Source organism: Enterococcus gallinarum NBRC 100675 (assembly GCF_001544275.1).
GTDB lineage: Bacteria > Bacillota > Bacilli > Lactobacillales > Enterococcaceae > Enterococcus_D > Enterococcus_D gallinarum.
This window is the reverse complement of sequence record NZ_BCQE01000030.1, coordinates 1-47,633: the sequence shown is the minus strand read 5'-3', so window position 1 is coordinate 47,633 and position 47,633 is coordinate 1. Positions and strand designations below refer to the sequence as shown.

General features: G+C 33.5%; 52 protein-coding genes and 5 pseudogenes. 32 read left to right on the top strand and 25 right to left on the bottom strand.

The genetic code is table 11. From position 1 onward, the window contains the following. Window positions 1-39: 39 nt before the first annotated feature. Window positions 40-255, bottom strand: a complete 216-nt coding sequence (locus tag EG2_RS15010) for a hypothetical protein (RefSeq protein WP_060815263.1) — start codon at window positions 253-255, stop codon at window positions 40-42. A gap of 145 nt (window positions 256-400) precedes the next feature. Here EG2_RS15010 and bacA point away from each other — a divergent pair, with 145 nt between their 5' ends. The 4 genes from bacA to EG2_RS14990 all read left to right on the top strand — a co-directional run bounded on the left by bacA (window position 401) and on the right by EG2_RS14990 (window position 2,914). Further along, entirely contained in the window at window positions 401-823 is a 423-nt protein-coding gene (gene bacA / locus EG2_RS15005; protein WP_071870202.1) for a bacteriocin 51 precursor BacA, read from the top strand. 626 nt (window positions 824-1,449) lie between these two features. Then, a complete protein-coding gene (locus EG2_RS19785) occupies window positions 1,450-1,857 on the top strand; it encodes a hypothetical protein (RefSeq protein WP_255210090.1) in 408 nt (135 codons plus the stop codon). Beyond that, entirely contained in the window at window positions 1,799-2,575 is a 777-nt protein-coding gene (locus EG2_RS19780; protein ID WP_256597075.1) for a rolling circle replication-associated protein, read from the top strand. The genes EG2_RS19785 and EG2_RS19780 overlap by 59 nt, the downstream gene beginning before the upstream one ends. Before the next feature lie 102 nt (window positions 2,576-2,677). Further along, window positions 2,678-2,914 carry a hypothetical protein gene (locus EG2_RS14990; protein ID WP_071870200.1) on the top strand — a complete coding sequence of 79 codons (237 nt, stop codon included), beginning with the start codon at window positions 2,678-2,680 and terminating at the stop codon, window positions 2,912-2,914. A gap of 125 nt (window positions 2,915-3,039) precedes the next feature. Here EG2_RS14990 and EG2_RS18940 read toward each other — a convergent pair whose 3' ends face one another. Then, a complete protein-coding gene (locus EG2_RS18940) occupies window positions 3,040-3,135 on the bottom strand; it encodes a type I toxin-antitoxin system Fst family toxin (RefSeq protein WP_115241677.1) in 96 nt (31 codons plus the stop codon). 541 nt (window positions 3,136-3,676) lie between these two features. On the opposite strand from EG2_RS18940, the gene EG2_RS14985 reads away from it, so the two are divergent. Then, window positions 3,677-4,357 carry an IS6 family transposase gene (locus tag EG2_RS14985; protein ID WP_060815259.1) on the top strand — a complete coding sequence of 227 codons (681 nt, stop codon included), beginning with the start codon at window positions 3,677-3,679 and terminating at the stop codon, window positions 4,355-4,357. 459 nt (window positions 4,358-4,816) lie between these two features. Here the strand turns inward: EG2_RS14985 and EG2_RS14980 are convergent. After that, a pseudogene (locus tag EG2_RS14980) lies at window positions 4,817-5,158 on the bottom strand (DNA topoisomerase); the annotation flags it as partial. A gap of 606 nt (window positions 5,159-5,764) precedes the next feature. Between EG2_RS14980 and EG2_RS19775 the strand changes: the two are divergent. Next, on the top strand, window positions 5,765-6,220 hold the full coding sequence (locus EG2_RS19775) for a hypothetical protein (RefSeq protein WP_228766604.1): 456 nt from the start codon (window positions 5,765-5,767) through the stop codon (window positions 6,218-6,220). 41 nt (window positions 6,221-6,261) lie between these two features. Here the strand turns inward: EG2_RS19775 and EG2_RS14970 are convergent, their stop codons facing one another. From EG2_RS14970 to EG2_RS14960, 3 genes are all read right to left on the bottom strand, one after another. After that, entirely contained in the window at window positions 6,262-6,576 is a 315-nt protein-coding gene (locus EG2_RS14970) for a hypothetical protein (RefSeq protein WP_060815257.1), read from the bottom strand. Window positions 6,577-6,579: 3 nt separating this feature from the next. Then, entirely contained in the window at window positions 6,580-6,867 is a 288-nt protein-coding gene (locus tag EG2_RS14965) for a PrgN protein (RefSeq protein WP_012481689.1), read from the bottom strand. A 136-nt stretch (window positions 6,868-7,003) separates the two neighbouring features. Next, window positions 7,004-8,503: a primase C-terminal domain-containing protein gene (locus EG2_RS14960; RefSeq protein WP_060815256.1), complete on the bottom strand. Its 1,500-nt coding sequence runs from the start codon at window positions 8,501-8,503 to the stop codon at window positions 7,004-7,006. 552 nt (window positions 8,504-9,055) lie between these two features. Between EG2_RS14960 and EG2_RS14955 the strand changes: the two genes are divergently transcribed. The 6 genes and pseudogenes from EG2_RS14955 (at window position 9,056) to EG2_RS14935 (ending at window position 15,109) form a co-directional block, all read left to right on the top strand. Further along, the gene (locus tag EG2_RS14955) at window positions 9,056-9,967 is read left to right on the top strand and encodes a ParA family protein (protein WP_007209347.1); all 912 of its coding nucleotides are present in this window, start codon (window positions 9,056-9,058) and stop codon (window positions 9,965-9,967) included. Between the two features lies 1 nt (window position 9,968). Further along, a complete protein-coding gene (locus EG2_RS14950; RefSeq protein ID WP_016629602.1) occupies window positions 9,969-10,340 on the top strand; it encodes a hypothetical protein in 372 nt (123 codons plus the stop codon). A 296-nt stretch (window positions 10,341-10,636) separates the two neighbouring features. Then, window positions 10,637-12,003, top strand: a pseudogene (locus tag EG2_RS14945) (Y-family DNA polymerase). Continuing rightward, the gene (locus EG2_RS19220) at window positions 11,987-12,133 is read left to right on the top strand and encodes a hypothetical protein (RefSeq protein ID WP_169793139.1); all 147 of its coding nucleotides are present in this window, start codon (window positions 11,987-11,989) and stop codon (window positions 12,131-12,133) included. Before EG2_RS14945 ends, EG2_RS19220 begins: the two are co-directional and overlap by 17 nt. Window positions 12,134-12,784: 651 nt before the next feature. Further along, complete coding sequence (gene ltrA, locus EG2_RS14940; RefSeq protein ID WP_060815255.1) at window positions 12,785-14,590, top strand: group II intron reverse transcriptase/maturase; 1,806 nt, start codon at window positions 12,785-12,787, stop codon at window positions 14,588-14,590. A 102-nt stretch (window positions 14,591-14,692) separates the two neighbouring features. Continuing rightward, the gene (locus tag EG2_RS14935; RefSeq protein WP_249024318.1) at window positions 14,693-15,109 is read left to right on the top strand and encodes a hypothetical protein; all 417 of its coding nucleotides are present in this window, start codon (window positions 14,693-14,695) and stop codon (window positions 15,107-15,109) included. Window positions 15,110-15,237: 128 nt separating this feature from the next. Here the strand turns inward: EG2_RS14935 and EG2_RS19770 are convergent, their stop codons facing one another. Together EG2_RS19770 and EG2_RS19980 are read right to left on the bottom strand one after the other, a co-directional pair. Next, on the bottom strand, window positions 15,238-15,447 hold the full coding sequence (locus tag EG2_RS19770) for a hypothetical protein (RefSeq protein WP_071870204.1): 210 nt from the start codon (window positions 15,445-15,447) through the stop codon (window positions 15,238-15,240). Between the two features lie 85 nt (window positions 15,448-15,532). Next, a pseudogene (locus tag EG2_RS19980) lies at window positions 15,533-15,933 on the bottom strand (transposase); the annotation flags it as partial. 187 nt (window positions 15,934-16,120) lie between these two features. On the opposite strand from EG2_RS19980, the gene EG2_RS18930 reads away from it, so the two are divergent. Then, on the top strand, window positions 16,121-16,261 hold the full coding sequence (locus EG2_RS18930) for a hypothetical protein (RefSeq protein WP_156424248.1): 141 nt from the start codon (window positions 16,121-16,123) through the stop codon (window positions 16,259-16,261). A gap of 27 nt (window positions 16,262-16,288) precedes the next feature. Then, window positions 16,289-16,516 (top strand): hypothetical protein, encoded by a 228-nt coding sequence (locus EG2_RS14930; protein ID WP_060815254.1) that lies wholly within the window; start codon window positions 16,289-16,291, stop codon window positions 16,514-16,516. A gap of 269 nt (window positions 16,517-16,785) precedes the next feature. Here the strand turns inward: EG2_RS14930 and EG2_RS14925 are convergent, their stop codons facing one another. The 4 genes from EG2_RS14925 to EG2_RS18555 form a co-directional block, all read right to left on the bottom strand. Continuing rightward, the gene (locus tag EG2_RS14925) at window positions 16,786-17,640 is read right to left on the bottom strand and encodes a formylglycine-generating enzyme family protein (protein WP_060815253.1); all 855 of its coding nucleotides are present in this window, start codon (window positions 17,638-17,640) and stop codon (window positions 16,786-16,788) included. A 16-nt stretch (window positions 17,641-17,656) separates the two neighbouring features. Then, window positions 17,657-18,433, bottom strand: coding sequence for a sulfite exporter TauE/SafE family protein (locus tag EG2_RS14920; protein ID WP_060815252.1), 777 nt, complete (start codon window positions 18,431-18,433; stop codon window positions 17,657-17,659). Then, window positions 18,430-19,539 (bottom strand): radical SAM/SPASM domain-containing protein, encoded by a 1,110-nt coding sequence (locus EG2_RS14915; protein WP_060815251.1) that lies wholly within the window; start codon window positions 19,537-19,539, stop codon window positions 18,430-18,432. The genes EG2_RS14920 and EG2_RS14915 overlap by 4 nt, the downstream gene beginning before the upstream one ends. An 80-nt stretch (window positions 19,540-19,619) precedes the next feature. After that, window positions 19,620-20,300: a GntR family transcriptional regulator gene (locus tag EG2_RS18555; protein WP_309543772.1), complete on the bottom strand. Its 681-nt coding sequence runs from the start codon at window positions 20,298-20,300 to the stop codon at window positions 19,620-19,622. A 142-nt stretch (window positions 20,301-20,442) separates the two neighbouring features. On the opposite strand from EG2_RS18555, the gene EG2_RS14910 reads away from it, so the two are divergent. The 8 genes and pseudogenes from EG2_RS14910 to EG2_RS19960 all read left to right on the top strand — a co-directional run. Beyond that, window positions 20,443-22,221, top strand: coding sequence for a glycoside hydrolase family 35 protein (locus tag EG2_RS14910; protein WP_060815250.1), 1,779 nt, complete (start codon window positions 20,443-20,445; stop codon window positions 22,219-22,221). A gap of 3 nt (window positions 22,222-22,224) precedes the next feature. After that, complete coding sequence (locus EG2_RS14905) at window positions 22,225-22,704, top strand: PTS system mannose/fructose/N-acetylgalactosamine-transporter subunit IIB (protein WP_002364114.1); 480 nt, start codon at window positions 22,225-22,227, stop codon at window positions 22,702-22,704. Window positions 22,705-22,726: 22 nt separating this feature from the next. Beyond that, entirely contained in the window at window positions 22,727-23,134 is a 408-nt protein-coding gene (locus EG2_RS14900) for a PTS sugar transporter subunit IIA (protein ID WP_060815249.1), read from the top strand. 14 nt (window positions 23,135-23,148) lie between these two features. Beyond that, window positions 23,149-24,897, top strand: coding sequence for a hypothetical protein (locus EG2_RS14895; RefSeq protein ID WP_071870186.1), 1,749 nt, complete (start codon window positions 23,149-23,151; stop codon window positions 24,895-24,897). Between the two features lie 21 nt (window positions 24,898-24,918). Then, window positions 24,919-25,731: a PTS mannose/fructose/sorbose/N-acetylgalactosamine transporter subunit IIC gene (locus EG2_RS14890; RefSeq protein ID WP_060815248.1), complete on the top strand. Its 813-nt coding sequence runs from the start codon at window positions 24,919-24,921 to the stop codon at window positions 25,729-25,731. After that, the gene (locus tag EG2_RS14885; RefSeq protein WP_374188601.1) at window positions 25,715-26,533 is read left to right on the top strand and encodes a PTS system mannose/fructose/sorbose family transporter subunit IID; all 819 of its coding nucleotides are present in this window, start codon (window positions 25,715-25,717) and stop codon (window positions 26,531-26,533) included. The genes EG2_RS14890 and EG2_RS14885 overlap by 17 nt, the downstream gene beginning before the upstream one ends. A gap of 322 nt (window positions 26,534-26,855) precedes the next feature. Continuing rightward, the gene (locus EG2_RS14880) at window positions 26,856-28,313 is read left to right on the top strand and encodes a manganese-dependent arylsulfatase (RefSeq protein ID WP_060815246.1); all 1,458 of its coding nucleotides are present in this window, start codon (window positions 26,856-26,858) and stop codon (window positions 28,311-28,313) included. A 264-nt stretch (window positions 28,314-28,577) separates the two neighbouring features. Then, window positions 28,578-28,671, top strand: a pseudogene (locus tag EG2_RS19960) (IS200/IS605 family transposase); the annotation flags it as partial. 122 nt (window positions 28,672-28,793) lie between these two features. On the opposite strand, the gene EG2_RS14870 reads toward EG2_RS19960, so the two are convergent. From EG2_RS14870 to EG2_RS14820, 11 genes and pseudogenes are all read right to left on the bottom strand, one after another. Continuing rightward, the gene (locus EG2_RS14870) at window positions 28,794-29,045 is read right to left on the bottom strand and encodes a type II toxin-antitoxin system Phd/YefM family antitoxin (protein WP_060815245.1); all 252 of its coding nucleotides are present in this window, start codon (window positions 29,043-29,045) and stop codon (window positions 28,794-28,796) included. A 235-nt stretch (window positions 29,046-29,280) separates the two neighbouring features. Further along, window positions 29,281-29,886, bottom strand: a pseudogene (locus EG2_RS14865) (recombinase family protein); the annotation flags it as partial. A gap of 132 nt (window positions 29,887-30,018) precedes the next feature. Then, window positions 30,019-30,612, bottom strand: coding sequence for an ATP-binding cassette domain-containing protein (locus tag EG2_RS14860; RefSeq protein WP_060815244.1), 594 nt, complete (start codon window positions 30,610-30,612; stop codon window positions 30,019-30,021). 705 nt (window positions 30,613-31,317) lie between these two features. Further along, entirely contained in the window at window positions 31,318-32,352 is a 1,035-nt protein-coding gene (locus tag EG2_RS14850; protein WP_060815242.1) for a YcaO-like family protein, read from the bottom strand. 14 nt (window positions 32,353-32,366) lie between these two features. Further along, entirely contained in the window at window positions 32,367-33,323 is a 957-nt protein-coding gene (locus EG2_RS14845; protein WP_060815241.1) for a hypothetical protein, read from the bottom strand. 1 nt (window position 33,324) lies between these two features. Further along, window positions 33,325-33,948 carry a hypothetical protein gene (locus EG2_RS14840; protein ID WP_060815240.1) on the bottom strand — a complete coding sequence of 208 codons (624 nt, stop codon included), beginning with the start codon at window positions 33,946-33,948 and terminating at the stop codon, window positions 33,325-33,327. Beyond that, window positions 33,941-34,783 (bottom strand): McbB family protein, encoded by an 843-nt coding sequence (locus tag EG2_RS14835; RefSeq protein WP_060815239.1) that lies wholly within the window; start codon window positions 34,781-34,783, stop codon window positions 33,941-33,943. Before EG2_RS14835 ends, EG2_RS14840 begins: the two co-directional genes overlap by 8 nt. Window positions 34,784-34,872: 89 nt before the next feature. Further along, window positions 34,873-35,106 (bottom strand): hypothetical protein, encoded by a 234-nt coding sequence (locus EG2_RS18545; RefSeq protein ID WP_115262347.1) that lies wholly within the window; start codon window positions 35,104-35,106, stop codon window positions 34,873-34,875. 349 nt (window positions 35,107-35,455) lie between these two features. Beyond that, window positions 35,456-35,824: a BlaI/MecI/CopY family transcriptional regulator gene (locus EG2_RS14830; protein WP_060815238.1), complete on the bottom strand. Its 369-nt coding sequence runs from the start codon at window positions 35,822-35,824 to the stop codon at window positions 35,456-35,458. A gap of 386 nt (window positions 35,825-36,210) precedes the next feature. Beyond that, window positions 36,211-36,843, bottom strand: a complete 633-nt coding sequence (locus tag EG2_RS14825) for an HAD family hydrolase (RefSeq protein WP_060815237.1) — start codon at window positions 36,841-36,843, stop codon at window positions 36,211-36,213. Next, window positions 36,836-37,606 carry a DeoR/GlpR family DNA-binding transcription regulator gene (locus tag EG2_RS14820; RefSeq protein WP_060815236.1) on the bottom strand — a complete coding sequence of 257 codons (771 nt, stop codon included), beginning with the start codon at window positions 37,604-37,606 and terminating at the stop codon, window positions 36,836-36,838. Before EG2_RS14820 ends, EG2_RS14825 begins: the two co-directional genes overlap by 8 nt. 246 nt (window positions 37,607-37,852) lie before the next feature. On the opposite strand from EG2_RS14820, the gene EG2_RS14815 reads away from it, so the two are divergent. The 5 genes from EG2_RS14815 to EG2_RS14795 all read left to right on the top strand — a co-directional run bounded on the left by EG2_RS14815 (window position 37,853) and on the right by EG2_RS14795 (window position 43,020). After that, entirely contained in the window at window positions 37,853-38,437 is a 585-nt protein-coding gene (locus tag EG2_RS14815) for a recombinase family protein (protein ID WP_060815235.1), read from the top strand. Next, complete coding sequence (locus tag EG2_RS14810; RefSeq protein ID WP_060815234.1) at window positions 38,415-39,842, top strand: Mu transposase C-terminal domain-containing protein; 1,428 nt, start codon at window positions 38,415-38,417, stop codon at window positions 39,840-39,842. The genes EG2_RS14815 and EG2_RS14810 overlap by 23 nt, the downstream gene beginning before the upstream one ends. Further along, window positions 39,835-40,806, top strand: a complete 972-nt coding sequence (locus EG2_RS14805) for an AAA family ATPase (RefSeq protein ID WP_169793138.1) — start codon at window positions 39,835-39,837, stop codon at window positions 40,804-40,806. Before EG2_RS14810 ends, EG2_RS14805 begins: the two co-directional genes overlap by 8 nt. A 20-nt stretch (window positions 40,807-40,826) precedes the next feature. Continuing rightward, the gene (locus EG2_RS14800; RefSeq protein ID WP_060815233.1) at window positions 40,827-41,363 is read left to right on the top strand and encodes a helix-turn-helix domain-containing protein; all 537 of its coding nucleotides are present in this window, start codon (window positions 40,827-40,829) and stop codon (window positions 41,361-41,363) included. Window positions 41,364-42,117: 754 nt separating this feature from the next. Continuing rightward, a complete protein-coding gene (locus EG2_RS14795) occupies window positions 42,118-43,020 on the top strand; it encodes a diacylglycerol/lipid kinase family protein (RefSeq protein WP_060815232.1) in 903 nt (300 codons plus the stop codon). Window positions 43,021-43,150: 130 nt separating this feature from the next. On the opposite strand, the gene EG2_RS14790 is transcribed toward EG2_RS14795, so the two are convergent. After that, window positions 43,151-43,477, bottom strand: a complete 327-nt coding sequence (locus tag EG2_RS14790) for a hypothetical protein (RefSeq protein WP_060815231.1) — start codon at window positions 43,475-43,477, stop codon at window positions 43,151-43,153. Between the two features lie 94 nt (window positions 43,478-43,571). Here EG2_RS14790 and EG2_RS14785 point away from each other — a divergent pair, with 94 nt between their 5' ends. From EG2_RS14785 to EG2_RS14780, 3 genes are all read left to right on the top strand, one after another. Next, the gene (locus EG2_RS14785) at window positions 43,572-43,871 is read left to right on the top strand and encodes an ArsR/SmtB family transcription factor (protein WP_060815230.1); all 300 of its coding nucleotides are present in this window, start codon (window positions 43,572-43,574) and stop codon (window positions 43,869-43,871) included. Window positions 43,872-43,948: 77 nt separating this feature from the next. Then, the gene (locus EG2_RS18925; RefSeq protein ID WP_156424247.1) at window positions 43,949-44,116 is read left to right on the top strand and encodes a hypothetical protein; all 168 of its coding nucleotides are present in this window, start codon (window positions 43,949-43,951) and stop codon (window positions 44,114-44,116) included. Between the two features lie 178 nt (window positions 44,117-44,294). Continuing rightward, window positions 44,295-44,756 carry a helix-turn-helix transcriptional regulator gene (locus EG2_RS14780; protein ID WP_060815229.1) on the top strand — a complete coding sequence of 154 codons (462 nt, stop codon included), beginning with the start codon at window positions 44,295-44,297 and terminating at the stop codon, window positions 44,754-44,756. A gap of 637 nt (window positions 44,757-45,393) precedes the next feature. Here the strand turns inward: EG2_RS14780 and EG2_RS14770 are convergent. Next, a complete protein-coding gene (locus EG2_RS14770) occupies window positions 45,394-46,017 on the bottom strand; it encodes a hypothetical protein (RefSeq protein ID WP_060815227.1) in 624 nt (207 codons plus the stop codon). 907 nt (window positions 46,018-46,924) lie between these two features. Between EG2_RS14770 and EG2_RS14760 the strand changes: the two genes are divergently transcribed. Next, the gene (locus tag EG2_RS14760) at window positions 46,925-47,377 is read left to right on the top strand and encodes a hypothetical protein (protein ID WP_060815225.1); all 453 of its coding nucleotides are present in this window, start codon (window positions 46,925-46,927) and stop codon (window positions 47,375-47,377) included. A 51-nt stretch (window positions 47,378-47,428) separates the two neighbouring features. Then, window positions 47,429-47,623, top strand: a complete 195-nt coding sequence (locus EG2_RS14755) for a hypothetical protein (protein ID WP_060815224.1) — start codon at window positions 47,429-47,431, stop codon at window positions 47,621-47,623. Window positions 47,624-47,633 lie beyond the last annotated feature (10 nt).

The following is a 47,633-nucleotide window of genomic DNA, read 5'->3' as shown; positions in this document are numbered from 1 at the left end:
AAAAGACACCTGTAAATTTACAGGTGTCTTTTTCTTAGTTTAGAAATTGATACCCAACATAAAAACAGCATATAACAAAAAAAGCATTAGCAAACTGAATATACTTCCTAAAAAAAGAAGAAGAGCTCCACCTAATTTATTTTTATTTATAATTTTTGTTCCAGTAAATATTATAAATAAAAATAAAAGAAAACCTAAAAACAATAAAAAAAGAAGAAGCTTTTTATCTTTAAAAGATTCCCAAAATATCTCCATTTTTTCACCTCTTTTCATATTCTATTTCTATGTAATAAACTTAATTTATATTAACATAAAAAATGAACGATCATTTCTTTTGACAAAGAAAACGCATTCTTGATAGCATTTAATTATAATCTATTAGGAAAGGACATTGAAGTTGATGAAAAAGAAAGTGTTTTCTGTTGTCACAGTTCTGTTTTTGGGAATATTGATTGGTGCAGCTGCATTTGGTCCGACACCTATTTTAGGTTATGTTCATGTACATGCGGAAAGTGTAAAAATTGATGGACCGGCTGGTTATGATACTTATAGAATTACTTCGTATGTCACTCCTGAAAAAACAAAAGCCATGGCCAAACAAAATGAAGAATTAAGCACGTTGAGCGCCATTGTTAATTTTCTTGGACTTACTGATTTTAATCTAGGTGTAGCAGCAATGGCCTTTTCGTCTGCAAATGATGCTATGTCTATTTTTGTTGAAGCAGCAAAACAAAATAAGGGAGTTGAATTAACTTATGACGCACATTTTGGCCAAGCTACGAGTGATACTTACTACTCTAATTTCAAATATGTCTATAAATAGAATAAAAATTCTAGTAAAAAAATATCCTCGAACAATTAGTTTCTATCTAGTTTTAATAGTATCTTTAATGATTCTTGGAACTCTAAATATAATTTCCTTTACAAAAATCTATTATTTTATTTTGCCTGTCCTACTAATCTCCTATGTCTTAAAATCGATAGATAAAAAAATAAACCCAAGTGAAAGACTATAAGAATTTAGAACTCACAAGAAGAAACAACAAAAAGACTCTAAAACAATGATTTTTTCCACTGTTTTAGAGTCTTTCTGTTTTGAGGTCAATTTTATGAATTTATGTAAGCCACATTATAGCATAGGAATAGCTTCTATCGCACTTTTTTTGCTATAATTATACTAACAAAGCCAGATAAAATGGCTACATTTTGGGAGTGAGCACATTGTCCGCGCTTGCGCTCGCTCGGCTTGGCTGGCGTAGCCAGACAGAGCCAGACGAGTGAGCTTAAGCAAGGCATGTGCCCACTCCCTATCGATGGACTATCTATTAACTTGACTCAGGTTAAACATTAGACGAAAATAACGTAGGGGGCATAACAAGCCCTCTATGAGCAAGAACGTTCCATTGGCAAACGATTAGCAAAATCTACTCTCAAAAGGAGTGTCGACCATTGATAATTGAAAAGACCGATCGCTGGATCCCGTCAACAGCGCCTGTGACAATCACAGAGATGGGCGAGATCCATGAAGTACAATATATCGCAAAAGAAAATCACGACCCCTTTATTCGAAAAATTTCCAAAGACCAATATATTAATCGAAAAACGGGAGAAATTTGTGATTTTAATCATTCAGAGAATCGCGGAGAAAATCTCAATTCCCTCCGCCAAACCTTCAAAAAATTACGGTATTTAATAAATAACAATTTTTCCGGAAAACGAAATGAACTCTGGATTACCTTAACGTACGCAAAAAAACGAACAAGATCTGAAAATCGTTGCCAAAGATTTCAAACAATTCATGCAGCGGTTGACCTATTTTTGTCAGAAAACCTATGGGGAAGCCAAAGGAACCTTTGAATACATAGCTATAAAAGAGCCGCAAGAGCGTGGCGCTTGGCATTATCACATGTTACTGAAATTTCCAAAACAAAAAAGCATTTACATAGAAAATGACGTGCTCAAATCCTTATGGAAGCAAGGATTTGTGAACATTCAGCGAGCAAAGAAAATTGACGATTTAGGGGCATATGTATGTGCATACTTAACAGATATTGCCCTGGAAGAAGATCTCGAACCGGAAGTGAAATATGACTTTTCCGTCAAAGGACCTGGGGTGAAAGGCATTTTTCAAACCAAAACGAACCCTGAAAAACGAGTAATTAAAGGCGGCCGTATGCGCTATTATCCGCTTGGCATGAATATTTTCAGCAAATCCAAAGGAATCATTTATCCAGAGCGTGTAAACAGTTCCTACAGCCAAATTTCTCGACCAAAAGAGCTGGGGGGCTATGGGTTGCGTCCGGAAAATCTCACCAGTCGCACAGCAATTAAAATAACAGATGAGAACGGAAAAATTATCAACATTATCATTAAAGAAACCTACCATGCGCAGGTAAATAATCCAAAAAGTCTCCTGTACCAAATCCGGTTTTGTGAGGAACGGATTGAAACATTGAAGCAACGAGGGGGAAAATGGGCGAAGAAAGCCCATTACTGGGAAGAACGGCGGTATTATTTGACCCATAAACAAGAAATCGATCAGCTCACAAGAAGATACGTCAGGAAACAGGCCTAATTGTCGTTCTAAGTTGTTTTAATCTTCTAGAATAGTTTTATACCTAAATCAACTTAAAACTCCTCTAAGGTACCAAAATTTGCGAATTAGGATTATTCTTGTTTGTTTTATACTCGGGAGAAAGAAAAAATAAGAGATATGGACTGTTTGGCAGAAATGATTGATTTGGTGGAAGCCAAGCAAATCACCAGCTTTGAAGCCTTTTTATGTGCCAGCAAACATAAACGATCGTGGGAACCAGTGTTAGCGAATAAACATTATCGTTCAGCGATTCAGTCGTTTATTGACTATCAAGCACAAAAACAGGCAAAGCGCTTGAATCCTGCGGATAAATTATGATATAATAAAGGTGCGAAGTGAGATAAGGTCTATATGAATAACACGAAAGCCAACCCTATTGCGAGTAGGGTTGGCTTTTTTTACGTTCGTTGCGACTACGAACGTGTGGGTTAGAGACAACTTGCTTAGTTATCGTCTTTCTCGTCTAACCAGTGAGAAACCAGTTCAATAACTAGTCCAACAAAAATTGGTGCGATAACCAATGAGATAAGATCTTTCATGAATAACACCCCCAGTCAGGGGCAAGTTGCCGGATTTGAGTATATCATATTTGCTTTCGGGTTGTTAGGGCTTGCCCTGACCGCCTGTAAGGCGCTTTGAGAACAAGATAAGGATTTTGGACTTAAGAGTGTCTTAAAACGGCTTAGACGAGCTCCTAGAGCCTCACAGAGGATTTTTTGAACAATGAGTTTTGGTTTTAGCGAAGGAGCAGAGCGACTGCTGCAAGTAAAATGTGAGAGTGAAACGATCATACCTTTTTAGCGACCATAGGGAGCTAGTTTTCCAGTTTAGTAAAATTCGCGAACCTGTTTGGAGAAAAAAGAAGTAATTTTTTAGGCGGGAAATTTTGGCCCCCTCTTTTATAATCTCTTTTAAACCTCTTTTTAAACCTTTTTACCGTCGGCTGTATCCTTACTCTCCCAAGGAGTACAAAGATTAATCTATGGAGAATTGTCTGTTTATCGGTTCTGTTGCAAAGTTTCCCCTCAGATCCATTATAGGGTAAACTGAGTTTAATAGGAACTAGGAGGAGTAACGAAGATGAACCATTTTAAAGGCAAACAATTTCAGAAAGATGTGATTATTGTCGCTGTAGGCTACTATCTTCGGTACAACCTGAGTTATCGTGACGTCCAAGAAATTCTGTACAACCGTGGTATTAACGTGTCTCACACCACTGTCTATCGTTGGGTACAGGAATATGGGAAACTACTTTACAACATTTGGAAGAGGAAAAACAAACAGTCCATTTATTCGTGGAAAATGGACGAGACCTATATTAAAATCAAAGGAAAATGGCATTATCTTTATCGCGCCATTGATGCAGATGGTCTCACTCTGGATATATGGTTACGGAAAAAGCGAGATACACAAGCAGCTTACGCCTTTCTCAAGAGATTAGTTAAACAGTTCGATGAACCAAGGGTTCTGGTGACCGATAAAGCTCCCTCTATTGCCAGTTCCTTCAAAAAATTACAGGCATACGGGTTTTACCAGCGAACAGAACATCGCACGGTGAAATATCTAAATAACCTCATTGAACAAGATCATCGTCCCATCAAGAGACGAAACAAATTTTATCGAAGCTTACGAACAGCCTCAACCACGATTAAAGGCATGGAAGCCATTCGAGGATTATATAAGAAGAACCGAAAAAAAGGCACTCTCTTCGGGTTTTCAGTCTGCACGGAAATGAAGATATTATTAGGAATACCTACATAAACTATAGCTAGTGTTAGACTAGTATTGTTCATTTTGGAACTTTGCAACAGAACCGTAGCAAGGTTATTGATTGTGACTGTAAAAGTGGGGTGTTCCTATAAGCACATTAAACTATCTTCTCTAATTTATCATGCTATTTAAATTCTGTTTTTTCATGAGAATTTTTGTCCAAAACTTGTTAAAATGATTTTAAAAAATACTTACATACACAATCCCCAAAAAACACTAATGTCATTTCAGTCAAAAAAAATACCGCAGAAAATTTCCACCTGAGATTCAATACGATATTACTCTCTTGACAGCCAGCTTAATTCCTTAGTTGAATAGATTATTAAAGTGCACAAAAAACAATGCGGCGTTTGTTATATTTTCTGGTATAAGCGACGGTGCTATAAACTTTTTTGCAGATTAAAAATCATATGAATTTAACTCCAGTAATAAGAGTTTAAGTGCCAATGCATGTTTGATTTCTTCGTTGCGTTGGTAAATCAAGAACAAAGTCGGGGTTTGGACGCGTCCAACGCTAAACACGCCTCTCATGCCGTTTTTCTGCATATAAAGCGTGTAAAGACGGGTGAGATTGATTCCTACCAGCCAATCAGCGATTTGTCGGGTTTCTGCTTCTTTGTAAGTGGAATAAAACGCCTGTCCGTCCTTCAGATTTTGAAATCCTTTTTTGATTTCGCTAGTTTCAAGCGAGTTGATCCATAAACGTTTAATGGTTTTCCGGCTATTTCCCGAAATGTTGATAATCAAACGGGCGATTGCTTCACCTTCTCGGTCGCTGTCGGTCGCAATCACGATTGTTTCCGCTTCATCTAAATGCTTTTTGACGATCTTGTATACCTGTCAATACGGATTGAACTGTTGTTAATGCTCCGGAAATTCTTCCTTGAATATCTCCTGCAGCTGCACCTTAAAGTTTGGAAATTATTTTGTAGAAAATTCATAGCTCACTCTCCTTTATTTTTCTTCTTCTCTTTGTAAAGCTATTGTTTGTTCTTGCTTTTGTTCTCTAGCCTTGAAATTGTTTATTTGAGTAATCTTTGAGCTCTTCAACTGCTTCAGCTGTCAATCCACTTTTCTGTTCAATCTGATAATTGACTTGTTAGTGATAAGTAGTGATTGTTTGAATTCGATATCCGAAGACAACAACACTCAAAAAAACGTTACAACCTTGTTGAACATCATGATGTTCAACAAGCTATCTTGCTATACAAGGATGTTTTAGAAACGAAAACAATAATTTGACACTAATCCATTTAAGAATGCTGCTTGAGAAATTTTTATCAAATGACACTACTCAAATTCCTAAAATCGATATCACTAAAGCCCTGGCTCTTATAAATCAAATCATAAGAAGCCACGTACCCGACTTCTTATGATTTCCAATTTTTCGCAGACTTTATGACCCCATTATCTATTGACCAGCTGCAAATAGTTAGTCAAAAACTACTTGCTGTTGACTTCAATGTCATGGACTCATTCAACCATTTTTACAAGAAATATTACCCTATCTGCTTGGGAAACTTATCTGACTGCTTAATGGACTTAGGGTACTTTGAAGAATCAAAACTCATATTGGAAAAACTAGCTTTCGTAGCAGACCATGTGGACTCTATCGAATTAAAAATGTGGGCACAATACCTAACAAACGTACTAAATATTTACATGGATGATCAACTTAATGAAAAACAGAATCGATTAAATAAATTAAATCAAATCGTAACAAATTGGCACAATTTATTGCCATCCAGCCATTTGGTAGAAGGTCTACACGGCGCTTTCCAACGTTTATCTGACAGAAACGATGATCGTCCAAACAACATTCATATTCCACCTGTATACATTTTAAAGCCATAGGAAAAAGCCTAGTATCTATTGCTAGGCTCTTTTGTATACCTCTACACATTCATTTCCTTCTTCCAGCATTCATAAGACTCAACAGTTGCACTTTTTTTCATTCTCCTACAAATTCCACTAAACAATGACCACTTATAATCATCAAGAATGGCAGTACCTACTCCCCCTAATCCTAAGAAAAACAGTAAAAGTAAATACAAAAATAGCATCATATTCGTCCATATCGATAAAAGAGTCAACAAAAGAGAAACTAAGCCTACTGTAACAAATGAAAAGAACAGAATACCATAATAAATCTTCAAAAGAACAGACCATTCTTTGATTCTATTAAGAACAGATAACTCCTCCTCAGTCATCAATCAATCCACCTGTTCTTTCTTCTTTTTTGGATCAATACTCTTTAAAAACCTCTCCTCCAACACCAATAAATGACGATAAACATCATCCATTGACCAGCCTGAAGAAAGGCTTAAACAATACAAAAAATCACAAGGCAACGTCTTTACAGTACGGTTTCTTGTTACCCAGCTTGCTACTGTACTCTGCTTATATCCATGCAACTCACAAAATTGTTCTACTGTCATACCTAACCGCGAAATAATAAATACATTGATCGGGTAGGGATATACAAAGGTATTGATACTCATAGTCAGAAAGACCTCCCCCCATATTATTACGTTTGCGATAATAATACTACTCTTTCTTAAGACCAGCAAGCAAAGCGGAGAAAAAGAAGGGACGTATCATAGATATAATGTAATAGGCAATTTGCATCTTTTAATTTCAACCTGTATCAATCATGAACAGATCTGTTTGCACGCCGATCTTATTGGGTTCTATCAAGCGTTTCAGTGCTGTCTGGACAAACGTGTATTCTCTTCCAAAAGCTTCTGAGATCGCAGCGAAATAAGCCCCCTGGCTTTCTTTTTTTAGCCGGATAACGGAGCGCATCAATCCATGTGTCGAAGCTAGCATAATACCTCCATTACGACCAGCACGAACACGAATATGAATTTTGTTCTCTTCTCTTAACTTCTTCAGTACTTTGTCCAGGGAACGTTTTGGGATCTTTAAACGTTCAGTTAACTCTTTTTTTGTAGAAATAATGTATGGTTGTTCTTCATAGGATTGCTCATTCAAATAGGACAGTAGATCTTCTGCCCATTCATAACTATGTGAATACTTGCGAACAGCTCTTTCTTTCTTGAATTTCCACCAACCCCGTTTTTTATTGAATAGCTGCTCTTCAGAAAGATTGGCATCGACCCACTCTTGGCATAATAGGACAACTTTTTCTCTGTGCGCTGCTTGATATTTTCCGGAGTAAGCGGAACGAATGATTCTGGTTAATTCTCGATCAGATAAAGGGTTAGCCAAGCGGTCATTGAATTCTAACATCGTCAATTCACATGCTTCTACTTCGTATCCTGACGAAAAGTATGCCAAAGACAAGGTGAATATGACATTATTTCGACCATATACGCCCTTTTCACCTTGTATTTTTTGACTTTTTAGCAACAGCTGGAACCATGGTTCATCGACTTGACGAAATTCTTGAGTAGATGGTAATACAAAAACGTTCTTGATCTCCGCTTTTTTGTCCGCATCTTCTCTCATTGACCAGTCGATCCATTCTTCGAAACTATAACGATACTGTGGTTCAAAGAATAAAACATTCTCTTCAGAAGGCATTCGTGTGATCCCAAAATGATTGGCATTTACATCAACAGGAAACCGATAATCATTTGAAAATTTGTTTCTTAGATTTTTTGAGATCATTTTGGCCACATTGATCACTTTGAAATTTGATTTCTTCGTCACGTATGCAGGCTTGTCTAGTACATAGAAAGCTTGAAATCCATGCGGTGTACGTAGAATCATTGTCGGCATAAAGCCGATCTCGTGACTGGCCAAGATAATTTCTCCATAGTCAAAGTTTGGATCCAATGTGTCAAAATCAACAAAGAAAGTATTGATTTGACGCAAATTGTCCTCAGAATGACCTTTTGTAAACATTCTGGCTTCATCAGCATACGTTCCATAGCGAAATACATTTGGCGTCCAATGAGTGAATCGATTATTGTTTTCGATCACCCCTTCTTCTGAAGTGATCACTAGTCCAATACCCTCGATCATGTGTTCCTTTGAACGGTAAGCAAAAATAGCCCCCTTACCCGACTGATCACTAAAAGAGACCGGTTTTAAGTGGCTGTTTTTATATTTAAACTTACGGATACCATTTTGTAATACTGTCGAATATACGACATCCAAAGAAGCTGCCATGACTGTTATTCCTTCCCAAACTAAAAGAGAACACAAATAATCTTAAAGATTTGTGTTCTCCCAATAGCTTAGAAGTCTTAAATGAATGACAAAATAAGCGTGTATATATTGAGTTGCTCGTCAAAAAATGGTAGAATAAGTCTGTAAGTTCGGATTGTCAGTCCGAAAGACTTATCAAAATTACATAAGTGGTTGTCAGCCACTTACATAACTTCTGAGACGAGCGAGAACACATAGGCTTTTTATGTGATTCAGATAGAATAGTGAGGCCAATTTCACTTTTTTATCCGTCTCTTTTTTTTTATGTAATTTTCTTTTAAAGTGTAAACTTTTTTTTAATGCTGTAAACCTTTTTTTATACTACAAAGTTACCCTATTTTTAAACATTTGTAAAGATTATCAAGCGACTTATTTATAATTTATATTTTATAAATTATAGATTATAGAATATAATTGACAACATATTTCCTTCTGGTATAATGTTCTTAGAAATATATATATATTATATTTTGCAATTTATATTTTATATTTTATAAACGGGAGGTTTATTTAATGGAATTATCGCAAGAAAACTTGAGAATTGTTTTTGAATATAGAAATGTCGTTAGAAGACCACTAACTATTACTGTAGCAAATTCCAAGGGTGGAGTAGGTAAAACTACTATTATAAGATACTTGAGCTACGTACTTGCTAATATGGGATTTAAAGTGTTGGTAGTGGATGCCGATCCGCAATCAAATACTACAAAGACAATGTTGTTGACTAAAAATTATCACTCTAAAGACGATGACATTTTCATTATTGAAAAAACTATGCTAGCTGGAATCGTTGAACGAGATTTAAAACAATTAGTTCTTCCAATTATTGAAAACTTGGATTGCATTCCATCACATATAGATTTTAAAAACTTTCCAAAATATTTAACTAAGCTTTATGGGGACGCTATAGAAGGAATAGACGCTGATTATATCGAGGTCGAAAAAAACAGAATTTCAGTCTTGAAAGATTTACTTGAGCCAGTCAAGCCGGATTACGATTTTGTTCTCATCGATACTCCACCTACTATGTCTGATTTCACTAGGAATGCTGCTTACGCTTCTGACTATATTATTATGGCTTTTCAAACACAATCCGACAGCTTAGATGGCGTTGAAGATTATATATCAGAAGAAGTCACTCCTCTTGTTGAAAAATTTGATTGTAAAACTGAAATAGTTGGAATACTTCCAAATCAGTTGAGTAAAGGTAGTATAGATCGCCAAGTTGTCAACGATGCTATCGAAAAGTTTGGTGATCAAAACCTTTTTGATAATATTTTACCACATGTTAAGCGAGTGCAAACAACACCGAGGACAGGTCTAAATACTGATACTTATTGGGACAAACTTGCTTACGAAGAAGTTTTTGTACCTTTAGCAAAAGATTTCATTCATAGAATAAAATTATTCGAAGGAGAAAACTAACATGACAGATAATGCAAAACCAGGTTTCTTTTCTAAGCAAAAACCTGATAATTCTTATAAAGAGATCCCTAAACCGAAATCAGCATTTACTTCTGACAACACAGATTTACTAGAAAATATTCACCCTGAAGAAGATGTATTAAAGATAAACAACAAGTCTCTTGGTGTACCAGCCATAGTCTGGTGCGAATTTACGGCTTTGCTTGATACAACTGATAATGATTATACCTATGAACTACTCGAAGAATTAATTCACGAAAGAACTGCACGTTTCGATCACAATCAAGAAATAACCTACAAACGAATATTAGAGCGTAAGAAAGATCAGGAAAGAGAACGTATATATAAGAAAGAAAAAAGGAAGAAGATTTAGATCTTCTTTTTTTATTTACAAATTATAAAATGCAATTTTGCCTTTAAAATCAATTAATTAAACACTATAATAGATTTTTATAAATTTTCTTTTATAATTTATATTCTATATTTTATAATTTATAAATATAATCAGTAAACACTAAATCATAATATTTCACTTATGAGAGAGTTTAATATATCTAATATATTGAATATATTTAGTATATAGAAGTTTAATTATCTTGACTAAAAAAGCGAACGTGTGTTCCAATGTGTATATAAAACGTATCTTTTTTTTAGAAAAGGGGATTTATCATGGTTATGCAATTTGGCGCAAATCCAAGGTTTGACTATACTAAAGAACCTTCCAGAGATATTCTTTGTATCGACTGTAAGTCATTTTATGCATCCGTAGAATGCGTAGAAAGAGGACTAAATCCTTTAAAGACAAAGTTAGTGGTCATGTCCTATCCTTCAGACGATCCTTCTCAGCGAGGAAGTGGGTTGATTCTGGCATCGAGTCCGGCTGCAAAAAAAGCCTATGGAATTTCTAATGTCAGTCGATCACGAGATCTTCCTTTTCCATATCCAGAAGACCTCGTGATTGCACCACCGAGAATGGCACTATATATGAGAAAGAACATGGAGATTAACAATATTTACAAGAAGTACGCTGACGAGCAAAATCATGCCGTATACAGCATAGATGAGAGCTTCGTGGACGTCACAGACTCATTAAAGCTGTTCGGTGCAAAGGACGCAAGAGAGCTGGCGAGAATGATTCAAACAGACGTTTATCGGCAAACTGGAATTTTCACAACGATCGGGATTGGTGACAATCCGCTCTTGGCCAAGTTCGCACTAGACCTCGAAAGTAAAAAAAATTCAGATATGAAAGCAGAATGGCGTTATGAAGACGTACAGCAAAAGCTTTGGTCTGTAGAAAACATTACAGATGTTTGGGGGATAGGACGTCGGACGGCAATCAGGCTGAACCGAATGGGCATATTTACTATGCATGATCTGGCACACGCAAATTACTATCAGCTGAAGCAAAATTTTGGTGTCTTAGGTACTCAACTATATGCACACAGCTGGGGCATCGATCGATCATTCTTAGGCCAGAAATACAAAGTAAAATCTAAGTCGATAGGGAACAGTCAGGTCTTAAATCGGGACTATACACGTCGAAAAGAAATAGAAATTGTGATCAAAGAAATGGCCGATCAAGTAGCAACTAGGCTACGCCGTACAGGAGCGAAAGCTGAAGTCATATCTTTGTGGATCGGTTTTTCAATGGGCTATGTTGATCGATCAGGAAGTCGAGGGTTTCACCAGCAAATGAAGGTTGCAGCAAACAAATAGCAAATTACTTGCTGCAGATATTTGATCATCATTACAAGTACCAAGACATTCGAAACGTGGGAGTAAACTGTTCAAAGCTCGTTTATTCTAATGCTTTACAGCTTGATCTCTTTGAAGATCCAAACGAGCAAGTAAAAGACTTAAAAATCGATTATGTGGTAGATACTATACGCAAAAAATTCGGGTTTAAGTCGATCGTTCATGCAAATAGCATAATGGAAGGTGGACGTGCGATCGCTCGCAGCAGCCTTGTCGGAGGGCATGCAGGTGGAATGTCTGGACTTGAAGGTGCTGAAAGTCATGGTAAAGCGTACTAAGAAAACATTTACGGACTATAATCAATACAGAGACCGGCCATTCGGATTGAAATGGGCAACGGCTTACGCCATGGATGGTGTGACACGTTTCCTTACAAGTGCTTTAGCACGAAATAGGAATGCTATCTAAAATAAGATAGTAATAACTGATTATTTGACAGTTGGAATGAAAGCCGTCATGTTGGCTGAAACAGCTGGTCTGATACTCCTGCATGCGATTAAACAATGCAGAGTTTAATCGTTTGATAGCCAGGTGAAGTCAGCAGAACAATACCTAAGTCAGTTCATATTGATATGGTTGCGGATATGCCGGGACGCTATAAACTATCTATGGTGAGAATGTTTCAATAGAAACTGACGAACTTGCGAATGTACGGGTCTAGATAGCGACGTTATTGAAAGATAATCGGGTTGCAATATGCAACGAACATTACCGAAAAGTAAAAGTCGTCCATATGAAATTCGGGATAAGGAACAAAGACCTTATAAATGTTCAGGCTTATAGTAAGCACCTAAAGATAGATGTAAAGCTAAAATAATCGGAACGTGGAAAGCGAGAAACACTTAATAACGACTGCAATCGGAGTGTTGGATATAAGATATTAAAATCGAAATTCCTTAATTCTCGTGAGAGTAGGGACACAGTACCAATGAAGCGTCTAATCAACGTGGAGGGATAGTCCCAAGACTTGTTCTTTGAAAAGTGAATACAGTCAAATGAAACTCATCAGGTCGAGTAAGATGATGGGACTAATAATCAATTAGGAGAAACAATCCATCAATGAGTACAGAATTGCGATACAACGAGTATTACAATATGCAAGAAAGCTTTGACTGGTTATATGAAAGAAGTTTAAATCAGTGTACTAAAGGAATTAACCTGTATGAAATAATTACTTCCAAGCAAAATATTCTTTTGGCATATAGGATAATAAAATCTAACACTGGATCAAACACAGCTGGAACAGATAACCTAACAATCAAAGATTTCAAGATAAAATCTCAAGATAATTTCATTGAAGAAATACAAAAAACTTTAGAAAACTACGTTCCACAACCAGTTAGACGGATATTAATCCCAAAACCAAACGGAGAAAAACGTCCTCTAGGCATTCCTACTATGCGAGATAGACTAATTCAGCAAATGTTTAAACAAGTCTTAGAACCTATATGTGAGGCGCGATTCTTCAAGCATTCCTATGGATTTCGGCCAAACCGTTCTGCAGAACATGCTCTATCAAGATGTAAAAGAATGGCCTACACTTCTAAATGTCACTATGTTGTGGACGTAGATATAAAGGGGTTTTTCGATAATGTTCATCATGGAAAACTGATTAAGCAAGCATATAATATTGGTATTAAAGATAAAAGGGTTCTAGCTATTCTTTCTAAAATGATAAAGGCACCAATTTGTGGAGAAGGAGTTCCTAAATCTGGGGTTCCTCAAGGAGGAATCTTATCCCCTATCCTTTCGAATATCGTTCTAAATGATCTAGATTGGTGGATTGCCAACCAATGGGAGACCTTTCCAAGCAGGCATAACTATCAAAATGATTATGATAAGTACCGAGCTCTTAAGAAAACAAACTTAAAAGAAGTACACATTATACGCTACGCAGATGATTTCAAGCTATTTACAAAATCATATCAGGAAGCAAGTAAACTACTCCACGCTACTAAAGGATTTATCGAAAATCAATTAGGACTCGAAATATCTACTGAAAAATCCAAAATTACAAATCTTAGAAGAAATTATTCAGAGTTTCTTGGGTTCGACCTTAAGGTCGAAAAACAAAAGAAAAACGAGTTTATAACCATTTCTAGAGTATCTAGTAAGGCTAAAGTCAAAATAAAACAAGAAATTAGGAAGAAAATCAAAAAGATTAGGGAAGCCCCAACAATAAAGAATATCACTCATTATAATCTTTACATCCGTGGGATCCATAATTACTACCAAAAGGCTACCAGAGTCAGTCTTGACTTCGGAGACTTATATTCCTCATGTTTACCAACCTTTTATAATCGTCTAAAGAATATTGCCAGGTATGAAGTACCCAGAAGTCCACCTATAGGATATAAGCATTTCTATAGTACAACACAACGTACTTTTAAAGTTAAAGGAATTTACCTTTATCCATTGCAAGATGTGAAGTGGAAAAAGTTAGAATTCTATAACCCTAAAATCAATGACTATACTGAAGAAGGTCGTTCATACAAATTCAAGCGATTAAAGTCTGATATTTCTTCAGAAATAAGGAAAATGTGTTTGTCAGAAAACATAAAAGGAAACCTAGAATTTTCTGACAATCGCATTTCCAAGTACTCAATGCAGCATGGGAAATGTGCGATTACCAAAGAATTTTTAAAATCGGAATTTGCACACTGCCACCATATCATCCCAAAAGAACTAGGTGGATCTGATTCTTTTGATAACTTGGTTATCATTCACGAATGGGTACATCTTCTAATCCATGCAACAAAAGAAAAGACGATTAAAGAGTATTTAACTATTCTTCAATTAGATGGAAAACAGTTGGAGAAGCTAAATCAGTACCGACAACACTGTAATTTGACTGCTATTCACTGAGTTAAGAATAAGTTGGAACGCCGTATGCAATGAAAGTTGCACGTACGGTGTGGACCGGGGGAAAAGCTAGAGATAACTTCAAAGGCTTACCTATCGGTATAGTTGGTCAAAGGGATCAAAGAAAATGAAGCTTGGGCAACGAAAGAAGTTGCTGGTCTCGATCTTATGAATAGAGAAGAGATTGACACGATTTTGTCTGAGTCTTTTCTCTACAACAAAGCAGTGTCTATCCAGCTGAATACAAGAGACGAATTTGGCCGCTTTTTAGATCCAATTGAAGGGAAGTTTGTCGGAGAAGCCTATGAAGATTATTTTGTACTCAATGATCAACAAATATTTTGGCCGGACGTCCGACATATCGAAATTAAAAAGGAAAAGAAGTGGTTTAATATCGATTACTTTTCCAATTCAGATTCTTCAAACAACAGCAAGATCCAAAAAGAGAGTAAAATAGAAAATGAGATTGAAATGGTGAAAAATGAGTATTACCAGCCGTTTTTAGAGGACGATTCAAGATAACTATGCATTGAACCAGTTCAAAATCGCCTTAGAGTTGCTCCCTGAACACCTATTTTTTAAACAAATAATCAATTGAAATTCCTGAATTAAATAGGACTGAAGTAGTAAAATAAAAAAGAGCGGATCTTTTATAGATTTACCCTTTTGTCATTGATATGTTTAATTTTATTCAGAACTACTTCAAATGTTTCAAAGGTATCTATATCGAGTTGACACAGCCAAAGTAAACACTCCTTTTCCTTATACGTCCAGTCAATAGTGGGAGAGGAGGTGATCAGATTATTGTATCTCGATCTTTGCTCACTTGGAGAACGTTGCCAGGGTTTACAGTTTTTTATTCACGATCATTTCCCATCCAAAAAAAGCTCTTTGACACTTAGTGTTGACAGAAAAAGATACAACTGAAAATTTAGTCATAGCCAGTTAGGCAGAGTGCTTAACTGGTTTTTGTTTTACTTGGAAAATCAAATCCTTGAATAAGGTAAATCCTTGCTCGAAAGTTGTGGAAATTTTGATAGCCGTAGGCTACTCGTTTTATCACTTTTATCTTGTTGTTTGTTTCTTCCAATGCACCATTACTATACCTGATTTTTAAAGCATATTGAATCCCCAATTTTATTTAAAAACGTCAGCTTCTTGCAAAACCATTGTGGGAGGCGTTGATCTAAGCAGTTGGGCGTATCGAAAAAGCTTTGTCTGTCCTTGTGTTTAAGGTGATAGAGAAGGAGCTGGCAGGTCTTGTAAGCCCTTGTTAATTGCTCGTCATAACTCAAAGATTCATCGACGATCGCTTTTGGCATCATTGGTCTACGAAAGGATCGATCACATTATACTTTTCATCTGAATGACTTTTATTTAATTGTATAAATTTATTCATTTGAAAATAATATGTTTAACGAAATAAAGAGAATATCAGAAAATTTTATAACTCTTGAAAGAATTATTGAAATCGATTTCCTAACGCTTTAAAATATTGAGCAGTATATATTTTATGCTTAAGGAGGCTGTTTTATGAAAAAGAAATTGTATGTTGTCTTTTCAGTTTTTTTGTTGTTAAGTGGTTTTTTAAGTGTTGGAGTTTTCTCTGTATCTGATGCTGAAACATTTTATGAAGGATCAGGAATAAGTCGAGCGAAATGCACATTCAGATGAATTCATTCTACAAAAGACTTAAAGAAAATGGGAGAAGCTCATAATAAACAAAGTGCTAGAATAGCTCAAATTGGTATTGTTGCCTCCCTAACACCTGTTTTAGGTAAATTATTAGGAACAACAGCCGGGCTAATCTCTTCTGAAGCGGGATTAAGAAGGTCTACCCATATTAATAAAGGAAATGCTGGATGTAATGCCAAAGAATATTATTGTCAGAAAGAAAATGGGATGATTATTCTAGAAAAAGCTATGTAAAATTTAAATTTATGAAGTGAGGTGTAAAAAATGATTTGGTTGAATCGGGGGCATACGGCATTGAATCTAGTTTATGATCTTTCAGGAAATTATCTTTCTGAATGGAACTAATCGCTCAACCCAAGCTCTGTTTCGGTGTCTATCAAGACAGCAATAAAAAAACTATCTAAGCGATCATTGATTGTTCCTTTCAAACGACTTGCTACACAGCAGCAACGAGATAATCAAGATGTTTTAGATAGTTTTTCTATTCTTATTCACAGAATCTGCTAGCTTTTGGCACAACGAAAACCTAAGTTATTGGCCGCAGACATGCCAGAGCTTCCATTACGGGCTGCGATTCGATAACGCTTGCAGTAAGATTCATGACACAAGAAGGAACCTCCCCGTGTCGCATACACCGCATCATCCACTTGCTGAAATCGTTGCTCAAAAAATTGGCTGTCCAATGAACGAAATTGTTCCAAAGGTATTCTTGCAGGATTGCTGCACCATTCCCACACATTGCCAATGACTTGGTAAAGCCCATACCCATTCGGCTCATAAAACCGTGCAGGTGCTGTATTGGCGAAGCCGTCTGCCTTCGTATTTTCTTTGGGAAATGCACCTTGCCAGATGTTGCAGTGATAATTCCCTCCTGCCAAAAAATCATCCCCCCAAGGATAAAAATCACATTCCGTTCCACCTTTTGCGGCAATCTCCCATTCCGCTTCTGTAGGTAGCCGTTTGCCCGCCCAGCGACAAAATGCCAATGCATCATTTCGCGAGACCTGAACGACTGGATGATCCATCCGCTGCTCAATCGATGAATCCGGTCCTTCAGGATGGCACCAGTCTGCTCCTGCAACCGCATACCACCAACTCATATTAGGGACCAGTCGGCTCCTCTGTTTGGTCCTTTCAGAAAGAAAATAATGAAAGACAAACGACCAGCCAAACCGTTCTGCTTCCGTCACATAGCCTGTAGCTCCAATAAATGCTTTGAACATCTGATTGGTAACCGTCGTTTCATCGATGGCAAAAGAGGCCAGCTCTACTTGAATCTTGGGTCCTTCTTGGTCCTCTTCAAAGCCAGCTTTTGTATCCGTGCCAATTCGATAAGTTCCAGCAGGAATCTTGATCATCCCATCTGCCTTCTTTCTATAATAATTGATAGCCGTTATAAAGATTGATGATTAGCACCAAGAGGATGACTGTCTGGAAGACCAGCGTCACTTTTTTTGGTGAGAGGACAGTGCTGACTTTTACCCCTAACAAACCGCCAACAATCGCGGCTGGAATCACAAACCACAATATCCTCAAGTCATAATACCCAAAACCAGTGGTCCCAGCGATCGTCACGATTTTCGCCAATTGAGAGAAAAAAATCGTACAAATCGAATAGACTGTCGCTTCTTTGATTGGCAAAGCAAACATCAGCATCAGCAAAGAAACATTGATCGGTCCACCGCCAATGCCCAGCAGACTCGCTAGAAAACCAAGGACTAGACCACAGAAGCAATACCAGGAGTTTTTTTTCAGTTGGAATCCGGGCCAATCGTATTTGGTATAAAAGAAAGCAAACAGCAGTGTCACAACAGTCAAAAAGATCTGAATCATTTGTACCTGATTTTCATTCTTAAATAAAAGCAGCAGGTGATCAAAAGCGACATTGCCCAAGGTGCCTCCTAAGACGGCGCCGCCTGAAACCCAAAGGACGATTTGCCAATTGATTTTACGTCCACTAGCCAACTGTCTTGCGGTCGAAACCAGCGACATGGTAAACACGGCTACGGCAGAATAAAACGAGATGGCTGCAACTGAATGGGCGCCGATAAAATCAAAAATGGGTTTGATCAGAACGCCGCCCCCCATGCCTGAAACGGCACCCACTGTATTTGCCAACACGATCACGATAAAATAAATAATCCCAATCACACTCTAACCCCCTGTAACAAACCTAAAATCCGATCGATCTGCGGCACAAACTCCTGCAACAATTGTTGATAGCCGCAGTAGCTCCCATCCACATAGATGGCATCTTTCATCCGTTTGCAGCCGCCACGACACATTTTTTGAAACGGACAACTCAGACATTTCTTTGTTATTTCGGGGTGTTCACACACAAACGTTTTTGCAATATCCTGTTCAAATAACTGACGCAAGGTCTGTTCTTGAATATACCCCATGCGATACTCATCCAGCACATAAAAATCACAAGGATAAACACTACCATCTGCTTCAATGACATATTGCACTTGGCAGTTTCCTAAAATCCCGCAGGCAGTGACTTGTCGCTTGATCAATAGATTCAAAAGATCATCAAAAAGCTTGATACTTAAATAATGTCCCCTCGCTAATTCTTGCAGCCATAGTTGTAAAAGGTGATGGTAAAAGCCTGCAAAACGTTTTGGTGTGAGGGCATAACTATTTCTTTTTTTTGCATCTAAATCATCTAAACAAGGAATAAACTGGACAAAATCAATTTGTTGCTCTTTTAGAAAGCGAAAGACTTTCTTAGCCTCTTTTGCCAACGGATTGGTCAAAACACAAAGCACATTGTAGTCAATCTCAAAGTGGTCAAACAGCTGCTTTGTTTGTAGCACCCGCTGAAAAGTGCCTCTTCCTTTCGGATCAACTCGATGCAGATCATGGTAGAGCGGATGGCCATCGATCGAGAGACCGACCAAAAAATCATGTTCTTTCAAAAAAGCACACCATTTTTCATTGATCATGGTCCCGTTCGTTTGAATCGCATAATGGACCTGTACCTGCTTTTGCTGTTGATCCACTAGTTGGGTCACTTTTCGAAAATAATTGAGGCCCGCCATCGTTGGCTCTCCACCTTGAAACGCTAATGTCAATTGATCACCGTCTTCTAAGTCTGCATAAATATTTTCGATCATTTTATCTGTTACTTCTTCTTTCATTTTGCCAAACGAGCGGACTTCCCGCAAGGAACTGACATTGGCATAAAAGCAGTAGCTGCAACGAAGATTACAAATAGAAGATGCCGGTTTGATCAATACTGAGATATGTTTCATAGTAAGACCCTCATTTTTTAATATAGTTTAATTATGAAAAATTACTATAACGAACAGAGTAGAATCAGATACAGTAGTAGTTAATTAGACAGGAGTTGAATCTTGTAGAAATTCCATTTTTTATAACTTTCAACATATTCTATAGGTTTATTATTTTCAGATAAGCAGGATAATCTGGTTTGAAAAACGACAGGCTCAGATTCATTTATTTCTAGTTGTTTACATACACTATTAGGAGCAGGAAATAAAATTTCGTTTGTTTCTCTAAAGTTTTCTTCGTTTAAATCAATGTTGTAGTCTGATTTTAAACGTTTGTAAATAGAATTATAATAATTAATTTCTGGATAATTAGAATTTATATATTGTTCTGGCAAATAAGATTTATGATAGATATAAGGTATTCCATTAGCTTCTCTAATTCGTTCGATTTGATAATAATATGAATCAATTGATAATTTTAATGTATCTAATATTTGTTTATCATTTTCGCGTTTAATCGAAAGGACGTGTGTTTTATCATTATCAAATGAAAATATTTCTATATCAGAAAATTTTACTATTTTTTCTTTTCTTGCACGTGAAACGAAAGTTCCTATTCCTTGATAACGTACGATATACCCCTCGGCAACTAATTCTTTTAACGCACGAATTGCTGTTATAGAACTAACATTATATTTTTTGATAATTTCTGATTCTGAATAGAATCGGTCGCCATTATGAAATTGACCGGTTACAATTTGTTGTTTTAGATTCTGTTTGATTTCTAGATATTTCGGTTTTATTATAAGCTCCCCCTTTAAATTACTCGCATCTATATTAACATACTTAAAAAAAATTGTTGACTTTTAATACAAAAGTCTTAATATACTAAGTATATTAATGTATTGAGGTGAAAAGTAACAGATGACTACATTTGAAATAAAGGAAGAATTTTTATTAAATGGAAAAACATTTAAAATACTATCTGGTGCAATTCATTATTTTCGGATTCCCCCATGTGATTGGGAACATTCTTTGTATAATTTAAAAGCACTAGGATTTAATACAGTAGAGACATATGTTCCTTGGAATTTACATGAGCCTCAAAAAGGAGAGTTTCATTTTGAAGGGATATTGGATTTAGAGAGATTTTTGACAATCGCTCAAGACTTAGGATTATATGCTATTGTGCGGCCATCGCCTTATATTTGTGCTGAATGGGAATTTGGAGGGTTTCCGTCATGGCTACTCCGTGAACCGATTCATATCCGAAGGAATGAAACCGCTTATATGGAGCATGTAGCAGATTATTATGATGTTTTGATGAAAAGGATTGTTCCCCATCAACTTAATAATGGGGGAAATATATTGATGATTCAAATTGAAAATGAGTATGGATCTTTTGGGGAAGAAAAGGAATATTTGCGTGCGATAAGAGATTTGATGATTAAGCGAGGAGTGACAGTTCCTTTTTTCACTTCAGATGGACCGTGGCGGGCTACTTTACGAGCGGGAAGCATGATTGAAGATAATATTTTGGTTACTGGTAATTTTGGTTCTAAAGCAAAAGACAACTTCAACTCTATGAAGCAGTTTTTTAAAGAATATGATAAAAATTGGCCACTGATGTGTATGGAATTTTGGGATGGTTGGTTTAATCGTTGGAAAGAACCAATTATTCAACGAGATCCACAGGAACTCGCTGAAGCGGTAAAAGAGGTATTAGAACAAGGAAGCATTAATTTATATATGTTTCATGGAGGAACGAATTTTGGGTTTATGAATGGTTGTTCAGCAAGAGGAGTGATTGATTTACCGCAAATTACTTCCTATGATTATGGTGCACCATTAGATGAGCAGGGGAATCCGACAGAAAAATATTATGCATTGCGGAAAATGATTCATGATAATTATCCAGAGATTAAGCAGCTAGATCCTGTCATTAAACCCACGATTGAAAAGAAAAAGATTTCTTTGACGAATAAGGTAAGTCTTTTCGCGACTTTAGATACCATTAGTCAACCGGTTCAATCAAAGTATCCAAAGACAATGGAAGAGTTGGGACAAAATACAGGTTATCTACTTTACCGAACAATGATAGAGAGGGATGCAGAGGAAGAACGATTACGGGTAATTGATGGCAGAGATCGCAGCCAATTATTTTTGAATCAAAAATTACAAGCTACCCAATATCAAACAGAAATAGGTGAAGATATACAAGTTAGTATGACAGAAGAAATCAATCAAGTGGATATTTTGATTGAAAATATGGGACGTGTCAATTATGGACATAAACTCTTTGCGGAAACGCAAAAAAAAGGAATTAGAACGGGAGTAATGGCAGACTTACATTTTATTACAAATTGGCAACAGTATTCATTACCTTTGGAAAATTGTAAAACTGTGGATTATTCAAAAGGATGGCAGCCCCAACACCCAAGCTTTTATCGATATGAGTTTCTTTTAGAGGATATCGGTGATTGTTTTATTGATTTAAGGAAATTTGGTAAAGGAATTGTCTTTGTTAATCAGACCAATATAGGTCGTTTTTGGGAAGTAGGTCCAACGCTTTCACTGTACATCTCTAGCGGCTTTCTAAAAGTTGGTAAGAATGAAATTGTTATTTTTGAGACAGAAGGTACCTATGAACCAGAAATCAATTTATTAAAAGCACCATTATATAAAGAAATGAAAGAGGGATGAACAATGAGTATTATTGGAGTAAGAATTGATGGACGTTTAATTCACGGACAGGTAGCCAATTTATGGACAACCAAATTGAATATTTCTCGAATTATGGTTGTGGATGATGAAGTGGCTCAAAATGATATTGAAAAAAGCGGATTGAAATTGGCTACCCCAGCAGGGGTGAAACTAAGTATTTTGCCGATTGAAAAAGCGGCGCAAAACATTTTAGCAGGAAAATATGATTCACAACGTTTACTGATTATTGCACGAAAACCTGATCGATTATTAAAATTGGTAGAATTGGGCGTTCCAATAAAAGAGATTAATGTTGGAAATATGTCACAAACTTCTGAGACTCGATCAATTACGAAATCAATTAATGTTGTCGATCAAGATGTAGAAACGTTCAATCAATTAAATGAAAAAGGTGTCCATTTAATTGCGCAAATGGTTCCAAGTGACAAAGCAGATGACTTTATGTCTCTGTTAAATAAATAATAATATACGAGGAGGTGAAAAGATGGCGAGGCATTTAGTTTTAATTAGTCATGGACGATTTTGTGAAGAGTTAAAGAGAAGTGTTGATATGATCATGGGAGTACAAAAAGATATTTATACTGTAGGGTTATTACCTGAAGAGTCAGCAAAAGATTTTCGAGTAAATTTCGAAAAAACAATTAATGGTTTGAAAAAAGTTACAGTTCTGGCTGATCTAATGGGAGGCACTCCTTGCAATGTTGTTTCTCAATTAATTTTAGAAGGAAAAGAAATAGAACTATATGCAGGAATGAATATGCCAATGGTTATAGGCTTTGTTAATAATCAATTTTTAGGAGAAGATAGTTCTTTGGTAAATAAAGGGAGAGAAAATATTATACATGTAAATGAATATTTGGAAGCAAATCCAATAGATTTAGAAGATGAATGAATGTGGAGGAACTTATGAATATAAAAAAAAACCAAATATATTTTATTGCAACTTGCTGTTTGATCAGTTTGTCTATGTTAACAAAAGTCGCTCATGCTGAAAGTAACCCCATTGGTAATTGTTACTATGTTAGTTCGCAAAGAGGGAGTGACACAAATTCAGGATTATCTATATCTGAGCCTTTTAAAAGTTTAAACAAAATAAATGAACTTAAATTAAATCCAGGGGATAAAGTTTTATTAGAAAATGGATCGGTTTTTGAAGATCAGTATTTACAAATAAAAAATTCAGGAAATATAGAGGCGTGTATTGAAATCAGTAATTATGGTGATAGAGGGAACCTTCCGATCATCAATACTAATGGAAAAGGAGTCTGGTATCAAGATTATGGAAAACCTTTACCAAATCCATGGCATAAATATAAAGGTAATGTGTCTAGCTCTATCTTATTAAAAGATGTTGAGTATATAAAGATTAAAAATATAGAGATAACAAATGATCGTGAAAAAAGTCAACCAGACCATTTAGCTTATAATGATTTAAAAGTAATGGATAGAACCGGGGTTGCAAGTGTTGCTAAAAATAAAGGAACCCTTGAGAATATTGTGTTAGAAAATTTATATATTCATGATATAGATGGGAATATATACAATAAGCATATGGCTAATGGTGGAATATATTTCATTTCTGAACTTCCAGATAATGAAGAAAAAACAGGCATTCCAAAATATGACAATATTATCATTAAAGGTAATAGAATTAAAAATGTTAGCAGAACAGGACTTGCAGTTGCATATTCTGCCTATTTTGATTTGTTTCAAAACTCTGCAGAAATAGACCAGGAGTTAATAGAAAAATATGGAAATACAAATGTTTTAATTGAAAACAATTATATCGAAGATGCAGGTGGAGACGGTATTGTAACGATGTACTGTAGTTCTCCAATTATTCAAAGAAATGTTTCTAATGGAGCAGGAAGGCAAATGAATACAACAGACTATCCAATTGTCACGCAACGTGTTGCGGCAGCTATGTGGCCGTGGAAATGTAAAAATGCATTATTCCAATATAATGAAGCATATTCTACAAAAAATGCAGATCAAGGAAATGGTGATGGTCAAGCATGGGATGCAGATTCGGCTGATGGAACTATTTATCAATATAATTATAGTAGTGGAAATTCTGGTGGAACAGTTATGTTCTGTTTAGAAAAAGCAGTAAATAGTACATTCAGATTTAATATTAGTCAGAATGATAAAAAAGGTATTTTGAATTTGCCTAATAATCCTGATGCCCATATCTATAATAACATTTTTTATATAGATGAAGGGGTACCGTTTGTACGAAAGGATATGAATACTGGGTCAGCCCTGATTGAGAATAATATTATATATAATGCTGGAAAACAACCAATAAATGAAGAGTGGAATCCGAATAATCGCATTATCTATAGCAATAATTTATATTTTAACTATAGTAATTTGCCAAGCTCAGATAATACTGCTTTGTTAGTAAATAGCCAAGAGTCAAATATATTTGTTTCTCCTGGAAATGGTCCCGTAAAACCTAATTTTAACTATTTGACATATGATCGATTCACTCAGAATACAGTATTTGATGGATATAAATTGGAACAGTCATCTCCTGCTATTCATAGTGGTAAGAAGGTTATCGATAAAAATGGCTATAATTTAGGAACTGATTTTTTTGGTATTAAGTTAGATGACATACTAGATATTGGGGCAGTGAAAAGTTCAAAGTAATATAAAGGAGTTAGTTTGATCATGAATGATATTTCTTTTTTTCAGATATTTTCTTTAATATGTTTAGCTATACTAGGAGGGATAGATCCTTATCTGTCAGGATTACAATTAAGTAAACCAGCAATTTCTGGTTTTCTAGCAGGAATTATAATGGGAGATATTAATACAGGCTTATTAGTGGGAGCAACATTACAACTTATGGTCTTAGGTGTAGGAACATTTGGAGGCTCATCAATTCCTGATTTTGGTACAGGGGCAATCATTGGTACAGCATTAGGTGTTGTTAGTGGAAAAGGAATTGAATTTGCAATAGGTATTTCTGTTCCTGTAGGCTTACTGTTAGTTCAATTAGATATTTTAGCTCGTTTTTGTGGGGTTTACTTTTTACATCGTGTGGATAAACATATAGAAGAAGAAAATTTTCATAAGATTAGTTTAGAAGCATGGTTAAGTTTAGTTCCTATTGCATTATCTCGTGCAATACCAGTAGGCTTATGTTTAATTTTTGGTAATGAAGTAGTAAATACAGTATTAAATTATGCACCGGATTGGTTAATGGGAGGATTAAAATTGGCAGGAGCTATATTACCAGTTGTTGGGATTGCCATTTTACTACATTATTTGCCAATTAGGAACTTTTTTGGTTTTTTAATTATTGGGTATATTTTAGCCGCTTATTTAAATATTCCAATGATGGGTATTTCTTTTGCAGGATTGGCAGCTGCTATTATTCACTATAAAAAATTACAAGATCAACGTTTATTAGAATCAAAACTAGATACTATCAATCATATAGAAGTAGTTAACGGAGAGGTTAATGATGATGAAATCTAATGTTAGTAAATTAAGTACCAAAGATCTGAGAAAAGTTAGTTTAAGATATATGTTTGGAGCTCAACTAGGTTGGAACTACGAACGAATGATGAATGTGGCATATGTTCGAGCTGTATATCCAGCTTTGAAAAAGTTATATAAAGATGAAAAAGAATTAAAAAGTGTGTTGCAATCAGAAATGCAATTCTATAATACCAGTCCTTTTTTAAGTGCATTTATTATTGGAATTGATTTAGCATTGCAAGCAGAAGATGGAAGTAAATCGAAAGATGCTGTAGCAGCAATTAAAACGAGTATGATGGGACCTTTTGCAGCTGTAGGCGATTCTTTATTTGGGGCAGTGATTCCAACAATTTTTGGATCTCTAGCAGCTTATATGGGATTAGAAGGAAATCCATTAGGTGTACTACTTTGGTTATTAGTATCTCTCATTATACTATTTTTGAGATATTTTGAGTTACCAATTGCTTTCCGAGAAGGTAAAAAACTGGTATCCAATGTAGGTGGATTGTTGAAAGATTTAACTGAATCAGCAACTTTACTTGGCGTAGTAGTAGTAGGAGGCTTGGTTCCTAGTGTTGTAAAGGTTGGTGTTCCATTCAAGTTAGTTATTGGTGATAAGAAACTATCTTTCCAAACAGAAATGTTAGATTCCATTATGCCAGCTATAGTACCTGTTGTTTTAGTTTTATTGGCATATTGGTTATTAAGCAAAAAATCTCTCAATTCAACCAAAGTTATTTGGATATTTTTAGTTTTATCAATACTAATGTATTCATTAAATATTTTAGCAGTTTTGTAATAGATATGGGGGCGTGATCAACTAATTTATGGCATGTCCCCTGTTTAATTTTCTAAATATTATATTTTTAAATGAGTGGAAAGAAGATATAGTATTAGAGATTTAATGAATAATAAGTTATATAGAAAAAAATTAAAGATATTTTGATATCAAGGTTTATTTTAGTATAAAGTATTCGTGACTAATCAATCATACGCTATAAAGTTTGGTAATCCATTTATATTTCTTGTTATCACAAAAAATATATTCTTTCAAAAGGAAATATCAATTTCTTAAATCAAGAGAGATTATTTGGATATTTTGAATGATTGGAGTTTTTAATATGAAAAAGAATCAACCCAATGTTGTTTTAATTGTAGTAGATCAGATGAGAGCAGATGCGTTATCTTTGAATAGCCAAGATAAAATCATTAGTACGCCTACATTAGATATGATGGCTAGTCAAGGATATAATTTTGAGAATTGTTATTCGCCTGTTCCAAGTTGTGTTCCAGCAAGAGCAGCGTTATTAACAGGATTAGATCAAGAAACTTCGGGAAGAGTGGGTTATGAAGATGAGGTTCCATGGAATTTTAAAAATACTCTTCCAGAAGTTTTTAAAGAACAGGGATATCAAACTGAGTGCATTGGGAAAATGCATGTGTATCCTTCAAGAAAACGGTTGGGATTTGATCATGTACTATTGCATGACGGGTATCTTCATGTTGATCGAAAATATGACAAATCTTATGGAGAGCAGTTTGAATATTCTAGTGATTACTTAATGTTTCTAAAAGAATCATTGGGCTCAGATGCAGATTTGATTGATGATGGGTTAAATTGTAATTCGTGGGAAGCACGACCATGGATGTATCCTGAAAAATTTCATCCAACAAATTGGGTGGTTTCAGAAGGAATAAACTTTTTAAGGCGGAAAGATCCTACAGTACCATTTTTCTTAAAATTATCATTTGAGAAACCTCATGCTCCTTTGAATCCACCAAAATATTATTTTGATATGTATATGGATAGATTACCAGACACTCTAGATTTGCATATTGGTAATTGGGAGAAATTAGAAAATATTGTTCCAGATATTTGTGCCTTAAGAGGAAAATTAAAAAAAGATGATCAAAGAAGAATGATTGCTGGATATTATGGACTTATTTCTCATATAGACCATCAAATTAATCGCTTTTTAATGGCTTTGAAAGAATTTAGGCATGATAAAGATACAATCATTTGGTTTATTTCAGATCATGGAGATCAACTAGGAGAACATTTTTTATTTAGAAAGGGGTATCCTTATCAAGGAAGTATCCGTGTTCCATCGTTTATTTATGATCCAGGAAATATGATTGCGGCAAAAAATCATATCATTAAAGAACTTGTAAAAATACAGGACGTATTTCCTTCACTAATTGATTTAGCATTGGGACAGTGTGTGGATACGGATGGAAAAAGTGTTAAACAGTTGCTTTTTGGAAACCATGAAGGATGGCGACGAGAAATTCATGGAGAACATAGTTTAGGGATGGATTCTAGTCAATATATATTAACGGAGAAATGGAAATTTATATGGTTTCCCGTAAAAAATACGTATCAATTGTTTGATATGATAGATGATCCAAATGAAATGAAAAATTTATATTATGATAAAAAATACGAATCTATCATTTATGAAATGAAACATAAATTAGTAGGATATTTAAAAGATAGAGAAGAGAGGTTTGTCAAAGATGGACAGTTAATTCAAGTAGGTGTGGAAAACATTGTTTCAACTTTAAAAATTAAGGAATAAATTAAAACTGAAGATTCCATAAAGAATCAAAACATATTCAGATATAAACAAAACTGGCTTTTTGTCAGTAGGAACTGACGATTTGTGCAAAATCAAAGTTGAGTTAGGATGAATCTCATTCTAGCTCAGCTTTTTTTATGACTTTAGTCAAATTCGTTCGCGTAGCGTACGAAACAAAAAACGCGCGTTTTTACTCGTGGACGAAATATCTTTAGCGATAAAAGTTAAGCACATACGAGATGGAATTGTAAGTATCACGTAGTTATCACCCCGAAATATCGATGAAAAGTTAAGAGTAATTATTGGTCAGGTAGTAAGAAAATTGTGTAATATGAAAGATGTTGAAATCATTGAAGCTTTGGTATGGTAGCGGTGTCTGAAAAGGGTTTTCCTTTATAATTTTTATTAGTTCATCAAACTTACTAGTTAGATTGATACTCTTCAATTTAGGAGAATCTTTGCGAGCATTCTTTTTAATCTTTACATTGTATCCCAATCAATTTCACCTAGGTCTTCACTTTCTTCATTCTCAAAGTGTTTTACTTGATCCAGTACGCCCGCATTTTGTAAGTAGATCGTTTCTAGTAGAGAGTTCCAATCGCTCTTACTAATCATTATTACACTTTCTTCCTCTTTTGTACTTGCAATTTCTACAGGTTGACTGTCAGACACAACGTGTTTAATGATTCCATAAAGATTTTTTCTCGCATTCGTCGGTGTAATTACTTCCATAAGTTATCCCCCTTTTTTTAAATATCTTAAGCATATTATAGTGTACGCTTTAACGTACGTAGACAAAAAGAGAGAATGTATTTGCCATTTCTTACAAATCTTCAAGCCTTGTCGTAATCGTTTTTTGATTCTTGATTTGTTGTTTCGCCTGTTCAAGGTGCTTACTGTTTGCAGTCTTATTTAACAAATGAGCGGTTTCTTGTATTGATTCATGGCCTTTAGCATCCTTTAAAGTCATCTGCTCTTCAGCGGCTTGCTTTTTGATCCGTTTTAAAGTTGATAAAGAGATTTTCATCATCTTTTCTACTTCCCTCATACTATGGGTTTCCATCAATGTTAGTGCAAGTTTGTAATGATCATTCAGTATACGTTTGGGACGTCCTTCTTTATAGTTCTTCTTATTGGCTTTATGCCATTGTTTTCCCTCTTGTGTCCTGGTCACGATCAAATCTCTTTCAAACTGTGCAAAGCTTCCAAGCATGTTCATCATCAATGTTTGCATAGAATCTTTTTTATTTGGTTCAAACGTCAAGGCATTGTCTAAAAAAGTAACTGTCACGCCTGCTTCGTTTAAAGTAGAAATAATCGAATCTAAATCAACGATACTTCTTGCTAAGCGATCGATCTTTGTTATTAAGACGAGATCATCTTCTTCTACTATTGAAAGTAGTTCTTCTAATTCTTTTCTACCTTCTTTTTTTGTACCAGTATATTTTTCACTAAAGATTTTTTCAGCACCAGCATTTTCTAATTTCAAAATTTGCGTTTTGTAATCTTGATTGCTGGTACTGACTCGTGAATACCCATAAATTGCCATTTTTACCTCACACTTTCTGGACATAAGTTTCTGACACCTGTCAAAACCAAGTATATCAAGAAAAAATATTGTGGTCAAAAACTTTTAAGTTTCTGACCCTCTGTTTTTTATATTAAACTCCTGAAATTATTTTTAAAGTTATGATTTTTATCAATCCTATTTACTTTCATTGATAATAGAATTGAAATCTAAAACATGTAAATTATCAAGGGAAAGGTTCTCATGGGCTGTCAATATAAAATTTGCTTTCTTTTCTCTACTCATTGTTTTTATTATAATCATTAGTATGTCTCTTGTTTCTTGATCAAGATTGCTAAAAGGCTCGTCTAGAATATACCATTTCCTTTCTATACTGAGAATTGAAAGGATGTATACTAGCCTTCGTTCCCCACCTGACAATAAACCTAATTTCTTTTTCTTATACTTTTCAAAATTTATATCAGGAAAGTATGTATCTAATAAATTCAGGAAATTTTTTTTTGATTCATTGGTCAACCCCTCAACAAAGTGAATAAACTCATCTACAGTTAATCGACTATAAAAAGTAAAGTTCTGGCGCATATAAATACAACTATTATTATTAATTATTTTACTATTTTTCGGAAGTGGATTTCTTAGACCACTAATATAATCTAATAATAGCGTTTTTCCACTGCCATTTTTCCCTTTCAAATAAGTAATTCCTTCTTCAAACTTACAATTTATTTCCTTTTCAATCTCTTTTATGAATAAATTTTCTATAACAATCACAAAATCATCTACTTTCTCTAGATAACGGTTTAAAGAAAATAATACTAGGTATACTTACTATAATCAGTATTATACAAATCAGGAAGTAAAACAGTGGAAAATCACCTGATATTAAATCATTCATAACATCTCCAATAATAATAAAGGGATTAATGTAATTTACTGGTGTATCTATTCCTATCAATACGAAAAATAAAAATATTACCATATTACATATGGATGAAACGGTCGACGAGTAAAGATTTCTTAAGTAGGTTATATTATATCCGATGAACGCTACAGGTAAAACTACTATAATTGTTATCAATGATAACACTGTTAGATGAATATAATTTAAATTGAAAAATAAGGCAGGTATGAGGTTAAACATAGTTAAGCAAATAATAGAATAAATTATTTGGGTAAGTAGTAGTCCAAAAAAGAATTTTACAGGTATCCACTTTATAGAAAATATTATGGATAGTGCACCAGTATCTTTCTCATTTAAAGCAAACAATCCTACACCGTAAACAAAAGCATTGAATACAATATATATCCACCAGTAAGTTAAATCATAAACGGTTGTTATATTCCTACTGTTAAAAAATAGCATTATACTAGGCAACCCTAGTGACCAAAAAAAAGATAGTTTGTCTTTTAATAGTAATGATATATTTAGTTTGCAGATAGTAATGACATTTGACATAATATTCTCCTTCGATGAATTTATGGAAAAGGAATATACTCTATGCTTTTATCTAGTTCTTTTCCACAAATTGACTGAACAAAAGCATACACACTCTCATTATATAAAATAGGATTCATGTGTGGAAACCAATTCTCATCAACCACTTTTACCACCTTCAAATGAGGAATGGGCTGATACGAGTGAAACAAACTTATAACTGGATCCATTTTTAATTTTTCTCTACATTCTTTTTGCCATAATTTAAAATTAAATTTAAGTTTACTTTCAAATTGACAATCTTCCATATTTTTTAGTAAATATGAATAGTTTCTACAAAATTCATTGGTCGATAATTGATCAAAACGTGAATGATATAAATCTTTTTTACTATCATCAAAATCTTTTAAAGTATTGGATTTAGCAGTCTTACTAAAATCCGTTGCAAAATACTGCAAAGCTTCAATCTGACTTTTTTTTATAGCTTCTTCTAATACATTTGAAGTACCTAAACCTATACACTTAGAATTTTCACTATATCCAATACATAAAATCACATAAATCTTATCTGAGATAGATACATTGAAGTAGTTTGTGTTATCTACATAATTTTTTAAATAGTTGTCTACTGACTTTATTTCTGTAAAATTACTGATAGATATTTTTGGAGCTGAAGTTTTAGTCAAATAATTTACTATGAATGATTGCCTTTCAAAGAACTCGAAAAATGCTGTTCTTATTACAGAGTTTGAATCTGTATGAGATGCCATCCCATTTGAATCAACAAATCGATCTCTAGATAAAAATAAGCCTTTAGGCATCATTTTAGGCATGTTTTTACTCAAATAATTTACATGTGTATGGTTTTCGAATGAATCGTTGGTATTTATCAACACTTCTCTTTCAAAGAACTCTCCAAAAACTTTTTTTAAATTTGATGATCTATTGTCAAACCCAACTTCATAAGCTTGTACATGTTGCTTATCTTCTCTAACTATATAATTATTGAAGTGGTGGTTTAAAAATAAGCCTTTTTTCGAGAAAATTCTACTATCATTTAATAGGAATCCATTCATTTTTATCTTCCCTTTCAAACTAAGAAACAATCAAATTCTGTAGCATTATAATCTATATTTGAAATAATTTTTTGTTTCTTCGATAATCTTATAAGTCTCTTTGAAGGCAAGCAATTTAGCAGATGCTTAGAAACTAATTTTATTGTTTTGACATTATTTTTATGACTATTTTTTCCATTTAAAATAACCACTTCTGGAAAAGGAATATCCTTGTTTAGCATTAGTTTTTTTTGAATAAGATTATCAATACCTTCTTCACAATGATAACTATTGCTTTTTTCTATTTTAGAAAAAATAAAATCATAAATCTTTTCTTTATCTTTAGGAACCGATTGATAAAACCGTGAATCTTCATTCTGATAATTTTGCCACTCGATTATTTTATTCTCGATTATTGACTTTTTGACAGCTTCCTCAATGGTTTGATCACAAGATATTCCGCACCCAGTGATTTGTCTTTTATATAAACTGATTGTTATAACTGTGTAATAGTTTGATAGATTTCTTGTAGCTAAACAAAGATGTTCGTCAGCTCTAAAATTCAAACTTTTAATTAATTGTTTTTGTTCATTTGATAATTCAACATTAAGCCTTTCTCCAATATCTGTGTACCATAGGAAAAACAACTCATTTTTTTCTATTAACTCTGACAAAGCTTTCTTTAAGATTTGACACGATTCTATACCTGTAGCAGTGCCTGTTGTATCGATATATCCATATGCTGATGTTTTACCATAGCTAATGTATTTACCTTCAGCTGTGAACCCTCCTACACCAAGCAAAAACCTTTCCAGATATTCACTATAGCTTTTTTTCATTGCGAGTTCTTTGGTCGTACTTATAGATGTCCCATCACTTGGATTGTAGTAGTTTCCTTTTTTAATCTTGTTTCCGTTTATATAGAAAAGTTTCCTCTCAGTACTCTGATAGTTCTTTGTAAATCCATAGGACGTATGAATTTGTGAAAACATATTAGCTTCCTCCAACAACTAAATCTGATTCAATCAATAAAGCTAACTTAGGATTTATTCCGATATCTTTTACAAATTTTTGATGATTTTTAAAAAGGGAGATAGATTGCATGGGAACTCCTTTATATGCCAGTTCTCTAATGTTCATTGTATGCTTAATACCATTAAAAAAACTAGCCTTTCCATAAATGAGTAAACTTTTCTCTAAGTCTAGAAGCCAAGATACAATAATGTCACTGCTCCAGTTATTATCTGTTATTACCTTGTTACTTATTTGTAAGATTTGATCACTATAAACATCAAACATGTAAGAGCCTGGTTTAAGTCCTTCTACAAATTTATTCACATAAATTACTGGAAAACATAGAATCATTTGATTTGTTTTAACAAAAGATTTTAAGTTTTCGAATATTTTTAATAATTCATTTGATCCGATTGAATATGTAGAATAGCTTTCGATTACGATGTCAGGGGTATTTAAACGACTGAAGTCTACTAATTCTTTATAATTTTCTAATTTCATTTCTTCTTTTGGTAAAGAGAACTGGTACATCTTTAAAATTTTCTTTTCAATTTCTTTGTCAACAAATTGTGATTGATACTCATTCCAATAGTACTTATTCATAACAATCACACATTTCCCAAAAATAACAAGTATCATAACTCAATGAAAAGTCATTTAAGTCAATCTTTAAAACATCATCAATTATACTATAGTTGGCTTTGGACATTTTTTTCTCTTTGTGTAGTTGATTGATTACCGGTAGCCAATCACTTTTATTTAACAAACCATCATATTGAAAAAAACCTTTCTCATTGTAAAACAAATCTACCATAACTTGAAAATTCAAATTATTTTTACCTGATTGACTACCTCTTAGTTGAGATTCAATACTATAAAAGAAGCATAGAGGGCAAGGGTTTCCCCATCTAGGAGAATAATAATTACTAAGGTAAAGACTATGATTGTATGCAAAAACAAATTTATATACATTCGTACTATCTTTATTTATAAAACTAACTATTTCTTTTAACTTTTGTAAACTAAACGGATCTAAACAAACAATAATTAATTTATCCTCGTGATTTTGATCTTTAAATTCGTCGAGTGACCTTATCTCGTGATCTTCTTTCCAAATATCTCTAGACAATTCTAAAAATTTCGAGCTATTTGAGAAGATTACTATATCATTTATACTTGATAAATATGTACTGTTCTCTTCCTTAATGATTGATGAATCCATTAAAAATTTTATTGATTCATTAGCAATATTCTCTTCTTTGAAAATTACCATAAAGTCATTAAAAGTAATATTTCCGATTTTATTTTCTTCCATATATCTGAGAAAATTAACTAGCACTTCATTTTTAGTTGCAAAAGAATTATCTTTAGTTTGGATTATTGTTGTGTTTTCATCTTCTAATTCATATATCAAATATGGATTAACTACATATTTCAATCAAAACCCCTCCAATATTTATACTACTAGCTTCCGATATAAATCATTAATAGGAGAGAAGATAAGACTTCTCTCCTATAAAAGTAATTCTATTTGGTGAAAACTTTCTCTTGAGAAGAAGCTCCTGCTCCACAACAGCAGCAGCAACAACAACAGCAGCAGCCACCGCCACCACCGCCGCCACCACCACTACCGCCGCCTTTACTAAGCGAGATAGAAGTGTCAGCAAATGAAGAACCTAAGCTTGAAGAAAATGATGTAAATAAACTTTGGGAAATAAGAGAGTCTTGCATTTTAGACTGCTGTTTATCTTTAGTACCCATATTAAAACCACCTTCCATAATATTAAGAAATAGCTAGCAATTTCTTAATATTATGGTAAATTACAAGTAAGCGCTTTGTCAATCTTTTTTTAATTTAAAACTATTTAAATAATAATATAATGATAGCGCTTTTTAATCGCTGTTTAAAACTGCTAACTACAAAATTAAATAAGAAAAACTTAAATTAACTGAACATTTAGAAAATACAAAACAAGTTAAATCACACAAATTATTATTATTTTTTAAAAAAATTGTGTATTCAAATAACATGATAATTAACAAAGTAAATTATATCACTAGTTATAATTATTACTTAACGTCGGACTATAAAATCGTCCATCAAAAAACTTTAGCCATTATTATTTATGGCATTTTTTCTTTCCTTTATGAGATTCAAAAAATATTCCGTTTGCTGTTTGGTATTTAAAGAACTCACTACGTGGTTGACTAATTTCTCTACAGCAACTTCTCCGTACTCATCTTTTATAAAATCTACATAAGAAATGCTCGGTCTGTAAGCCCGTGCTAGCACGTTCTGAGAATATTTGATCTCTGCTACTGTCAGATATCCTTTATTTAGTAGGCTACTTATCACAGCAGCGGTTGTATTTTGGTTGAGTATTGGTAGTCTTTCTAATAGCTCATGTTTGGTTAAAGCCTGGTTTAATTCATAAAAATAGTAAATAACTTGATATTCAGCCTTAGTTAATTCTGACATGTTAATCCCCTTTCTGGTTTAGCCAATGGCTAAGAATCTCGCATTAGATTATTTAAATCTCCTATCTTTAAATTTTTTTGGAAGCCAATCAAAAAGAAAATCACATACTAGAAAAATAACCAGGGATATTAAATAGTCGATTATAAAACTTTTTACTGTTAAATAAGGTCTATACTCTGGGGTCTGATATTGTACATAAAAGAAAATGGAATTTAGTATTAAAGGAGTAAAAATGCACCAAATAAAAATTTTCATTGAAGGTTCCCTCTCATAAAATTATATACATATTATATATGTCACTTTTCTTTTTAAATGGCAAAAATTTCAATCTTTAAATGGCAAAAGACAAAGAGCATGAGACCTTGTCCTTTTCTCACGCTCTTTGTCTATTTTTCTAACAAATCAAGTATTTCTTGAGGAGAATCAATAATTATATCTACATTTTGAAATGATTCAATGTTTTTAGCACCCCATTTAGCTAAACCAAAAGTGACTCCACAAGCTTTCGCACTTTGCATGTCATATAATGAATCACCAATATAAATTGTTTCTTCTTTTTTTATGCCCAATTCATCAATTGCCTTTTGTATGGGGGCCGGAAAAGGTTTATGCAATTTAGTATCTGAAGCTGTAATTTGTATATCAAAATACTGATTTAAATTAAATCGGTCAAATTCATTTTTCATTTCTTCTTTTGTTTTAGATGTGACAAGTCCTAATTGAATCTCTTTTACGTGCAATGTTTGTAATGTTTCTTCTATATGCGGAAAAACTTGAGCATTGTCTGCTAATAAAAGTACGTTTTCATCCCATTTTGATAAGAGAGTCTCCTCCTCTTCCTCAGTATTTACAAACTTTTTAATAGCTTCTCTTCCGGGAATACCTAAAATATAATGTAATTCTTTAATCGGGATTTCCTTCTCTAATTCTTCACGCAATGTTTTTTGCAGAGAATGTGTCATAACATATTCTGTATCAATAATCGTTCCATCAACATCAAATAATATCGTTTTAATCATAGCTTTTCTCCTTTGTGTAAATGATTTTACTCTTTCCTATTCTAACGGCTAATTCTTCAGGAATTTTTTTATCGGTTACCAAGTAGTCGAGTTCTTCAAACGTATAGATAAGATAATTATGAGATAAGTTGATTTTTGTATGGTCGCATAGCAGTACGATTTTATTACTTTTCTCTCTAATTGCCTGCTTCATTGCTATATCTTCTTCATGGGCATAATAGATTCCTTGATTATTTATACCTGCACAACTTAAGAAAGAAATATCAAACCGATACTTAGTTAATTCCCAGATTGGGTATCCACCAGTAACTGAACGACTTTCTTTATTTAATGTTCCTCCAAGAATCGTAGTAGGGATTGAAGTAGTCTTCAAAAATTGATCGGCAATGTCAATCGAGTTTGTCACAGCCAAGTTTATGTTTCTATTCGCTAAATATTGAGGCAAAAGAGAGATTGTGGTCGACACATCTAAATATACGGTTTGCTTTTCAAGTAATAGTTTACTTGCTTCTTTAGCAATTTGCTTTTTCACTTGAAGGTCTTGATCTGTTCTTCCTAAATATCCATCTATTTTATTAAACGAATTTGCTAAACTGATACCTCCGTAAGTTCTAATCACAAGGTTGTTATCCGCTAGTTTTATTGTATCTCTTCTAGCCGTGTCTCTAGAAGCACCTGTAAGTTGCATAATGTCTTGTAAAGTCAATGACTTTTCTTTTTCCAGTCTTTCAATAATTATCATCAATCTTTTTTGTTGATTCACCTATTCAATCCCCTTCGTAAAAAACGAGTAATTTTAAGTATATAAACATAATAACTTAAAATTACTTAAATGTACACTAGTAAATAGTGTACAGAAAATCAGGCGTTTCTGAACAGTCTATTTTTTTATCTTATTTCTATAATTTTGATTCTATTATGTGTTCATAAACCCATATCAAAATCTATGTTCATTTATACCATCGGTATAAAGTTATGTTACAATAAAATTAATGAGGGAGTGATTTTTTTGAAAATAGGATACGCCCGGGTATCTACTGGTTTACAAAATTTGGATTTACAAGAAGACAGCCTAAATAAATTTGGTTGTGAAAAAATTTTTACCGATCATATGAGTGGGGCAAAAAGTAATCGACCAGGATTAGAAATGGCGATTGATTTTGTTCGCTCTGGCGATACACTTGTCGTTTGGCGATTGGATCGATTAGGACGGAATATGGAAGATTTGATTTCAATTGTCAATCGATTGAATGAACGCGGCGTAAGTTTTCATAGTCTTCAGGAAAATATTACAATGGATAAATCTAGTTCGACTGGTCAGCTAATGTTTCATTTGTTTGCAGCTTTTGCAGAATTTGAGCGTAATTTGATCCTGGAACGATCCGCAGCAGGACGAGCAGCAGCTCGAGCAAGAGGGCGATTTGGAGGACGCCCTGAAAAATTAAAAGCACAAGACTTAGAATTATTAAAGACTCTAATTGATAGTGGAACACCCATTAAAACTATTGCCGAACGTTGGAATGTTTCTCGAACAACGATTTATCGTTATTTAGATAAAATGGAGGAAAAAGATGGAAAAACAAACGCTCACTAATTTTTCAGAACAGCAAAGAATAGATGCGATGAAAAAATACAAAATTATTGAGCCTTATCTTAATAAACAAGAAACGATAAAAGAAATAGCTATTAAAAATAAAGTACCTACTCGTACACTCTATCGTTGGGTACAAAAATATGAACATGATGGTCTAGTTGGTTTAATTAGGAAGACACGAACTGATTTTGAGCAAATTAGGGTTTCAGAAGAAGTTCGACAAAAAATAGAAGAATTCGTATTGAGATACAAAAAAATAAGTACAAAGACATTATCTCGAAAAATTTCTTCCTATTGTAAAGAGAACAAACTGGATATACCAAGTTATTCTCAAATTTATAAATTACGGAAAAGTATTCCCAAAAGTCTCATTCAGTTAGCCCATGAGGGAGAGAAAATATATAAAGAGAATTATGATTTAATTGCTATAAGGGAAGCAACAAGACCGAATGAAATTTGGCAAGCAGATCATACCTTATTAGATATCAATTTACTTGATGAAAAAGGAAATATAAATCGTCCCTGGTTGACTATTATATTAGATGATTATAGTCGAGCTGTGGCTGGTTATTATTTGAGTTTTTCTGCCCCTTCAGCAATCAATACCGCATTAACCTTACATCAAGCTATTTGGACAAAAAAAGATTCTTCGTGGCCTATATGTGGTATTCCTGAAAATTTTTATACGGATCACGGAAGTGATTTTACTTCAAATTTTATGGAACAAGTCGCTGTTGATTTAAGAATAAATCTCATTTTTTCTGCCATAGGAATTCCAAGAGGACGTGGGAAAATTGAGCGTTTTTTCCAGACAATTAACCAAATGCTTTTAGAAGGATTACCAGGTTATATTGAAAATAACTGCAACGAAAAATTATTAACTATTCAAGAATTTAAAGAGAAATTACACTGTTTTCTTATCAATGAATATAATCAAACAAATCATTCTTCTATTAAAGTAAGTCCGATAAAAAAATGGAGTGAACAATTATTTTTACCGAATATGCCTAATAGTTTAGAAGAGTTAGATTTATTGTTATTAGAAATTCCCAAAACTCGAAAAGTCCACTCTGATGGAATTCATTTCCAAGGATTACGATATACTAATCCTAATTTATCTGCGTTTGTTGGAGAACCTGTTTTAATCCGTTATACGCCAAATGATTTGGCAGAAATTAGAGTATTTTATAAGAATCAGTTTCTTTGTAATGCCATTTCTCCAGATATTTCAAATTATGAAATTAATATGGATGATTTAATTTTTGCTAGAAATAAACGAAAAAAATTATTAAAACAAAAAATACAAGTACCAAGTTCTGTAGAATTATTAATTGAAGAGAAAAAGTATGAAGAAATAACTACCCCACCTAAGAAATCAGCTTTAAAGAGGTACTATAATGAATAAAACCTTTATTGAAACAAAAGAATATAAACGATTTGCTGAATTTTGTGACGCATGTATTAAATATAAGTATATTGGAATTTGCTATGGTGCTCCTGGCGTAGGTAAAACATTATCTTCGAGGTATTACTGTAATTGGGATAATATAGAAAAACAAATTGCCTATCATCGTGCTGATGATATTGGAAAAAATGCAACAGATGAAATATTAAGTGTAAATAAAGTTTTTTATACTGCACCAGCTGAAAAGATGTCTCGTGTCAGTTCTGATATTAACACAATAACTAGTAGAATAGGTCTGACTAAAGCAATGCATATGGTACTAAAATACAATCAAGAAGATCCTTCTGTTCCTAAAACCTATGAAGCAATTGATTTAATTATTGTCGATGAAATTGATCGTTTAAAGCTTCAGCATTTAGAACAGCTAAGAGATATTTATGATAGAAATGATCTGGCAATGGTTCTTATCGGTATGCCTGGTATTGAAAAAAGGTTGTCTCGTTATCCGCAACTTTACTCTCGCATAGGATTTGCGCATGAATTTGATAACCTTAGTAAGGATGAAACACATCATATTTTGGAATACAAGTGGTCAGACTTAGGAATTGATATTAAGTTAGAAGATTTTTCTGATTATGAGGCTATCACAACTATCATTAAAATTACAATCGGATATCGTTTTACTTGGAAAGCTGAAATAAAAAATTCAGATTATTTTTCTAAAGGCAAACAAGAAGAGCTGCGAAAAAAATTATTTAATATTGAACACAACAGTGAACTATCTCAAGAGGAAAAATGGCGTTCAAAAGATCGTATCTTAAATTTTCCATTGGGAACACATGAAGCTGATTTTAAAGCTCAACAGCAAAAATTTGCTGAAGAGGAGACTGAACAAGTAAAACTTGATATTTCTAAAGAAGACAAAAAAAATTTGCTGTCTGATTTAGACAATTTATTCCAGTAGCAACCCAGGAGGCAACCAGTATGCAACCACAAGAAACCTTTACAATAAAGGAATTGTCAGAAATTTTTAAGATGAGTAGGCAAGCAATATCGAAACATATCCAAAAATTAGATTCTTCCATGATAGCTAAAAATGAGCGTGGTTATAAGGTTGTATTGCGTTCTGGAGTGTTGCAACTTGCACGCAACTTAGACAACCATAGGTTGCTAGATCAGTTGCATGAGTACGAACAAGACAACGATAAAAACGTTCATATACCAAGCAAAAATATGGTTGCAAACAAGTTGCTAGATCAGTTGCGTGAAGAGAATAAATTTTTACGAGAACAACTTATCCTCAAAGAGCAAAATAATTCTCAAATACAAAAATTACTCGACCAGCAACAACAACTCACACTCCAAGCCAATCAACAAATTGAGAAACTACAAGAACAGTTACAATTAACTTACACTGAAGAATCTCCAGAAAACGAATCAACTGCTTTTTCTGAAGAAAAGGACTTAATGAACGACATACCACCAACTAAGAGACCGTGGTGGCAAATTTGGAAAAATTAAGTGATCCGTCCTCTAGTGATCGTTAGAGGATGGTCTCTTTTTTTGCCAAACGGGTTCTATATTTCTCGATTAGAAGTTCTATTGACTTTCATTTAGAATTGAACGGAACATGAGCAAAACGAATTTTTAACACGCTTGACGAGCTCAATAAAGTTTATTGAGGTAGCACAACGAACCAGAACAACGTTTGGTGCGTATAAGTGCGCACTGGTGAAAAATAAAATATTTCAATCGATTTACTTTAATTAGATTGACTAAATTTTTTCACTTGTTTTAGTTCGTTGACTTTTTGCGTTGAACAAAAAACGGAAAAAGTTTTTACTCTTTTTCGTTCTTTCAAAAACTCAACTGAACTTCTCTTAACTTCCACAGAAAACAAAACTAAGCAAAAATTTTTTTTGTGATAAATTATCTGACAATTTCAAGAGAACAAAAAGAGAAAGAAAAAAATTGGTAAAAGAAGAAAAAGGCAATGAACTTCTTTCACCAAAATTTTTGACCACATTTCAATTGAAAATACAAATCAATCCCTCTGAAAATCACTAGTGCGCACTTACACCCACCAAAGGTGGTTTTACTTCGTCGTGCTGCACCGCTCAATTGAGTAGTGCCGTCAAGCGTGTCAAAAAACTCACTTCGTTCGTAAGGTTCTATGACAAAAAAAGATAGTCAATTAAACAAAAATATGAAAAAATAGAATCAAAATCATAAAAAGATTTTGACTCTATTTTACTAATTTGAAAGGTTGATTTTAATGAAACAGGCATTATTAATTGTCAATCCTAGTTCTGGTGGTGAAAAAGCAAAAGAATTTAAAAAGTTAGCAGAACAAAAGTTAAGTACTTTTTTTGATCAAGTCATTGTAAAAGAAACAGAAAAACAAGGAGATGCGGAACAATTTGCTCGCGAAGCTACTAAACAAAAATTAGATAGTGTTTTTGTTATGGGAGGAGATGGGACTGTTAACGAAGGAATTAGCGGTTTAGCTGAACAAGAGTATCGTCCTAAATTTGGTTTTTTCCCTTTGGGAACAGTAAATGATTTAGCAAGAGCATTAAATATTTCCTTAGATCCAGAAGAAGCCATTAAACAATTTGACTGTAATCAAACAACAACTTTAGATATCGGAAAAATAAATGATAGCTATTTTATGAATGTTGTAGCTATTGGAACAATTCCTGAAGCAGTTAACAATGTTGATGTAGAAGATAAAACAAAACTAGGAAAATTAGCTTATTTTGTTTCTGCCGTAAAAGAATTAGCAAATACACAATCGTATTCATTCCACTTAAATTTAGATGGAAAAGAAGAGACGATAGAAAGCAGTACACTCTTAATTGGATTAACTAATTCTATCGGTGGATTTGAATCACTTTTGCCAGAAGCTGAAGTAAATGATGAAAAGCTCCACTTAATTTATATCAAAGATCAATCCCTATGGGATACAGTTAAAGCAGTACCTGCTTTATTAAAAGGTGTTGATAATTCAACAGAAACTGTCGCCTATTCCACTTTTTCTGAAGGAACTATCTCGCTTGAACATGAGGAACATTTAACAACAAATGTGGACGGAGATGAAGGAGATTCCTTGCCAATAAAAGTAAAAGTATTACCTCAACATTTAATTGTTTATCAAGGTAACGCAGAAGAAAAATAATTTTTTAAATTAAAAAGGACCTGGAATTATCTCCTGGTCCTTTTTAGGGGTTCAAATTTCAAAGAAATCTGATGGTGGTGAATTTACTATAGCAATATAAATTTTAGTTAGTCAATAGTTTCTATCTAACTTAAAGAACTTCAACGGGCCCATGATCGTCAATATGATCACCGTGAACATGCTGCAACCGGCCATTGACTAAGTAATCGGTGTGATCTCCATGGGGCACTTGTTCATGGCCACAATCCGGTGTATGCTGACAAACTGCTTCGACATGATTACAATTATCCGGATTTTTTTCGTTTACTTCTAACTTACATTCGTCCCAATGATCTTCATGAGAATGATGCAAATGACCGTTGTGCACATAATCAACATGATCTTCATGTAATATTTTCGTGTGGCCACACCCTAAAGAATGTTGATGCTGATGATCTTCATGTGTATGATGTTCCATTTGATCGTCTCCTTTTTCTTTGAGATAAATTTTTGTATAATTATATTATCAAACAAATGAGAAAGTGTGAATATATCGGGAGGAATGGATTAAAATGATTTCAAAAAAACAACAAGAAAAGATAAGCTCTCTTTTTTCTTGTTTAAGTAGTCCAACACGATTAGCAATTTTATTTTTCTTATTTGAACAAAAACAAGCAAATGTTTCCCAAATTGTCGATCATGTAAGTATTTCTCAATCAGGCGTATCACACCAATTAAAGACATTAAAAAATTATCACTTAGTAAAATCAATACGAGAAGGGAAAGAAATTCTATACTCTTTATGTGATAAGCATGTGATTACGATTTGTGATCAAATTGTAGAACACACAAAAGAACTAGAAATAAATTGATTAAAACATTTCTTTAGAAAGTATTTTCTTCCCTTAATCAAGGTATAAGTACTTAAATTCTTTCAAGGTGAACGAATATGGATAAAAAAGTAATCAAAGAACAGAAAAAACTTCTTCGAAGAAAAATTCTTGAGATCATGGAAGGAACGCCTAATTTTAGAAATTTACCTGATGACGCACCCGAAGTACGTCAAGTAAGACAACTAGGAAAAGCTCTTGAAAAGATTGGAAAACGGTATTTATAAAAAACAGGAATAGGAATCGATATAAATATCACTTAGTTTTTAGAAATGCTCTTATGTTAACTTATATTATTTTCTAAATATATTTTAGTATATTTAACTCCCTTTTTTTAAACTTCCTTTAAAAATAAATAAAAAACTGACAAAATAGATTCATAAACAGAGAAAAGGAGTTTTAAAAATGAAAGAGACTATTTTAGCAATCAAATTAAAAGAATATAGAACAAATAATAACTTAACTCAAAGTGACTTAGCAGAAAAATTAGATGTGAGTGATAAAACAATTTCCAAATGGGAATTAGGAGAAACTTACCCGAGTAAAAGAAATATGCTTAAACTATCCGAAACTTTAGGTGTTTCTTTAGAAACTTTATTATTAGAAGAACAAGCTGATGGGACCAGTGAGTTAGAATTAAGTATTAAATATGGTGTAATAAGCTTCTGTTTTATATTTTTCGTTACAATGGTTATTTTTTCTTTTACTCAAGATCACAGTCCTATTTTAGAATTAACTACTTCAAAAAAATTAGAATTACTCGGAACAACTATACTTAAAATTTTAAGCATATCCATTCCACCTGCGATTATTATTGGGTCTGTATTCTATTTTTATATTTTTCCTAAAAATCAAAAAGAAAATTAGCTTAATCTTAAGCTATTTTCACTTGTTTATGTTGTTTAGGTGGAGAAAATAAGAATAGAAAAAAGACGTTGTAACAAATTAAGCGTGGAACATAACACCGTCTTTACTCGCCCCCCCGGTTTCTTCACAAACGCCTCAAAGAGAAGAAGCTTGATTTACCAGTATTTTAGTGATCAAACCTAGCTAGACCAATTGAAAATCACAAAGTAGCCCCCTGTAACAGTTGGTACAGGGGCTACTTAGTATACTCAACATTATGTTAACTAGTTGTTTAAATAACGATTAAAACTAAATTTATCGTTGTTTTAAGTTAGTTTGTTGCATTCTTATCACTCGGAAAAAAAGTGCAATTATGATGTATACGATCAGAACAGATATGAAATAAACCGCTAAATCAATTTGTATTTTCTTCCACATGCTAGGTAACAAAATTAAGAATCTATTCTCAAGAAACCCCTCATAACTGCGATAGGTAATAAACGGAACTGGAAAGCCCATTAAGTAACTTGTCATACCATCTGAGGTCTTTTCCCTAGGATTCAACACAAAAGCGCTTATCAGAGGAATTATCAGACTAATAATAAACCATTTAATATTTAAACTTTTTTTCATTATGATCTTCCCCTAAATAATAGATTTAAATTTTATGTGAAAAATTCCAAGTGTCATTGATTTTTGCCCCAATCGTAAATCCCTTTACTTGAAATCCTAATAATGAATAACCGTTTACTTTTATTTTTACTGTATCTTTAGTATTGTGTGTCTTTACAAAATTTGAAGATGCACTGGTCTGATTCCAAGTAACAGCAATTTGTAACCCTGAATAATAAGATTTTATTCCTGAAACCTTAGTAAATTGATTTTTACCATTTACTTTCTTGTATTCATAATTGAAAGATACATTTCTCCAAGTAGGAAGTCCAGTCATTCCATATCCGCTAAATGGAGCCCATTTAGAGATTGTTTTACTTCCAGCAGCTCTGGTTTGCATAGGAGTCTCATTAATTATAAACTCTGTTTTACTGCTATTTTTAAACTCTTCTAGTATTTTTTCTAATTCTTCCACACTATCTAATTTAATAATATTTTGCGGATCAATTTCTTCAGCAGGTACTAATTCAAAATCGTATTTACCGTTTTGTTCAAGTTCTTTTATTTCACTAACAATTGAATTTTCTTCGGTAACACTATCAGCCGATACAATATCCTTCCACCCAAAAAAAGTAACAAACATTAATCCCACTAAAAGAACTTTTTTCATAACATATGACCTCCATTTTTTTGATGTTTTAATACAAACTTTTAGTATATTATCTATAATTTCTGCTTAAAACATGAGAAACGAATAGTTTACATGGGCTTGTATTTGTATCTTATTTGTTTACATTGTATTAACTATTAGGAAATAAATAATGCTGCACATATATATATCGCTATATTGACAACATTTTCTTTTTATGGATATTATCATTTTAAAAGGAGACACGAGATATGCAGAAAAAAGAATTTGAAAAAAAATAACTAGTATATTGACTAGTTGTAAAAAGTTTTAGTCATTGGGATTACTCATATAAAAATCTTTAGTGAGGAAAAAATTTATGAAAAATAAATATATTTACAGCTTATTTATAGGGTTAATTTTACTATTTCAACTACAATTATTAAGTTATACTAATTATCTTTTAGTTAAGCAAGATCTTATAAATGGTGTCCTTGATCCATATTTATTACTAAAAACACCTTTAATAATTATACCTTGTATCTTTTTTGTTTATTCTATTTACGGATTCAAAAAATCTCAAATATGAAATATCTAACACGAAGTATTTCATATTTGAAGCAGATTAAGGTTGTTCATATACAATAACTTGTTAAAAGAAACTCCTATAACATAACAATCGAAAAGGTAAGAAAATTCGAAAAGGAGAAAATTTTTAAACAAAATTTAGAATTGTTTTTTTTAGTTTGTCAATAAATTTACGAAGGGAAAAGCCCCTAAAACGTGATTGCTGGATTTGAAATCACACTTACAGACACAAAGCATGAAAAATCTTGTCTAATTAGATAATATCCTTTACGCCTTAATAAAGATATATTACAATAACGAAGAAAACGCTTTATTTCGTAAATAATTAGAATTACTTTATAAAATGTTTGGAGGTTATCAGATGTTGAAACGTTTATTTCTAATTGCTGTTGTGTTAAGTCCTAGTTTATTTTTTAGAACTATGTCAGCTGAATCAGATACTTTTAATAACAATACCGAGAAATTACCGGTATTAACCCCAGCTGGAGAAATTATGGATGTTGAAACGAATAAAATTGGGAACTATGATTATAATAACTTACCAATTCTTACTCCTGATGGTGAAACAATGGAAATAAATCAAGATTCTTCTGCTACGTTTAGAAGTTTTATTGGCCCTACTGTTCCAAAAACAATTTATAAAGAATACACCGTTTTAGCTTTTAAAACAAATTATCCCTACGGACCACCTAAAACAAAGCAATGGGCTGTAAAACAATACGGACAACGATATACTGGTAAACTAAAATTACTCTCTAAAAAAACGGTTCCGTTAGGTTGGGAATGTGTTTATGGAGGAAATCTAAAACGATAAGAAGTATAAATAACTTTGTTACTCAGTGATTAATGTTTGGAGTGAATTCTTATGCCTGAAATTGTTAATATCCCACAATCTGTTACTAGTGATGTGATGAATAGGATAGAGTTTCCCAAAGAAAACGCTTCACATATGGATAGTATTTTAAAACAAACAAAAGAGCTTCAGAAAACAGTTGACAAAGTTGCTAATTCTGAAGATAAAAAGAAAAAAACACGTAGAAAATGGTATCAAAAAGATTAATGTTACTTGT

Bases quoted from the DNA above. Each gene is read 5' to 3' on its own strand.
- EG2_RS14905 (WP_002364114.1), top strand. From the start codon at position 22,225: ATGAGTATTATTGGAGTAAGAATTGATGGACGTTTAATTCACGGACAG.
- EG2_RS14965 (WP_012481689.1), bottom strand. From the start codon at position 6,867: ATGAGTATCAATACCTTTGTATATCCCTACCCGATCAATGTATTTATT.
- bacA (WP_071870202.1), top strand. From the start codon at position 401: ATGAAAAAGAAAGTGTTTTCTGTTGTCACAGTTCTGTTTTTGGGAATA.
- EG2_RS14795 (WP_060815232.1), top strand. From the start codon at position 42,118: ATGAAACAGGCATTATTAATTGTCAATCCTAGTTCTGGTGGTGAAAAA.
- EG2_RS14830 (WP_060815238.1), bottom strand. From the start codon at position 35,824: ATGTCAGAATTAACTAAGGCTGAATATCAAGTTATTTACTATTTTTAT.
- EG2_RS14805 (WP_169793138.1), top strand. From the start codon at position 39,835: ATGAATAAAACCTTTATTGAAACAAAAGAATATAAACGATTTGCTGAA.
- EG2_RS14895 (WP_071870186.1), top strand. From the start codon at position 23,149: ATGAATATAAAAAAAAACCAAATATATTTTATTGCAACTTGCTGTTTG.
- EG2_RS18930 (WP_156424248.1), top strand. From the start codon at position 16,121: ATGAAAAAGAAATTGTATGTTGTCTTTTCAGTTTTTTTGTTGTTAAGT.
- EG2_RS14985 (WP_060815259.1), top strand. From the start codon at position 3,677: ATGAACCATTTTAAAGGCAAACAATTTCAGAAAGATGTGATTATTGTC.
- EG2_RS14840 (WP_060815240.1), bottom strand. From the start codon at position 33,948: ATGAATAAGTACTATTGGAATGAGTATCAATCACAATTTGTTGACAAA.
- EG2_RS14755 (WP_060815224.1), top strand. From the start codon at position 47,429: ATGCCTGAAATTGTTAATATCCCACAATCTGTTACTAGTGATGTGATG.
- EG2_RS18940 (WP_115241677.1), bottom strand. From the start codon at position 3,135: ATGAAAGATCTTATCTCATTGGTTATCGCACCAATTTTTGTTGGACTA.
- EG2_RS14800 (WP_060815233.1), top strand. From the start codon at position 40,827: ATGCAACCACAAGAAACCTTTACAATAAAGGAATTGTCAGAAATTTTT.
- EG2_RS14915 (WP_060815251.1), bottom strand. From the start codon at position 19,539: ATGAAACATATCTCAGTATTGATCAAACCGGCATCTTCTATTTGTAAT.
- EG2_RS14890 (WP_060815248.1), top strand. From the start codon at position 24,919: ATGAATGATATTTCTTTTTTTCAGATATTTTCTTTAATATGTTTAGCT.
- EG2_RS18545 (WP_115262347.1), bottom strand. From the start codon at position 35,106: ATGGGTACTAAAGATAAACAGCAGTCTAAAATGCAAGACTCTCTTATT.
- EG2_RS14870 (WP_060815245.1), bottom strand. From the start codon at position 29,045: ATGGAAGTAATTACACCGACGAATGCGAGAAAAAATCTTTATGGAATC.
- EG2_RS14955 (WP_007209347.1), top strand. From the start codon at position 9,056: ATGGAATTATCGCAAGAAAACTTGAGAATTGTTTTTGAATATAGAAAT.
- EG2_RS14885 (WP_374188601.1), top strand. From the start codon at position 25,715: ATGATGATGAAATCTAATGTTAGTAAATTAAGTACCAAAGATCTGAGA.
- EG2_RS14960 (WP_060815256.1), bottom strand. From the start codon at position 8,503: ATGGCAGCTTCTTTGGATGTCGTATATTCGACAGTATTACAAAATGGT.
- EG2_RS14825 (WP_060815237.1), bottom strand. From the start codon at position 36,843: ATGATTAAAACGATATTATTTGATGTTGATGGAACGATTATTGATACA.
- EG2_RS14770 (WP_060815227.1), bottom strand. From the start codon at position 46,017: ATGAAAAAAGTTCTTTTAGTGGGATTAATGTTTGTTACTTTTTTTGGG.
- EG2_RS14925 (WP_060815253.1), bottom strand. From the start codon at position 17,640: ATGATCAAGATTCCTGCTGGAACTTATCGAATTGGCACGGATACAAAA.
- EG2_RS14850 (WP_060815242.1), bottom strand. From the start codon at position 32,352: ATGAATGGATTCCTATTAAATGATAGTAGAATTTTCTCGAAAAAAGGC.
- EG2_RS14780 (WP_060815229.1), top strand. From the start codon at position 44,295: ATGAAAGAGACTATTTTAGCAATCAAATTAAAAGAATATAGAACAAAT.
- EG2_RS14810 (WP_060815234.1), top strand. From the start codon at position 38,415: ATGGAAAAACAAACGCTCACTAATTTTTCAGAACAGCAAAGAATAGAT.
- EG2_RS14785 (WP_060815230.1), top strand. From the start codon at position 43,572: ATGATTTCAAAAAAACAACAAGAAAAGATAAGCTCTCTTTTTTCTTGT.
- EG2_RS14910 (WP_060815250.1), top strand. From the start codon at position 20,443: ATGACTACATTTGAAATAAAGGAAGAATTTTTATTAAATGGAAAAACA.
- EG2_RS14880 (WP_060815246.1), top strand. From the start codon at position 26,856: ATGAAAAAGAATCAACCCAATGTTGTTTTAATTGTAGTAGATCAGATG.
- EG2_RS19775 (WP_228766604.1), top strand. From the start codon at position 5,765: ATGACCCCATTATCTATTGACCAGCTGCAAATAGTTAGTCAAAAACTA.
- EG2_RS15010 (WP_060815263.1), bottom strand. From the start codon at position 255: ATGGAGATATTTTGGGAATCTTTTAAAGATAAAAAGCTTCTTCTTTTT.
- EG2_RS14930 (WP_060815254.1), top strand. From the start codon at position 16,289: ATGGGAGAAGCTCATAATAAACAAAGTGCTAGAATAGCTCAAATTGGT.
- EG2_RS14790 (WP_060815231.1), bottom strand. From the start codon at position 43,477: ATGGAACATCATACACATGAAGATCATCAGCATCAACATTCTTTAGGG.
- EG2_RS14760 (WP_060815225.1), top strand. From the start codon at position 46,925: ATGTTGAAACGTTTATTTCTAATTGCTGTTGTGTTAAGTCCTAGTTTA.
- EG2_RS18925 (WP_156424247.1), top strand. From the start codon at position 43,949: ATGGATAAAAAAGTAATCAAAGAACAGAAAAAACTTCTTCGAAGAAAA.
- EG2_RS19780 (WP_256597075.1), top strand. From the start codon at position 1,799: ATGCAGCGGTTGACCTATTTTTGTCAGAAAACCTATGGGGAAGCCAAA.
- EG2_RS14950 (WP_016629602.1), top strand. From the start codon at position 9,969: ATGACAGATAATGCAAAACCAGGTTTCTTTTCTAAGCAAAAACCTGAT.
- ltrA (WP_060815255.1), top strand. From the start codon at position 12,785: ATGAGTACAGAATTGCGATACAACGAGTATTACAATATGCAAGAAAGC.
- EG2_RS14970 (WP_060815257.1), bottom strand. From the start codon at position 6,576: ATGACTGAGGAGGAGTTATCTGTTCTTAATAGAATCAAAGAATGGTCT.
- EG2_RS14845 (WP_060815241.1), bottom strand. From the start codon at position 33,323: ATGTTTTCACAAATTCATACGTCCTATGGATTTACAAAGAACTATCAG.
- EG2_RS19220 (WP_169793139.1), top strand. From the start codon at position 11,987: ATGGTAAAGCGTACTAAGAAAACATTTACGGACTATAATCAATACAGA.
- EG2_RS14900 (WP_060815249.1), top strand. From the start codon at position 22,727: ATGGCGAGGCATTTAGTTTTAATTAGTCATGGACGATTTTGTGAAGAG.